The 57,671-nt window shown below is 30.3% G+C and carries 48 protein-coding genes and 5 pseudogenes (1 of these 53 running past the window's edge); 43 read left to right on the top strand and 10 right to left on the bottom strand.

Features of this window, described 5'->3' with window-relative positions; genetic code table 11:
* From lon to BV55_RS0100250, 4 genes and pseudogenes are all read left to right on the top strand, one after another.
* Positions 1-71, top strand: a pseudogene (lon, locus tag BV55_RS14705) (endopeptidase La) (it extends 2,101 nt beyond the left edge of the window).
* Between the two features lie 22 nt (positions 72-93).
* Entirely contained in the window at positions 94-381 is a 288-nt protein-coding gene (locus BV55_RS0100260) for a putative quinol monooxygenase (RefSeq protein WP_029450690.1), read from the top strand.
* A gap of 41 nt (positions 382-422) precedes the next feature.
* Positions 423-1,547 (top strand): NADH-dependent flavin oxidoreductase, encoded by a 1,125-nt coding sequence (locus BV55_RS0100255; RefSeq protein WP_029450689.1) that lies wholly within the window; start codon positions 423-425, stop codon positions 1,545-1,547.
* 429 nt (positions 1,548-1,976) lie between these two features.
* Complete coding sequence (locus BV55_RS0100250) at positions 1,977-4,958, top strand: collagenase (protein WP_051652339.1); 2,982 nt, start codon at positions 1,977-1,979, stop codon at positions 4,956-4,958.
* Between the two features lie 122 nt (positions 4,959-5,080).
* Here BV55_RS0100250 and BV55_RS15200 read toward each other — a convergent pair.
* Positions 5,081-6,317: pseudogene (locus tag BV55_RS15200) on the bottom strand (IS3 family transposase).
* 234 nt (positions 6,318-6,551) lie between these two features.
* Between BV55_RS15200 and BV55_RS0100235 the strand changes: the two are divergent.
* Entirely contained in the window at positions 6,552-8,558 is a 2,007-nt protein-coding gene (locus BV55_RS0100235) for a methyl-accepting chemotaxis protein (protein WP_029450687.1), read from the top strand.
* Between the two features lie 239 nt (positions 8,559-8,797).
* Positions 8,798-9,406, top strand: coding sequence for an acetate uptake transporter (locus BV55_RS0100230; RefSeq protein WP_029450686.1), 609 nt, complete (start codon positions 8,798-8,800; stop codon positions 9,404-9,406).
* 144 nt (positions 9,407-9,550) lie between these two features.
* Here BV55_RS0100230 and BV55_RS0100225 read toward each other — a convergent pair whose 3' ends face one another.
* Positions 9,551-11,602 (bottom strand): bifunctional metallophosphatase/5'-nucleotidase, encoded by a 2,052-nt coding sequence (locus BV55_RS0100225; RefSeq protein ID WP_242850826.1) that lies wholly within the window; start codon positions 11,600-11,602, stop codon positions 9,551-9,553.
* 287 nt (positions 11,603-11,889) lie between these two features.
* Here BV55_RS0100225 and BV55_RS0100220 point away from each other — a divergent pair, with 287 nt between their 5' ends.
* The 4 genes and pseudogenes from BV55_RS0100220 to BV55_RS15195 all read left to right on the top strand — a co-directional run.
* Positions 11,890-13,551 (top strand): M4 family metallopeptidase, encoded by a 1,662-nt coding sequence (locus tag BV55_RS0100220; protein ID WP_029450684.1) that lies wholly within the window; start codon positions 11,890-11,892, stop codon positions 13,549-13,551.
* Positions 13,552-13,807: 256 nt separating this feature from the next.
* A complete protein-coding gene (locus BV55_RS15770; protein WP_242850825.1) occupies positions 13,808-14,086 on the top strand; it encodes a response regulator in 279 nt (92 codons plus the stop codon).
* The gene (locus BV55_RS15765) at positions 14,071-14,298 is read left to right on the top strand and encodes a winged helix-turn-helix domain-containing protein (protein WP_242850824.1); all 228 of its coding nucleotides are present in this window, start codon (positions 14,071-14,073) and stop codon (positions 14,296-14,298) included. The genes BV55_RS15770 and BV55_RS15765 overlap by 16 nt, the downstream gene beginning before the upstream one ends.
* A 107-nt stretch (positions 14,299-14,405) precedes the next feature.
* Positions 14,406-14,600: pseudogene (locus tag BV55_RS15195) on the top strand (phage holin family protein); the annotation flags it as partial.
* A gap of 24 nt (positions 14,601-14,624) precedes the next feature.
* On the opposite strand, the gene BV55_RS0100210 reads toward BV55_RS15195, so the two are convergent.
* Both BV55_RS0100210 and BV55_RS0100205 read right to left on the bottom strand, forming a co-directional pair.
* Positions 14,625-16,061: a sensor histidine kinase gene (locus BV55_RS0100210; RefSeq protein ID WP_029450683.1), complete on the bottom strand. Its 1,437-nt coding sequence runs from the start codon at positions 16,059-16,061 to the stop codon at positions 14,625-14,627.
* Positions 16,051-16,746, bottom strand: coding sequence for a response regulator transcription factor (locus BV55_RS0100205; RefSeq protein ID WP_029450682.1), 696 nt, complete (start codon positions 16,744-16,746; stop codon positions 16,051-16,053). Before BV55_RS0100205 ends, BV55_RS0100210 begins: the two co-directional genes overlap by 11 nt.
* A gap of 197 nt (positions 16,747-16,943) precedes the next feature.
* Between BV55_RS0100205 and BV55_RS0100200 the strand changes: the two genes are divergently transcribed.
* Both BV55_RS0100200 and BV55_RS15640 read left to right on the top strand, forming a co-directional pair.
* Positions 16,944-17,393, top strand: a complete 450-nt coding sequence (locus BV55_RS0100200; protein WP_029450681.1) for a DUF2680 domain-containing protein — start codon at positions 16,944-16,946, stop codon at positions 17,391-17,393.
* A gap of 334 nt (positions 17,394-17,727) precedes the next feature.
* Positions 17,728-18,705 (top strand): CAP domain-containing protein, encoded by a 978-nt coding sequence (locus BV55_RS15640; protein ID WP_051652337.1) that lies wholly within the window; start codon positions 17,728-17,730, stop codon positions 18,703-18,705.
* A 70-nt stretch (positions 18,706-18,775) separates the two neighbouring features.
* Here BV55_RS15640 and BV55_RS15760 read toward each other — a convergent pair whose 3' ends face one another.
* Positions 18,776-19,645 carry a PLL family lectin gene (locus BV55_RS15760; protein ID WP_479723177.1) on the bottom strand — a complete coding sequence of 290 codons (870 nt, stop codon included), beginning with the start codon at positions 19,643-19,645 and terminating at the stop codon, positions 18,776-18,778.
* Positions 19,646-20,559: 914 nt separating this feature from the next.
* On the opposite strand from BV55_RS15760, the gene BV55_RS0100185 reads away from it, so the two are divergent.
* The 17 genes from BV55_RS0100185 (at position 20,560) to BV55_RS0100105 (ending at position 38,520) form a co-directional block, all read left to right on the top strand.
* Positions 20,560-21,537 (top strand): LacI family DNA-binding transcriptional regulator, encoded by a 978-nt coding sequence (locus BV55_RS0100185; RefSeq protein ID WP_029450678.1) that lies wholly within the window; start codon positions 20,560-20,562, stop codon positions 21,535-21,537.
* A gap of 117 nt (positions 21,538-21,654) precedes the next feature.
* On the top strand, positions 21,655-22,968 hold the full coding sequence (xylA, locus tag BV55_RS0100180; RefSeq protein ID WP_029450677.1) for a xylose isomerase: 1,314 nt from the start codon (positions 21,655-21,657) through the stop codon (positions 22,966-22,968).
* Between the two features lie 59 nt (positions 22,969-23,027).
* The gene (gene xylB, locus BV55_RS0100175) at positions 23,028-24,533 is read left to right on the top strand and encodes a xylulokinase (RefSeq protein WP_198023172.1); all 1,506 of its coding nucleotides are present in this window, start codon (positions 23,028-23,030) and stop codon (positions 24,531-24,533) included.
* Positions 24,534-24,547: 14 nt separating this feature from the next.
* Positions 24,548-25,573: an aldose epimerase family protein gene (locus BV55_RS0100170; protein WP_051652336.1), complete on the top strand. Its 1,026-nt coding sequence runs from the start codon at positions 24,548-24,550 to the stop codon at positions 25,571-25,573.
* Position 25,574: 1 nt separating this feature from the next.
* Positions 25,575-27,044 carry a Na+/H+ antiporter NhaC gene (gene nhaC, locus BV55_RS0100165; RefSeq protein WP_029450674.1) on the top strand — a complete coding sequence of 490 codons (1,470 nt, stop codon included), beginning with the start codon at positions 25,575-25,577 and terminating at the stop codon, positions 27,042-27,044.
* A gap of 4 nt (positions 27,045-27,048) precedes the next feature.
* Positions 27,049-28,221, top strand: coding sequence for a MalY/PatB family protein (locus tag BV55_RS0100160; RefSeq protein WP_029450673.1), 1,173 nt, complete (start codon positions 27,049-27,051; stop codon positions 28,219-28,221).
* A 298-nt stretch (positions 28,222-28,519) separates the two neighbouring features.
* On the top strand, positions 28,520-29,683 hold the full coding sequence (locus tag BV55_RS0100155) for a hypothetical protein (RefSeq protein ID WP_029450672.1): 1,164 nt from the start codon (positions 28,520-28,522) through the stop codon (positions 29,681-29,683).
* Between the two features lie 151 nt (positions 29,684-29,834).
* The gene (locus BV55_RS0100150) at positions 29,835-30,626 is read left to right on the top strand and encodes an EFR1 family ferrodoxin (RefSeq protein WP_029450671.1); all 792 of its coding nucleotides are present in this window, start codon (positions 29,835-29,837) and stop codon (positions 30,624-30,626) included.
* 61 nt (positions 30,627-30,687) lie between these two features.
* Positions 30,688-31,317, top strand: a complete 630-nt coding sequence (locus BV55_RS0100145; RefSeq protein WP_029450670.1) for an HAD family hydrolase — start codon at positions 30,688-30,690, stop codon at positions 31,315-31,317.
* A 333-nt stretch (positions 31,318-31,650) separates the two neighbouring features.
* A complete protein-coding gene (locus tag BV55_RS0100140) occupies positions 31,651-32,712 on the top strand; it encodes an SIS domain-containing protein (protein ID WP_029450669.1) in 1,062 nt (353 codons plus the stop codon).
* Positions 32,713-32,724: 12 nt separating this feature from the next.
* Positions 32,725-33,147: a PTS sugar transporter subunit IIA gene (locus BV55_RS0100135; protein WP_029450668.1), complete on the top strand. Its 423-nt coding sequence runs from the start codon at positions 32,725-32,727 to the stop codon at positions 33,145-33,147.
* A 15-nt stretch (positions 33,148-33,162) separates the two neighbouring features.
* The gene (locus BV55_RS0100130) at positions 33,163-33,654 is read left to right on the top strand and encodes a PTS sugar transporter subunit IIB (protein ID WP_029450667.1); all 492 of its coding nucleotides are present in this window, start codon (positions 33,163-33,165) and stop codon (positions 33,652-33,654) included.
* 21 nt (positions 33,655-33,675) lie between these two features.
* Positions 33,676-34,443: a PTS mannose/fructose/sorbose/N-acetylgalactosamine transporter subunit IIC gene (locus BV55_RS0100125; RefSeq protein ID WP_029450666.1), complete on the top strand. Its 768-nt coding sequence runs from the start codon at positions 33,676-33,678 to the stop codon at positions 34,441-34,443.
* Positions 34,436-35,254: a PTS system mannose/fructose/sorbose family transporter subunit IID gene (locus BV55_RS0100120; protein WP_029450665.1), complete on the top strand. Its 819-nt coding sequence runs from the start codon at positions 34,436-34,438 to the stop codon at positions 35,252-35,254. Before BV55_RS0100125 ends, BV55_RS0100120 begins: the two co-directional genes overlap by 8 nt.
* Positions 35,255-35,361: 107 nt before the next feature.
* Positions 35,362-37,281, top strand: a complete 1,920-nt coding sequence (locus BV55_RS0100115; RefSeq protein WP_029450664.1) for a BglG family transcription antiterminator — start codon at positions 35,362-35,364, stop codon at positions 37,279-37,281.
* Positions 37,282-37,296: 15 nt separating this feature from the next.
* Positions 37,297-37,773, top strand: a complete 477-nt coding sequence (locus tag BV55_RS0100110; RefSeq protein WP_029450663.1) for a PTS sugar transporter subunit IIB — start codon at positions 37,297-37,299, stop codon at positions 37,771-37,773.
* A 207-nt stretch (positions 37,774-37,980) separates the two neighbouring features.
* Positions 37,981-38,520: a phosphatase PAP2 family protein gene (locus tag BV55_RS0100105; protein ID WP_029450662.1), complete on the top strand. Its 540-nt coding sequence runs from the start codon at positions 37,981-37,983 to the stop codon at positions 38,518-38,520.
* Between the two features lie 20 nt (positions 38,521-38,540).
* On the opposite strand, the gene BV55_RS0100100 is transcribed toward BV55_RS0100105, so the two are convergent.
* Positions 38,541-39,038 carry a hemerythrin domain-containing protein gene (locus BV55_RS0100100; protein ID WP_051652335.1) on the bottom strand — a complete coding sequence of 166 codons (498 nt, stop codon included), beginning with the start codon at positions 39,036-39,038 and terminating at the stop codon, positions 38,541-38,543.
* Positions 39,039-39,555: 517 nt separating this feature from the next.
* On the opposite strand from BV55_RS0100100, the pseudogene BV55_RS15935 reads away from it, so the two are divergent.
* From BV55_RS15935 to BV55_RS0100070, 5 genes and pseudogenes are all read left to right on the top strand, one after another.
* Positions 39,556-39,621 (top strand): annotated as a pseudogene (locus tag BV55_RS15935) (hypothetical protein); the annotation flags it as partial.
* Complete coding sequence (locus BV55_RS0100085) at positions 39,618-39,914, top strand: glycine betaine ABC transporter substrate-binding protein (protein WP_029450660.1); 297 nt, start codon at positions 39,618-39,620, stop codon at positions 39,912-39,914. The pseudogene BV55_RS15935 and the gene BV55_RS0100085, both read left to right, overlap by 4 nt.
* Positions 39,915-40,013: 99 nt before the next feature.
* Entirely contained in the window at positions 40,014-41,729 is a 1,716-nt protein-coding gene (locus BV55_RS0100080) for a hypothetical protein (RefSeq protein ID WP_029450659.1), read from the top strand.
* A gap of 129 nt (positions 41,730-41,858) precedes the next feature.
* Complete coding sequence (locus tag BV55_RS0100075; protein ID WP_029450658.1) at positions 41,859-43,985, top strand: hypothetical protein; 2,127 nt, start codon at positions 41,859-41,861, stop codon at positions 43,983-43,985.
* A 102-nt stretch (positions 43,986-44,087) separates the two neighbouring features.
* A complete protein-coding gene (locus BV55_RS0100070; protein WP_029450657.1) occupies positions 44,088-45,305 on the top strand; it encodes an NAD(P)/FAD-dependent oxidoreductase in 1,218 nt (405 codons plus the stop codon).
* Positions 45,306-45,416: 111 nt separating this feature from the next.
* Here BV55_RS0100070 and BV55_RS0100065 read toward each other — a convergent pair whose 3' ends face one another.
* A complete protein-coding gene (locus tag BV55_RS0100065) occupies positions 45,417-46,349 on the bottom strand; it encodes a (4Fe-4S)-binding protein (protein WP_029450656.1) in 933 nt (310 codons plus the stop codon).
* 145 nt (positions 46,350-46,494) lie between these two features.
* Between BV55_RS0100065 and BV55_RS0100060 the strand changes: the two genes are divergently transcribed.
* The 3 genes from BV55_RS0100060 to BV55_RS0100050 all read left to right on the top strand — a co-directional run bounded on the left by BV55_RS0100060 (position 46,495) and on the right by BV55_RS0100050 (position 48,782).
* On the top strand, positions 46,495-47,415 hold the full coding sequence (locus tag BV55_RS0100060; protein WP_029450655.1) for a LysR family transcriptional regulator: 921 nt from the start codon (positions 46,495-46,497) through the stop codon (positions 47,413-47,415).
* Positions 47,416-47,436: 21 nt separating this feature from the next.
* A complete protein-coding gene (locus tag BV55_RS15855) occupies positions 47,437-47,559 on the top strand; it encodes a hypothetical protein (RefSeq protein ID WP_278246638.1) in 123 nt (40 codons plus the stop codon).
* 167 nt (positions 47,560-47,726) lie between these two features.
* The gene (locus BV55_RS0100050; RefSeq protein ID WP_029450654.1) at positions 47,727-48,782 is read left to right on the top strand and encodes a methylcobamide--CoM methyltransferase; all 1,056 of its coding nucleotides are present in this window, start codon (positions 47,727-47,729) and stop codon (positions 48,780-48,782) included.
* A gap of 146 nt (positions 48,783-48,928) precedes the next feature.
* On the opposite strand, the gene BV55_RS0100045 is transcribed toward BV55_RS0100050, so the two are convergent.
* On the bottom strand, positions 48,929-50,563 hold the full coding sequence (locus BV55_RS0100045; RefSeq protein WP_242850823.1) for a methyltransferase domain-containing protein: 1,635 nt from the start codon (positions 50,561-50,563) through the stop codon (positions 48,929-48,931).
* Between the two features lie 276 nt (positions 50,564-50,839).
* On the opposite strand from BV55_RS0100045, the gene BV55_RS0100040 reads away from it, so the two are divergent.
* Positions 50,840-52,498: a M3 family oligoendopeptidase gene (locus BV55_RS0100040; protein ID WP_051652521.1), complete on the top strand. Its 1,659-nt coding sequence runs from the start codon at positions 50,840-50,842 to the stop codon at positions 52,496-52,498.
* Positions 52,499-52,603: 105 nt separating this feature from the next.
* On the opposite strand, the gene BV55_RS0100035 is transcribed toward BV55_RS0100040, so the two are convergent.
* Positions 52,604-52,795, bottom strand: coding sequence for a YwbE family protein (locus tag BV55_RS0100035; RefSeq protein ID WP_029450651.1), 192 nt, complete (start codon positions 52,793-52,795; stop codon positions 52,604-52,606).
* 297 nt (positions 52,796-53,092) lie between these two features.
* Here BV55_RS0100035 and BV55_RS0100030 point away from each other — a divergent pair, with 297 nt between their 5' ends.
* Both BV55_RS0100030 and arsM read left to right on the top strand, forming a co-directional pair.
* Positions 53,093-53,365, top strand: coding sequence for an ArsR/SmtB family transcription factor (locus BV55_RS0100030; RefSeq protein ID WP_029450650.1), 273 nt, complete (start codon positions 53,093-53,095; stop codon positions 53,363-53,365).
* A 178-nt stretch (positions 53,366-53,543) separates the two neighbouring features.
* Entirely contained in the window at positions 53,544-54,344 is an 801-nt protein-coding gene (gene arsM / locus BV55_RS14685; protein ID WP_157469569.1) for an arsenite methyltransferase, read from the top strand.
* Between the two features lie 72 nt (positions 54,345-54,416).
* On the opposite strand, the gene BV55_RS0100020 is transcribed toward arsM, so the two are convergent.
* Positions 54,417-55,424, bottom strand: a complete 1,008-nt coding sequence (locus BV55_RS0100020) for a DUF1002 domain-containing protein (RefSeq protein ID WP_051652334.1) — start codon at positions 55,422-55,424, stop codon at positions 54,417-54,419.
* Positions 55,425-55,781: 357 nt separating this feature from the next.
* Here BV55_RS0100020 and BV55_RS0100015 point away from each other — a divergent pair, with 357 nt between their 5' ends.
* From BV55_RS0100015 to BV55_RS0100005, 3 genes and pseudogenes are all read left to right on the top strand, one after another.
* Positions 55,782-56,264: a GNAT family N-acetyltransferase gene (locus BV55_RS0100015; protein ID WP_029450648.1), complete on the top strand. Its 483-nt coding sequence runs from the start codon at positions 55,782-55,784 to the stop codon at positions 56,262-56,264.
* Between the two features lie 296 nt (positions 56,265-56,560).
* Positions 56,561-57,142 carry a sugar O-acetyltransferase gene (locus BV55_RS0100010; protein WP_029450647.1) on the top strand — a complete coding sequence of 194 codons (582 nt, stop codon included), beginning with the start codon at positions 56,561-56,563 and terminating at the stop codon, positions 57,140-57,142.
* Positions 57,143-57,330: 188 nt separating this feature from the next.
* A pseudogene (locus BV55_RS0100005) lies at positions 57,331-57,671 on the top strand (hypothetical protein); the annotation flags it as partial.

The following is a 57,671-nucleotide window of genomic DNA, read 5'->3' as shown; positions in this document are numbered from 1 at the left end:
TAGGAATTGAATTACCAAAATCAGTATTTATTGAAATGGTATCAAGAAATAAAAAAGAAATTAGTGAATAAATTATAAAAGGGGTGGAATCATATGATAAAGGTTATAGCAAAAAGTTTTCCAAAAGAAGGTAAAGTAGAAAGTATACTTGAATTATCAAAAGAATTAGTGAAAGAAACATTGAAGGAAAATGGTTGTATAAAGTATGAGATGTATCAAGATATCAAAGATCCGAATGTGTTAATAATGATAGAAGAATGGGAGACTATAGAAGATTTGAATAGTCACATGGCCTCAGAACATTTTAAAAGGATAGTTCCTAAAATAGGTGAATATAGAGAGAAAAATTCAGAAATTAGTGTTTGCAAAAAGTTGATTTAATTATTGTTTAAAAGAAATTAATTTGAAAGAAAGAGATTAAAATGGAATCAAAAAATAATAAGTTATTAGAAAAGAGAATGTTAAATTCAAAGATAAATGTAAGAAATCCTATAGTTATGGCTCCAATGACTACTTTTTCAGGAAATGATGATGGAACAGTTTCAAAGGCAGAATTAGATTATTATAAGGTAAGAGCAAAGAGTGTAGGTATGGTTATTACTGCTACAACTTATGTAATCCCATCAGGTAAGGGTTTTAAAGGGCAATTTGCTGCTTACGATGATAGTTTTTTAGACAGCTTAAAGGAGTTAGCAGAAACTATAAAAAATGAAGGCGCAGTAGCGATTTTGCAAATATTCCATGCGGGTAGAATGGCACTTCCAGATGAAATACCAACAGGTCAAACTATTAGCGCAAGTGCAGTTGCAGCTGAAAGACCAGGGGCTATGACACCAAGAGCTATGACAGAAAAAGAAATTCAAGATATAATTAAAGCCTTTGGTAAAACAACAGAATTAGCTATAAAAGCAGGGTTTGATGGAGTAGAAGTTCATGGTGCCAACACCTATTTATTACAACAATTCTTCTCTCCTCACTCTAATCGTAGAGAAGATAATTGGGGAGGAAGTTTAGAAAGACGAATGAACTTCCCACTAGCTGTTATAGAAGAAGTTAAAAAGGTTGTAAAAGAAAAGGCAGGAGATGACTTCATAGTAGGTTATCGTTTCTCACCAGAGGAAATTGAAAACCCAGGTATAACACTTGAAGATACACTTTCATTCATCGATGTATTATCCGACAAAGGGTTAAGTTACTTACATGCTTCACTATCAGATTTTTGGCAAGGATCTATGAGAGATAAATCAAAGGCAGAATCTATCATAACTAAAATATTAAATCAAATTCATGGTAGAGTACCTCTTATAGGTGTTGGATCCATATACACAGCAGATGATGCAATAAAAGCATTGGACGCAGGAGTGGAATTTTTATCTCTTGGTAGAGAGATAATTATGGAACCAGATTGGATGAGAAAAGTTGAAATGGGTAAGAGCTCAGAAATACGTACTAACTTAAAGAAAAGTGATAGAGAATTATTAAAAATACCAGAACCACTTTGGAATGCGATTATGAATACACAAGGTTGGTTCCCAATTGTAGAATAATTTAAGTATAGTGCCAGCAAGGTCAAAAAAACTAAAAGACTTTGCTGGCACTTTTTATTTTGAATATCTTTACAAAGCTTGGATTTGAATCAAAGGGATTCTTGTTGTTTTTCTATAAAGAACATAAGTCTTCACTAAATTATTTTCTTGATTAATACCTTTGATAAAACAATATAGATAATGTTAACAATATATTATATTAATCAATATAAAGTAATAATACATGATAATAACAAGATAAGGCAATATTATGTATTAATAAGTCTACAATATAATTTTATATTGAATAGTATCAAAAAATAAATAGAAAAGTGTGAATAAAAATGCTTGACTAACAAAAATTAACATGATATCCTTAAATAAGGAATAGTGAGAATATTCTAAAAGATTGCCAGGGATAAGAAAATAAAAAAGAAGGAGTGCTGATTTATGAAAAAAAGATTACTTTCAGCTCTTGTTTCAGCAGCATTAGTTATCCAAATGTCCACAGGACTTAATTTACAAACTAGAAAGGTATATGCTTCTCCATCAAATCACTTATTAGCGGATAAAGACTTAAAGATTTTATCAAATGACGTTAACTTAAAAAACACACAAAGAGAATTAGAAATGTCGAAGCAAAACCAAGTATTATTACCTATAGACATGTTACTAGAAAATTCAGAGGAACCAGAATCTAAATTACCAGAAAAAAGTTTAGAAAGAAATTTAGATAGAAATGAAGAGGTTGGAAGAGACTATTCTTTTAGTGAACTAAATTCCCTTAATTATGACACATTAGTAAATACTTTAGCCACAATTCAATGGGAACAGATCCCCGGGTTATTCGAAAAAGGTGCGGGATCTACACAGTTTTTTGGTAACAAAGATAGGGTACAAGCTATCATAAATGGACTGTATACAAGAGGAAGTCAGTTTACAGAAGATGATGATAAAGGAATTCCTACATTAGTAGAGGTTTTAAGGGCAGGATATTATTTGGGCTTTTACAATTCTGAACTTTCTTATTTAAATACAAGAGAATATAAAGATAAATGTATTCCAGCTTTAAAGCAAATAGTTGCTAATCCAAACTTTAAATTAGGAACTAAAGTACAAGATGAAGTGGTGAATTCTGCAGGTGCTCTTATAGGAAATGCATCCTCGGATGCTGAACTTGTGGCTAGCTTTACACCTGTTATGAATCAGTTTAATAAAAACTTATTAGAAAATGCTAAGATTAAAAGTAAAGGTAAGGCTATTTATAGTATTTTAAGAGGCGTTGAATATGATTTAGGTTCTTATATTCGATATGAAAACAAAGGAGTGGATCCATTAAAAACCAAGTGGGGTGGAAAAATTGATGGATTTATTAATGAAATAGAAAAGATTGCTTTAGAAACACAAATAAATGATGATACAGGCTGGCTTGTTAACAACGGGATATTTACAATTGCAACCCTTGGGAAATTTCACTCAAATCCTAAAAAAGGTGTAGAAACAATTACAAAAGCATTGAAATTACAAGAATATCTAGGAGAACAATTTTTTGAAGCTGTGAATGGTATAAATAACGAGTATAAAGGCATTGACGCAGATGGAAATATACTTGATATGGAAAAGATAAGAACAGAAGGGGAAAGTAAGTACTATCCAAAAACATATAAATTTGATAATAACAAAGTTGTAATAAGAGCTGGAGCAGCTGTTACAGAAGAAAAGGTAAAGAGATTATATTGGGCATCAAAAGAAGTAAGTGCACAATATTTTAGAAATATTGGAAAGGATCAAGCTTTAGAGGACGGTAATGCAGATGAAATTCTTAGCATTGTTATTTATAATAGCCCAAGAGAGTATAGAATGAACTATGCACTTAATGGACTTAATACTGAAAATGGTGGAATGTATATTGAACAAGACGGGACTTTCTATACCTATGAAAGAACTGAAGAAGAAAGTATATATACTCTAGAAGAGTTATTTAGACATGAATTTACCCATTATCTTCAAGGAAGATATGTAGTTCCTGGTTTATGGGGAGGCTCCATACATGCTAATGATAGATTAACATGGTATGAAGAGGGAGAGGCAGAACTTTATGCTGGATCTTCACGTACAGAAGGTATAAAAACCAGAAAATCAATGGTTTCTAATCTAATGTGGAGACCTATAGAACAAAGATATTCTGTGGCAAAGACTTTAAATTCATCCTATAATGATGGATTCGAGTTCTACTCATATGCATATTATTTAATGAATTACTTTATAAATCATGATTTTGAAAAATATTCTAAACTAAAAGATTATTTAATGAAAAATGATATTAGAGGCTTTGATCAGTATGTACAAACATTGAAGAATGATTATAATTTAAATCAAAGATATCAAGAGTTTATGGGCAAGTTATATAATGACTACGATAAGTTTACAATCCCACTAGTATCTGATGATTACATTAAAGAACATTCAAATAGATCATTACAGGAAGTTAAAAGAGATATAGAAAGTTTAGGTGGAATAAAAAATATTAAGGCTACAGAAAGTAAGTCCCAATTTTTCAATACATTTGAGGTTAGAGGAACTTACACAGGAGAATACTATTATGGAGAGCTTATAGATATTCAAAAGATGTCGGAAGTTGCTAATAATTACTTAAAAGCTTTAGATGAAAAGGGATGGAGTGGTTACAAAACAACTACAAGTTACTTTGTTAACTGGAGACTTGATGAAAATTACCACTATCAATTTGATATTGTATTTAGAGGATATTTATCAGAGAATAATGGAAGTGTTGAACCATCAAAACCGGTAGCAGAAATTAATGGACCTTACTCAGGAGAAACAGGAAAAGCTATTAGTTTTTCTAGTGAAGGATCAAAAACTGAAAATGGAAATATTGTTAAATACGAATGGAATTTTGGTGACAATGAAACAAGTAATCAAAAGGATCCTACTCATGTGTATAGAAATGAAGGGGAATACACTGTAACATTAAAAATAGTGGATGCTATGGGAATGGAAGCTGTTAACACAGCAAAAGTAAGCGTAAAGAAAAGCCCTAATAACCCAAATCCAGGACCTTTATCAAATGAAATAGAGCCTAATAATGATTTTGAAAATGCAAATGGGCCTGTTTTAAATAAAGCAAGTATAAAAGGCTCAGTTGAAAATGGAGATGAAGATTTTTTCTATTTTAATGTAGATGAAAAGTCAAAGATAAAAATATCTTTGAATAAATTACAAAATGATAATTTAACTTATCTATTGTATAAAGAAGGAGACCTAGTAAATTATATAAGTTATCCAAAATATGTAAATGAAGATGCATCTTACAGCGAAGAAACTTTAGAGAAAGGTAAATATTATATCCTTATTTATTCTGGAAATGACAAGAAGGCAAATTATGATTTGACATGGGAAAAGATTAAGTAAAACTAATAATTATATAAAAATAAATTTATAAATTAAGAACACCTAATAAAAATTGCTTTATGATGTGACCCCATTAAGTTAGACTTTATTGCGTAGTAGTTTTTAACTGCTATGCAATAATTTTATGCAGCTAAGTGGCTAAGTCTGTATTCTACAGGACTCATCCATCCTAGTTTCTCTTTAATTCGTTTCTCGTTATAATACTTTATGTATTTGTCTATTGTCTCTTTCAGTTCCTCATAGCTATAATAAACCACACCATAATACATTTCTTGTTTCATAATTCCAAAGAAGTTTTCCATTACTGAATTATCATGGCAGTTTCCTTTCCGGGACATACTTTGGAATATTTTATTTTCATTCAGATTATAACTATAAGCCTTCATTTGGTAAGCCCATCCTTGATCTGAATGAAATGTGCGCCTGTATTTACAATCGCTTGTAATTTTTATGGCTTCATTTAAAGCATTCATTATATTCTCAGCAGATGGTCGTTGCGAAATAGCATAGCTAATTATTTCTCTATTGTACATATCCATAAATGGATCCAGATAGAGCTTCTTGATGATCATTCTTCATTTGTCATCTATATCATAATACTTAAATTCAGAGGTGTCTGTTGTAATCTTTTGGTGTTGAATATGAGTATCAAATCTCCTGTGAATTCTATTCGGAGCAACCTTGCCCACCTTGCCTTTATAAGAACTGTATTTACGGCTTTTTCTGGTAAACGAAGAAACTTGTAGCCCAAGCTTTTGAACAACTCTTTGAACACGTTTTTTATTTACAATGAGTCCCTGTTTTCTTAATTCTCCATAAATCCGACGATAACCAAAATCTTTGTTTTCTTTTCTAATTTCAAGGATTCTTTGCTCAAGATCTTCATTTGGATTTTCTCTATCAAAGCGTTTTTGCCAGTACATATATGTTGCTTTAGGAAAACCTGTGAATGCGAGAATATCTTTCAGTTTGAAATCTCCGCGGAGGCTGTGGATGATTCTCGCTTTTTTTTCAGAAGAGTTTCCTCCTCTAAACGCAGCCTCCTCAGTTCTTTTAAATAGGAATTCTCTATTCTTAACTTGAGATTTTCATCTTCAAGTTGTTTTAAATACTCTGAATTATTGCTTACATTTTCAATATTTGTGAGTTTACTTTCCTTTGGCTTAGACACTTTGGAACGGCGCCCCTTTCTTTTGGGTCGTAAAGCATCAGGACCAGCAATTCTAAAATCGTTTACCCATTTCATAACATCTCGAGAAGATTTTACACCATACTTATTTGCTAAAAAGTTTTTCCCCCTTCACCATTCATGTATGAATTTACAATTCTTTTCTTGAATTCATAATCATATTTTGCCATAAAAAGCCGACCTCCAATTGCTAGATTTTTAGGTCTAACTTTTAGGGGTCGGCTCACCTAGAGATGGGTGCCTTTTTCTTTTAGTGTTTAATTTAAATTTAATAATGAAATGTTTATGAATATACAAATAAGTAAAAAAATTGTTGATAACGATTAAAGAAAGGGTTAAAATTGAGATTAATATATAAATAAAGAGTGAACAAATTAAAATAAGATTAGAAAGAAGGTAATAAAGTGAATTCTATTAAAGGTAAGATAATAAGCATTTCCTTAATCATATCCGTAAGTTTTATCGTTTTAGTATCAGGAATGGGTTATAGGACATCTAAAAATAACATTAAAAAAGAAACATTATCAAAAATTCAGTTTCAAGCAGATACTTATTCCATTAATTTTGATGGCTGGTTAAATACTCAGGGAAAGGTTGTGGATGAGCTTAGTAGTGATTTGGAAAAGATGGAGGGTTACAACAATGAAATTTTAACATCTTTTTTAAATAATAAAATTGATAATAATAAGGGGTTTTCAGCTCTTTATATTGGATTTAAAGACAAACAGGTTATATTTAATTCCTCAACAAATATACCAGAAGATTATGATCCCACACAAAGGGAGTGGTATAAACAGGCCTTAAAGGAAGACAAGCTTATATTTACAGCACCGTACATAGATGCTTTTAGTGATAATATGGTAGTAACTATTGCAAAGCCTGTAAGGGATAATGGAATAGTAATTGGGGTTGCAGCAGCAGATGTTTTTGTGGATTATTTAGTGAATTTGACTAAAGATGCAAATGCAGGTGAAGATTCTTATGCATTTCTTTTAGATGATAATAGAAATTATGTAGTTCACCCTAATGAGGAATTTAAACCAACGGAAAAAGGTAGTATAAGTTTTGAAAAGGTACTAAATGATAGATTTAGTCATATAGCCGAACAATTTAATGAGGATAATACATTAAATCTTGTACAAGATTATGATGATACTAATAAATATTTTGTAACTTCTAAAGTTAAAAGTTCAAATTGGATATTTGGATTTGCAGTGCCTGAAACCTACATAATGGCGCCCATTAAAGATCTTTTACATAAACTTATTATTTTAACAGTATTAAGTATTGTTATAATGAGTGGTTTATTATCTATTGTTTTAATTAAAATATTTAAGCCTTTTGGAGCAATAGTTAATAATATAGAAAAATTTGCAACAGGGGATTTTTCATCTGAGGATCTAAAAATAAACATAAAAAGTAAGGATGAAATAGGAAAGATAAATAATTCATTATATAAAATGCAAAAACAATTAACCTCATTAATAAAAGAAATAATGGATAATTCACAAAACCTTAGTGCATCTTCACAAGAACTTTTGGCTACGGTAGAACAATTATCTTTAAAAGCAGAAACTATTGATGATGCAGTAGGTGTTATTTCAGATGGTATGCAAGAATCAAGTGCAACTACAGAGGAAATAAGTGCGTCAATGGAGGAAGTAGATTCAAGTATAAATATATTATCTTCAAAAGCTATGGAAGGAAGTAATAATTCAAATGAATTTAAATTGAGAGCTACCTCTGTTAAAAATAATAGTGAAAAAGCTATTCAAGAAACTAAAAATCTATATGCTGAAAAACAAAGAAATATGGAAGTTGCTATAGAAGAGGGAAGAGTAGTAGATAGCATAAAAGTTATGGCAGATACTATAGGCAGTATAGCTGAACAAACTAACTTATTAGCATTAAATGCTGCAATAGAAGCTGCAAGAGCTGGAGAACAAGGAAAAGGTTTTGCAGTAGTAGCAGAGGAAGTAAGGACACTAGCGGAACAATCATCGCAATCAGTAATAAATATTCAAGATACTATTTTAAAAGTTCAACAGGCTTTTAAAAGAAGTATTGATACAGGGAAAGATATATTAGAATTTATAAATACGAATGTAAACGAGCAATTTAATGGTTATAAGGAGACTGGAAATCAGTATTATAATGATGCTGATTTCGTAACTAAGATGTCAGAAGAAATAGCAGCAATGTCAGAAGAAATCACAGCAACAGTTGGGCAAGTAAGTGAGGCAGTTGAAAATATGGCAAATGCTTCTCAAGGATCTAGTGAAAAAGCAGAAACCATAAAAGAAAGCATGAATGAAACCACAATGGCTATAAAGCAAGTAGCTAAGACAGCTGAAATGCAAACAAGTCTTTCAGAGAAGCTTAATGAAATGGTGCAAAAGTTTAAAATTTAAAATTAATTTAAGGATTTAATTTAGTGTAAACTAAAATATTCAGATGGATCCAAAATTCGCAAAAGAATATAGATTACCCATTGACATTGCACGAAATTTATAATAAATTATAGAGGCATTTGTTTTATACGTTATTTTTATTTAATAAGAGGATTTTAATGCTTTAATTTATTATATTTTAAATGGTAGGATAACAATGTATATAACTTATGTAATTTACTAGTACATAGGGGGAAAAAATGAATAATGATAATAAGGTACAGATAGTTACAGCAGATCCATCTGCACTAGGTTTATTTGGTCTTGCAGTTATAACTTTAGTGGCATCTTCCCAAAAGCTTGGATTTACACAAGATGTTTCTTTTGTTTTACCTTGGGCAATATTTTTAGGGGCCTTTGCTCAATTACTTGCAAGTATAAATGATTTTAAACATAACAATACTTTTGGTGCTACGGCATTTGCAGCTTATGCATTCTTTTGGTTTGCTATGGGATTTACATGGCTTATACAAAATGGGGTTTTCGGCGCAGAGCTTGCATCTAAGGCTGATCCTAAGCAACTAGGGTTTGCATTTTTGTCATATTTAATATTTACTGCATTTATGACTATAGGAGCAATGGAGACTCATAAGGTTTTATTCCTTATATTTGTAGGCATTGACTTCTTATTTTTAGGACTTACATTAAGTTCATTTGGAATAATGAAAGAGTTTTCACATAGTATGGCGGCTTATGCAGAATTTACAATAGCAATATTATCTTTTTACGGAAGTGCTGCAGCGTTATTAAACACTCATTTTGGTAAGGTGTTTTTACCAGTGGGTAAGCCTTTTGGAATATTTAAATAAGGTGATTTTAAGTCTAATGTAGGATTTTAATATTACAATACGGAAATTGTGGTATAAAAAAGGTACTCTATAATTAATTATGGAGTACCTTTTTTCATCACTTTTTATATTGCTATTTTTTTATAAGCCTTAATATTAAAAGAATTATTTACCTCTTTTTAGTATCGAGACACCTGTAGCGGTTAATGATAGACCTAAGATGATTATAAGGGATAATCCTATAGGAGATCCTGTCTTAGGTAAGGCACTATAATTTATATTAGTTTTTGAAGAATCATTTGAAGGCTCTGAAGATTCCACCTTGTCGTTATTATTATCAAAAGTAATAGGTAACTCATTATCATCTTCATTTTTAGTATAAAGGTTATCTAATTCTTCTTTTGGAATATCATTTATATTTATAGAAGCAACATTTGTATATTTTCCATCTTCACTAGTTGGAACACTTAATAATCCTTTTTGTACTAGCTTTGTTACAAGATCATATTCTTTAGAAAGTTTATCTATACCTAAAAGTGACCAATTTTCAGCTACATGGCCATTTAGTATACCACCTTTAACATTCATTATATAATCTATAGAACGATTTCTTATGGTTCCAGCATCTTCGCCATATTCATCTTTAGAGGACCACAATTTTTTGATATTAGATCTTCCTTCTAGGGCTCCACCTTTTGATAACAATTGATCCATACGGTAGGAATTAAGACCTAATTTAAGGGTATCACTATCTTTGATTTCTTTTCCATCTATATAAGTTAAATTAACTATTCTATTTCCAGTAGGTTTTGATAGATCAATATTGTAGTTTATTCCACCAAAGATGTCATTAGTGCTGTACTTTGAATTTCTTCTAGAAGGGTTAAAGCTTGGAGTGATATCACCTTCTTTAAGTTGATTAAAGTAGGCAGCTGACCATTCCATGTAATCTTTAAGGTCTTTTCCTGTAACTTCATATACTGTAGTTTCACCACCAGTATATCTATAGTTAAAGGCTATATCCTTTTTCTTTATAGGTCCTACACTTAATTTTGCTCTTTCATTTTCTATGCCTATAGCTACTGCATCAGCCTTACTATAGTATAATTGAACTTCATTAAAAAATGTAGTAAGAGCTGTTGGTGTTATTTGAATTTCAGGTATACCTTTAATTTGCTCATCAGGTACTAAAGGCATAACTTTAAGCTCACCAATAACCTTGTTTGCTTCATCTCTTAAAGCGTTATGGAAAGGTTGTAATTTATCTTCAAGCTCTTTATCTGATTTATATTTTGATACATCTATAACAGTGGATTTCTTATCTTTAACAACATATTTATTATTTTCCTTTTTAAAGGTTAAATCTACCTTAGATAAACGTTCTCCGTATTTTGAAGGTTCTGTTACAAGTACTCCGTTTATAAGTTTTCCATCGATTTGTTTATGCATATGAGCTGCAAATATAACGGAAAGTTCAGGCACAGCATTAGCTAAGTCAGTTACACCAGTATTTGCAATTTCATTTTCATTATCTTCGCCCATGTGAATAAGTCCAACCATCACATCTACTTTTCCTTCAAGTTCTTTTACTACCTTTTTAGTTTCTTCTACAGGATCTGTAGTATGAACACCTTTTAAATGATCAGTTCCAGCTTCAAACTTTTCAATAAGCGGGGTCGTCATACCTATAACTCCTATTTTTATACCATTTCTTTCAACTATAGAGTAAGCAGGCATAAATCTAGTTCCGTCTTCATTATATAAGTTACCTACAATAGCTTGTCCAGTTTTAAATTGATTAGTTACATTCTGTAGGGTATCTAATCCAAAGTTAAATTCATGATTACCCATGGCCCAAACGTCATAATTTAAATAATTCATAGCAGTCACCATAGGCTGTTCAGCACCTTTATTAAAAGTTTCTACAGAATTATCCTGAATGGCATCGCCTGCATCTACTAATATAACATTAGGATTTTTAGAGCGTACATCCTTCACTATAGAAGATATTTGTGTCATGCTTCCTTTGGTATTAGATTCGTCTGCTGAATAGTCCCAAGGCATGAATCTTCCATGTACATCAGAACTTTGTAAAATGGTAATGGTTACATCCTCACTAATAGTTTCAGCTTTTGCTGATTTTAAATTAAATGAAGTAACAGTAGACAGGGATAAGGAAAGGGTTACAAAAAGGCTCAATAATTTTTTGTTATTCAATTTTTTTATCCTCCTTTATGATATACAATTTTGTCACTATAATTATACTTCAAATAAATTTAAATGCAAAATAAAATTAGAAAAGGTTGTCTTTAAATAAAAATCACCTAAATTTTTTGCATTTAAGAGAGCGAAATTAAATATGTTGTTTTCTAACACTATCTAACTTGATTTTTAGATATTCTTTTAACAGAAAAAAGAAAGTAATTGATTTAAAATAAGCATGAATATACATGAAACATAAATATACATACAACATATAATGAAAATAATAGTGAGGTGATATTGTGAAAAAGAGAATCTTAGTGATTTTGACTGCGTTTTTAGTTGCAACTATGGTACCCGTACAAATATCTTATGGAGTTGATTTAGACTCAACATTAAAAGGGAAAGAAGAAATCTTAAAGCAATTCGAGGAACTAAGTAAAGGAGAAGAAAAAGTATATTTACAAAAAGATAATGGTATTCAAATCTTTATAAAAGGAACCTTGTCTGAGGATTTAACTCCATCTGCTGACAAAGTTATTGAATTTATGAATAATAATAATAAGCTTTTTGAAATCTCTAATGAATATAATGATTTTTCATTGAAGGAAGTAGAGAAGGATGAGCTTGGATTTACCCATGTATCTTTAGAACAAGTTTTTGATGGTAAAAAGATATATGGAAAAAATGTTAAAGCACATTTTAATGATAATGGGGAATTAATAACAATAACAGGTACTCTTGAGAATAGAATTGATTCCATAGAGAAGGAGAATAGTAACCCTATAGATTCAGAAGAAGCTATAGAAATAGCTAAAAATTCTAAGGAATTTTATGAATTAAGTGAAGAGGTTGTAGCGGAAAATTATATTTATTATAAAGATTCTAAGGCTTATGAGGTTTATAAAGTTAATATAGTTTATGACATGCCTACTTTTGGAAGCTGGGATATATTTGTAGATGTTTATAGTGGAGAGATTATAGAATGTAAGAACCTTATAAGAGAAGATAATGTTGCAGGTTCTGGTATTGCTGTAAACGGAGATGAAAGAAGTTTAAACCTTTATAAATCAGGTATAAAACATTATCTTCAAGATAGAACAAAAAATATGGGTGGATATATTAGCACCTATACAGCTAATTATAGAAATACCACAAATGGATCTTTAATTTATAATGAAACTAACACTATCAATGATCCATCAGCGGTAAGTGCCCACAGTTATGCAGGAGTTGTATATGATTTTTATAAAAATATGTTTAACAGAAATAGTATAGATAATAAAGGAATGTCAATAAATTCAGTAGCACATTATGGATCCGCTTATAATAATGCTTTTTGGAATGGTTATAAGATGGTTTATGGTGATGGAGATGGTAGATTATTTGCACCACTTTCAGGAGATTTAGATGTAGTAGCACATGAAATGACTCACGGTGTAACAACTCATACTTGTAATTTAAATTATGAGAATCAATCAGGTGCTCTTAATGAATCTATGTCAGATATATTTGGAGTTTTAACTCAGACTTATGATAAATATAATGTTGATAATGGTGGGACATGGGAGTTCAATTCTGGTGATTGGGTGGTTGGAGACGAAATTTATACGCCAAGCGTACCAGGAGATGCTCTAAGAAGTTTAGTAAATCCAACCTTATACAATCAACCAGATCATATGAATAATTATAGAAATCTACCAAATACAAAAGCGGGAGATTATGGTGGAGTTCATATTAATTCAGGTATTCCAAATAAGGCTGGATATTTAGTAGCTCAAAGCATTGGATGTGAAAAGACATCTAGAATTTATTACAGAGCTTTAACAGTATATTTTAACTCTACTACTAATTTTGTACAAGCAAAACTTGGACTAGTTCAAGCTGCACAAGATTTATATGGAGCTAATTCAGCAGAAGCAAAAGCAGTAATAGATGCATATACAACTGTTGGAATTAATTAAGATATTATAGAGGAATAGGATAATAAGAGGCTGCCTCAAAACAAAATTTTGGCACAGCCTCTTTATTTTATCTCTGATCCATAAATGCATGTGATTTTCACTGTAACACCAGCATACTTATTATGTATTTTAAAAATCTGCTTTCACTATTCCAAACTATGTCTATGATGGGTATTTGGATACAATACTATATGTTTCTGAAAAAATCATCCTATAAGTTTTAATAATAGAAGATGATTTTAAATTAAGAAAATATATGAAAGAATATTTAGAAGCCTATGGCTATGAAATTATAGTTTTAGATGAGTTCGAAAATTTACTAAAGGATATAAATATGATAGAACCTGAACTTATTATTTTAGATATTAACCTTCCAATCTTCGATGGTTTTTATTTTTTTGAAATCATTAGAAATAAGTCTAATGTACCATCAATAATTGTATCAGCTAGGTGTGAGGAAGGTGAACAAATTAGAGAGATGAGTCTTGGGCTGATGATTATATTACTAAGCCTTTTAGCATGGGTATATTTTTAGCAAAGATAAATGCTGTACTTAGAAGAACAAATAATGGATGTACACATGAGGATATTCATATTGAAGGCTTAAGCTTGGTTGAAAATAGTATGAGACTACAATTTGAAGAAAAGATTGTAGACCTTAGCAAAAATGAATATAAGGTATTAAAGCTGCTTATGAGTAATTGTGGGAAAGTTATTACTAGGGAGGAATTGATTGAGGCACTATGAGATAATACTACTTTTGTTGATGATAACACATTAACAGTTAATATAACTAGGGTAAAAAAGAAAATTAAAGATTTAGGTAATAAAAATTCAATTTTTACAAAAAGAGGATAGGAAATATTATCGATATTTATTTTGTTAAGAGTGGTAGCGTAATCCGGACTGCTATTATCTTTTTCTATATTTCCAATGAAGGAATAAGTATTATAGAAAATGTAGCTAAGATAGGATTACCAATACCAAAACAACTAAAGGATATTTTAAAACAGCACTTAGGTTATAAAATCTCAGTGCTGTTTTTATAAAACAGGATTATTTTATAAATTATGTTAGAATTCAAATTTGAACTGTGTTTCTTCATTTTGATTACTATTAAGGGTAACATTAATAGTATGTCTGTCTGCTATTTGCTTTGCAATAGCAAGGCCAAGACCTGTGCCGTTTTTATTTGCCTCTGATTTTACCTTATAGAAGCGGTCAAAGATATAGGGTAAGTCTTCTTTTGAAATTCCAATTCCGTTATCTTTAATTGATACTGATCTATTTTTAAGTGTAAGTGTTACAACACCACCTTTAGGAGAAAACTTTATGGCATTGTCAAGAATAATAAATAACATCTGCCGTAAACGCCCATAATCTCCTAATACTTTAAATATATGAGTATCTTGATTTTGCTTTATAGTAACACTTTTTAATTTAGAAATTTGACTTGCACTACGAATTACATCATTTAGCACATCACAAAGGTTAATCTCTTGCATTTCTATTTTGAAGTCTGTATTTTGAAGACGAGATAAATCAAGTAAGTCATTTACTAGTCTTTGTAGATACAGGATTTCACGTAGCATTTGACGGTGATAGATTTTTATTTGATCAGGATCTGTTACTATTTCCTCACAGAGTGCTTCAAGAGAACCTCGAATTACTGTAACTGGTGTTCTAAGCTCATGAGAAATATTTGATATAAAGTCCTGGCGAAGCCTATAAAGCTTTTGGCGTTCCTGGCTGGCAAGGTCAAGCTGATCACTTAATACATCAATGGCAGATGCAAGCTCTCCAATTTCATCTTTTTGATATACATCTGTTTTGGTACTATAATCGCCTCCTGCAAGTTGCAGCGCTGAATTTTTCATCTTTTTTAAAGGTTTTGTAAAAGCTACTGCAAGCATTATAGATAAAAGAATAGATAAGATAAGGGCCACTAAGATGCTCAATGCTAAAATATTAAATCCTTTTGAGACACCGTCATTCATTCCTTCTACAGGAGAATGTAGGAGTAGGGCACCAATAACTTTTCCCTTAATTTCAATAGGTGTGCCTACAGTCAGTGTGGGAGCGTTTAAAAGATTGCTAAAACCCTCACTAAATGTTGTTTTTCCTTGAAAAACTTCTTTAACAACGGCTTCGGCATCCGCTGGTAAATCAGCATAATGATACTTTTTGCTTTCTATGTGGCTACCTGTAATAAGATCAAGGTTTTCGTCCACAATCCATACATCTGTCATGGCAATCTCATCTAAAAGTCGAAGATATGAACCGTACCCTAGATGCTTCCCACCTATAATATTAGTAGGGGAACTTGAATCACCTATGAGGTTAGAAAGTTTATCTGCAATAGTTACCGCACGTTTCCCTAAATCAGACTTGTAGATTTTCATGGTGTGATTTTTAAAAAGGGTCATAAAAACGCTACCTATAATTATTGAAAATAACAAAAGGGTAGCAGAAAAATACATTGTTAGTTTAAATGCAATTTTATTTTTCATCTAATTTTTCCTCGAATTTATAGCCAATGCCCCATATTGTTTTTATTTCCCAGCTGCTATGATGAAATTCTTCAAGCTTTGCACGAAGACGTTTAATATGGGAATCTACCGTTCGGCTGTCTCCATAATAATCATATCCCCAAAGTAGATTAAGCAAGTTATCTCTAGAAAATACCTTGTTTTTGTTGGTGGCAAGGGTCCATAAAAGTTCCATTTCTTTTTTTGTTAAAGATACATTTTGATTATCTATTGTTACAATGTAATCATCTAAATTGATAGTTAGATTGTGAAAGGAATAAATCTGTTGCTTTTGTAGGTCTACATGAATTATTCTTCGTAGAATTGCACGTATCCTTGCCATAACTTCACCAGGAGAAAATGGCTTTACAATATAATCGTCTGCACCAATATCAAGACCCATAATCTTTTCAAAATCTTCCCCTCGTGCTGTAATCATTATAACCGGAACATTAGAGGCCTTGCGGATATTTCTACACACTTCAAAGCCGTCCATTTTGGGCATCATTACATCAAGCAATATAAGGTCTGGCTGGAATTTTTGGAAAAGTTCCATTGCTTCAAAGCCATCTAGTGCAATTTTAGGTATGAATCCTTCTTTTCTTGCGTATTCCCCTAAAATAGAGGTAATTTGTTTATTATCATCTGCAATTAAAATAACAGGCATAGCATCACCTCGTAACTTTTTAATATGTTAATTATAACATATTAAAAAAAATACTGTGACAAAAGTATGTTTTTTCAAACTCAAATGTTCACAAATTTAAAAGAATAAAAACACAATTTTGCCATAGCTTTAATATATTCTATAATCATAGCAAACAATAAGATGCTAAGTATAAAATTATAAGGAGGTCATTTAATATGAAAAATATAAAAAAGGTTGTATCCTTAGGCGCAATAGTGTTTGCAATAGGCGCAACATCAGTTACTGCATTTGCTGCATCTAACTATACTACACGGGCTGAGGCAGTGGCAGGATTAACAGGGAAAACTGTAAACAGCGTTAATGCTGAAAGGTCTGAAGAAGGTAAAACTTATGGAGGTATTGCAAAGGACGCTGGAAAGCTAACAGAATTTAAGGCTGAGGTTCTTGAAATGAAAAAGGATGCTTTAGCTAAAAAGGTTGAAGAAGGAACAATAACACAGGAAAAGGCTGATTTAATTATCACAAAAATGGAAGAAAGACAAGCGAGCTGTGATGGAACAGGTGCTCTAAAAGGTTCTAGAAAATCTGGAGAAGGTAGAGTAAACCCTGGTGAAGGTCTTGGTAATAGAAATGGTAAGTGCATAGGTTCTGGATATGTAAAATAAATTAATGTAATATTATATCTTAAAGAGAATAAATATGATAATTGTTGCCCTAATTTTATTAGGGCTTTTTAATATATAGAAATTTGTGGTCTAATTTGTATTTATAGTTACAATGATGTTTACATTTAATAATGTGAGTATGCCTTAGCCCCTGTATTTTAGCCAATACTAAGGTACAATAAATTGATATAGTTAAAGAATGATAATTCATGAGTTAAATACTGAATTAACCACTAGGGGATTATTATTGTATTATAGGAATCAGGTTACTAATAAAAAATCATTGATTTTGTGGTATAACTAATGACAACACAAATTAAAAGGAGTGAAACTAATGAGAAAAAAGTTTATTACACTAATTATATGTGGTGCATTAACAGGTACTGGATTAATGGGAGGAACAATTAAAAGTGGTAGTGAGTGGGTTAATCCGCTAAGGGCCATTTTAGGAATAGAAAGCGTAAAGCAAGATAAAGAAAGCAATGTAGCAGAAAAGGATACTATAGTTGAAGAAAATTCTACTACAAAGGAAGTTGCTACAGAAGAAGTTAAAAATGATGAAACTAATGAATTTGTTGAATTGGTAGTTAATGGACAAGCAAAGAAGGAGCAGGTTTCTAATAAAGCTACACTAGATAATGATGTTAAATTAGAAGACAATATTAATGAAGCTAGTAAAGATAATGAATTTTCTATTGAGTTATTAAGATCAAATAGAAATTCAATGGTGTACAGACCTTCAAGGAGAAATGTAATTGTAAAACCAGCTGTAACACCAAAACCAAATACTACACCTAGTGCACCAGCTCCTGTAGTAACACCTACACCAACGCCAAATCCTGCACCGGCACCCGTGGTTACACCTGCGCCTGTTAAACCATCCACAGGAGTAGTAACAAATGATGCAAACTTTGAAGCAAAAGTTGAGCAACTAATATTTAATAGGGTAAATGCAGAAAGAGCTAAAGCGGGAATGTCTCAGTTAAGCTACAATAGCACAATGGAGAAATATGCAAGGATTAAATCAAAGGACATGGCTGATAGAGGTTATTTTGATCATAAGAATCCAGAAGGACAACTTATAACTGTTCAAATGGCTAAAGATGGAGTATCATATAGGGCTTGGGGTGAAAATATAGCTTATATAGGTGGTATTTCTGATGCAAATGCTGTTGCTGATAAGTTCATGACAAATTGGATGAATTCATCAGGTCATAGAGCAAATATATTATCATCTAACTTTACAAGCATAGGAGTTGGAATTTATAAATCAGGAAATAGATACTATGCTACTCAAGAATTTTACAAATAAATAGAGAGTATTGTAAGGGCTCTAAAGATAGAATTAATTCTATCTTTAGAGCCCTATTTTTATAGATTAATTAGTTTCTCCAAATATGCCACATTGCATTATTTCTGCCTCTAGCAAATACATCCGTTCTGTTTGAACCCCAAGATACTGCTGATGGATCAGAGGTGATGGTTCCTCCAAGATTACTCCAATTGCTCCATCTTGAGCCATTCCATGACATAGTCATTAGTTGGTTATTTTGACCTCTTGCAAATACTTCAAGTCTATTAGATGCTCTAGAAGATACTGCAGGAGCTGAAGTTATATTTCCACCAAGGTTTTGCCAACTGCTCCATCTAGAGCCATTCCAGAATATGTGATACAAACGATTGCCATCTCCACGAGCTAGAACATCAATTCTATTATTTCCCCAGGAAACAGCAGTAGGAGCTGAAGTTAGCCTTCCACCAAGATTTTCCCAATCACTCCATTTTGAACCGTTCCACCACTTATGGTACAAAGCATTATCAGTGCCACGTACAAAGGTATCAAGTCTATTACGAGACCAAGAGGAAACTGCAGGAGAAGATGTTAAAGTACCACCAAGGCTTTCCCAGTTGCTCCACCTTGAGCCATCCCAGAAGATATGCCACATAGCATTGTCTGTACCTCTTCCAAATACATCAATTCTATTGTTTGCCCATGAAACAGCAGCAGGTGCAGAAGTTAATACACCACCAAGGTTTTCAAAATCACTCCATCTTGAACCATTCCACCATTTATGATATAAAGCATTGTCAGTTCCTGTTACAAAGGTATCGAGTCTATTAGGTGCCCATGAAGAGACACCAGGACCAAAAGATAAGACACCACCAAGGTCTTCCCAATTACTCCATCTATTAGATGGGTTAGGTGGATTAGGAGGAGTAGGTGTACTAGTATTTATTAAAGTAAATTCTATTACCTCTTTAAAGGTGCTGTCAATTATATTATTAGGTACTCCACTAGAACGTAAAGAAGCAAATATCCAAGTATAACTTCTTCTGAAATTATTAAATATAGCATTTGTTCTTTGATTTATGTTTCCACTATACCTATTAGCATTGTCTATGGTGTAGGATATGGCAATACTAAAGTAAATATTAGTAAGTGCACGACTTACTCCAAATCTTTCAAAGTTTCTTACAAGGTGCGGCCTTTGAATGTTAAGAAGTGCAAGTATTCTATTTACATCTTGTTGAGGAGCCCTAGTATCTTCTAGAGATACATCATAGTTTTCATTTAAAGATCTAGAGTCATTTGAATGATCATTTTCATGAGGAATCTCCATAAATTTAGGTTCATTGAAGTTTTCAATTAAATTGTAATCTTGAAGTTCATTAGAATCTCTAATTTCATCAAGGTTTTCCAAGTTATTAAAAGCATAAATATCCTCAATATCTTTAGTATCATTAAAAACTTCAAAATCATTAACATTTTCAAGATCATCTAAAACTTTAGGGCTATTAAAAACTTTAGAGGTGTTATCATCTTCAACCCTATAAAAACTCCTCATTTGTTCATCTAATAATGAATTAAAAGCTTGATTATCTGCAAGGGGACAATAAAAGAATGGATTATACATTAGAAACCTCCTAATATTTTGCTGCGAATTTTAAATTCTCATCAGTTATATTGTATTCTTAAAGACTAAAGCTGTTACAGAAATATTAGATAGAATGATAAGAAGTTGAAGATATTGCACTATTATTATAGACGACTAAATCTTGACAATGGTATGTAAACGATATACAATATGAGAAAGAAGTAATTTTTCTATAAACATGTAACATGTTACACAGGGCATGTAACATGTTACATAAGGAGGTGAGTCATATGGCAAATATTAGAGATATAGCAAGAGAGAGTGGATTAAGTATAGGTACAATTTCTAGGTATATAAATTCTACAGGATATGTTAGTGAAGAATCTGCTAAAAAGATCCAAATGGTTATTAATGAAATGAACTACACCCCTAATCAACATGCTCGTGCTCTATTTAATAGTAAATCTAAAATTATCGGATTAGTATTTCCAAGCTTAATTAATCCATACTTTTCAGAATTAGCAACTATTTTTGAGCATTTACTTCAAGAAAAGGGGTATGTAATTATTCTTTGTAACACTGAGGATAGTAGAGAAAAAGAATTACAAGCATTAGAGTTATTAAAAGGATTTAGAGTAGAGGGTATAATTTTGGGAAGATCTCAGTGCAAGAATGAATTAAATAAAATAAACATACCAATGATTTCTTATGAGAGTACAGTTGAGAATAATAATATCATAACAGTTTCTGCGGATAATTATAAAGGAGGGGCTCAGGCATTCGAACATCTTTATAAAAAGGGTTGCAGAAAGTTATTACACATTAAAGGACCTACAAGCTTTGAAGCAACCCAATTAAGGTATGAAGGATTTATAGATGCGGCTAATAAAAAAGGTATCAAACCAGAAATAATTAACTTTGATACTGATTTTGATTTACAGAATAAAAATTACATTGATGGTGTTTTAGATAATTACGATATGAAGAAATACGATGGAATATTTGTATTTAATGACATTGTAGCAGCACAAATGTTGAGGTATCTAAATGAAAAGCAGATAAAAGTACCTAAAGATATTAAACTTTTAGGCTTTGATAATTCATATATATGTGACCTTTTAAGTCCAAGGCTATCTACTATTGAACAACCAATAATTAGTATTGCAGAACGTTGTATTGAATTATTGTTTGAAATAATTGATGGTAAGGAGGTTTATGAAAAAGAGCATTTAATAACAACTAGGATAATTCAAAGGGAGACTACGTAATTAATGCTTTTAAGGCTGAATTAGCGATATTACATATTAATATTGAGTTGTTTAAAAATAATAAATTTTTGTGCGAAACGTAAAGATTAAAATAAACAATATGAAAGGAAGACAGATATGAAGGAATATTTTAAAGGCATACCAGAAGTTAAATACGAAGGAAAAGATTCAATTAATCCATTTGCTTTCAAATTTTATGATGCAAAAAGAGTAATTGATGGTAAGAGTATGGAAGAACATTTGAAGTTTGCAATGTCATGGTGGCACACAATGACTGCAACGGGAACAGATCCTTTTGGAGCAGGAACAATAGATAGAAATTATGGACAAACAGAATCTATGGAAATAGCAAGAGCAAAAGTTGACGCTGCATTTGAACTAATGAAAAAGCTCGGCATTAAATATTTTTGTTTTCATGATGTAGATATTGTTCCAGAAGGAAAAGACCTCAAAGAAACTAAAGAAAATTTATCAGTTATTGTTGATTACATTGAAGAAAAGATGAAAGGAACTGATATTAAACTATTATGGGGAACAGCAAACTGTTTCTCAAGCCCAAGATATATGCATGGTGCCGGTACATCCTGTAATGCAGATTCATTTTCCTATGCAGCTTCTCAAATTAAAAATGCTATTGATGCAACAATACAATTAGGTGGAAGTGGGTATGTTTTTTGGGGTGGAAGGGAAGGTTATGAGACTCTATTGAACACAGATATGGGATTTGAACTTGATAATATGGCAAGGTTAATGAAGATGGCTGTTAAGTATGCTAGAAAAAAAGGTTTTAATGGAGATTTTTATATTGAACCTAAACCAAAGGAACCAACTAAGCATCAATATGATTTCGATGCCGCAACAGTTATTGGTTTTCTTAGAAAATATGACTTAATGGATGATTTTAAATTAAACATTGAGGCTAATCATGCAACTTTAGCTGGACATACATTTCCTCATGAACTAGCAGTAGCTAGAATAAATGGAGTATTTGGAAGTGTGGATGCAAATCAAGGAGACTCACTTTTAGGTTGGGATACTGATCAATTTCCAACAGATGTTAAGGAGGCAACTTTATCAATGCTTGAAATTATTAAAGCTGGAGGATTTACAAACGGTGGATTAAATTTTGATGCCAAAGTAAGAAGACCTTCCTTTACCTTTGAAGATATTGTTTATGGATATATAAGCGGTATGGATACATTTGCTCTAGGATTGATAAAGGCTTATGAAGTTATTGAAGATGGTAGAATTGATGAGTTTATTGAAAAAAGGTACGCAAGCTATGAGTCAGGAATTGGTAAGAAAATTTTAAATAACGAAGTTACATTAGAAGAACTAGAAGCGTACACTCTTGAAAATAAAGAAAGACCAATGGAAAGTGGCAGACAAGAATACCTAGAAACAATACTAAATCAAATATTATATAAATAATTAAAAGATTAAAACAAAATGTGATATTTTTATGATTCATTTAGAAAGGAGGTGTTAAAGTGAAATATTTACTAGGAATGGATTTAGGGACATCATCATTAAAAATTGTACTATATGATGAAAAATTCAAAGAAATTCAAAGGGTTTCAGAAGCATATGAAATGAATCAACCACATAATGGTTGGGCTGAACAGAATCCAGAAGATTGGATAACTGCCCTAGATAAGGGTGTAAAAAAGATATTAGAACAATCCATGGTTAACCCAAAAGATATTATTAGCATTGGTTTAACCGGACAGATGCATAGTTTAGTTATGTTGGATGAAAAAAACAAAGTGATTAGACCAGCAATTTTATGGTGTGATCAAAGAACAAGTTTAGAATGTGAAGAAATAACTGAAGTTTTAGGTAGAGAATTTTTGATTAACGAGACTGCAAATCCAGCTTTACCAGGGTTTACATTATCAAAATTAATATGGGTTAAGAAAAATGAACCAGAAAATTATAAACGTTGCAGGCACATTTTATTACCCAAAGATTATCTGCGATTATATTTAACGGGGGAATATGCAACCGATGTATCTGATGCTAGTGGGATGCAAATGTTAAATGTTAAAGGTAGAACTTGGTCTATAGAACTAATGGAGAAATTGGATTTAGATCCAGGGATTTTGCCAAAGGTTTATGAGTCTATAGAAGTTACGGGTAGAATTCAACAGCATATTACAACTAAACTTGGATTAGATAAAGAAACATTAGTAGTAGCAGGGGCAGGCGATAATGCTGCTGCAGCTGTAGGATGTGGTGTAGTAAAGGATAAAATGGCATTTACTACAATAGGAACGAGTGGAGTTGTATTTGCCCATACTTCTAAAATTAAGATTGATAAAAAAGGTAGAGTTCACACATTTTGTGCAGCTGTACCAGGAACTTGGCATGTTATGGGGGTAACACAAGCAGCTGGATTATCACTTACTTGGTTTTTAGAAAACTTCTATAAAGATATTTCAGAAAAAGTAATATTTGAGGAACTAGATGATATCTTGAGTAAAGTACAAATTGGAAGTGATAAGTTAATTTATCTACCATACTTAATGGGGGAGAGAACTCCTCATTTAGATTCTAAATGTAGAGGGGCATTTGTTGGGTTATCAGCTAAACATAAAAGAGAAAGTATGCTTAGGGCAGTAATTGAAGGGGTAACATTCTCTTTAAGAGATTGCTATTCAGTGGTAAGCGAACTTGGAATTGAAATAAACACAATGAAAATAACTGGTGGGGGTTCCAATAATAAAATATGGTCTCAAATGATAGCGGATAATTATGACTGTGATATTAGCAGTACATTTAAAGATTCAGGTACAACCCTAGGAGCAGCTATATTAGCTTCTGTAGGAGTGGGCTTATACGACAATGTTGAAGAAGTTTGTAAATGGGCTGTATCTTTTAAGGATGATTACAAACCTAACCAACGTAATAGGGAAGTTTATAATAAATACTATAAAATATATAAGAAGCTATATCATGATTTGAAACAAACTTTTGTAGAATTAAATTCTCTTTAGTAAGGAGCGGAAATATGATAAGTAAGGTGGCATTTGGAACTTATAATGGTGAAATTGTATATGGGTTTATTTTAGAAAATGAAAAGATTAAAGTTCAAATAATAGAGTATGGTGCAACAATAACTAAAATTTACATGAAAGAAGAAAATCGGGATGTTGTATTAGGTTATGATGATTTAGAAGGATATATTAAAGATACCTGCTTTTTTGGAAGTACTGTGGGGCGTTGTGCCAATAGAATTGAAGCTGCAAACTATATACAAGGAAGAAAAATAGTTCAATTAGAGAAAAATGATGGGGAAAATCATCTGCATGGTGGAACTTTTGGATTGCATAAGAAACTCTGGAAAGGAAAAGTTGAAGGGAAATCAGTTATATTAAGGATCACTTGTAAAGAAAGTGAAGATAAATATCCAGGAACTATTGAAATAAAGATAACTGTAGAACTTATAGGTGAGCAACTTATTTTTCACTATTATGCTGAATCAGATGAAGATACATTAATAAATTTAACCAATCACAGTTATTTTAATTTAAATGGACACAATTCAGGGAATATATTTACTCATTACTTGAAGTTGAATGCTAAATTATTTATGCCCTGTAGGGAAGACTTAATACCAGATAATAGGATTTGTTTTACGAAAGATACACCTTTTGATTTTGAAGAATTATGTCAATTAGAAAAACCTAATGATAAAAATAATGAGCAGATTAGAATATGTAAAGGATATGATCATAACTATATTGTTGATAAAAGTAACAATTCATTAGGAATTTTGGCTGAGATATGGAGTGAAGATAAGAAGGTTTGTTTAAAAATATATTCAGATGCTCCATGTTTTCAACTATATACAGGAAATAGCATAAATAATGTTTTAGGAAAAGAAAAATCTATATATAAATCATATCAAGGAATATGTATTGAACCACAACTCGCACCTAATGCTATTAATTCACCCTGGATGTCAAGTCCACTAATTAAAAAGAGAGAGAAGTATCAAAGAATAATTAAATATCAATTTAACGGAGGGGAATAAAATGAATAAAGAAAAGAGAAAACCTAGTTTCTTTTTAGCTGTGTTACCAATTATTACAATGATATTATTTTTAGGCATAGGCTATGGTGTTATGGGATTAGCCGCGGAAGTTTTAATGCTATGTTCAGCTGCTGTAGCGGGGATAATTGCTATTTATTTAGGTTATACATGGGATGATATTATGAATTCCATTGTGCAAAAGTTGTCTAAGACAATGCCAGCTATATTTATCTTAATTATCGTAGGATTTTTAATAGGTTCATGGATGATTGGTGGAACAATTCCTATGATGGTTTACTATGGATTAAAAATTATAAATCCTAAATATATTGTGATTACATCATTTTTAGTGACAGCAGTAGTTTCAGTTTGCACAGGGACATCTTGGGGATCAGCAGGTACCATAGGTGTTGCACTTATGGGAGTGGCTTCTGGAATGGGGGCACCTCTTCCAATTGTAGCAGGAGCAATTGTATCAGGAGCATATTTTGGTGATAAGATGTCTCCACTATCAGATACTACAAATTTAGCACCTATTGCTGCAGGATCTAAACTTTATGACCATATTCAACATATGTTTTATACAACATTACCTGGCTTTGCTATTTGTTGCATAGTATACACTTTTGTTGGATTTAATATGGTATCAGTTGCTTCTAATAGCGGATCTTCAATAGTAACTGAAATCTTAGGCTCCTTAAATATGATTTTTTCACTTAATATCTTTACAGTTATACCAGTATTGATGGTTTTATATGGTTCAATTAGAAAGAAACCAACCATACCTGTAATGCTTTTATCAAGTACAATTGCTTTTGTGAATGCCATTGCATTTCAAGGATTCACAATTAAGCAGTGCTTTGACGCAGCAATTGGAGGCTTCAAATTAGAAATGATTTCTCCTGCAATTGTCGATTATACTACATTAATTCCTGACATTACTCGTTTATTACAAAGAGGTGGCATGATGTCAATGTTAGGCACTGTATTAATTGCTTTTTGTGCTTATGGATTTGCGGGTACACTTGCAGTAACAGGATCTCTTGATATTGTGTTAGAAAAGCTTATGAAATCAGTAAAGAGTACTGGTCAATTGATTGTAACAACTATCATTTCATGTATTACCTGTGTCTTTGTTACAAGTAATGGACAGTTATCTATATTAATTCCTGGAGAAATGTTTAGTAAAACTTATATAAAAAGAGGATTAGCTCCTAAAAACTTATCAAGAACTTTGGAGGATTCGGCAACGGTAGTTGAACCTATTGTTCCATGGACTGCAGCAGGGGTTTATATGGCTACAACATTAGGAGTCCCAACTCTTTCATATTTACCTTGGGCTATTATATGTTATACTGGAGTGATTTTTGCAATCATTTGGGGATATACTGGATTTGGTATTGCAAAAATTAATGAAGGGGACGAGTATTACGAAGAGTATGTAAGATTAAATAATGAAAGTGAGGTGTAATAAAATGAATTCACTTTTTGATGAAATAATAAACCGTAGAGGGACTAATTGTGGAAGATGGGATACCATGGATACACTTTATAAAGATCCAGAAATAATTCATATGGGAGTTGCAGATATGGATTTTAAGTCTCCACCTGCAATTATTAAAGGATTTAAAGAAATTATTGATCAAGGGGTTTTTGGATATACTGATTTAAGTGAAGGTCTATTTAATAGCATACAAAGGTGGTATATAAAGCAATATGAAATAGAAATTCCTAAAGAATGGATTGTATTTTGCCCAAGGATTAATATATCATCAAGTCTATGCGTTTCTATATTTAGCAATGAAGGCGATGATGTGATAATTAATACACCAGCTTATGGACCTTTACAAAATTCAATTACAAAGAATAATAGAAATAAGGTATTTAGTAATTTAAAATTAGAAGATGATTTATATGTAATAGACTGGCCAGATATGAATAAAAAGGTGTCAAATAAAACAAAAATGATGATTTTATGTAATCCTCATAATCCAACAGGGAGGGTTTGGAATAAGAAAGAATTAGTTGAAATATCTGATTTTTGTATTGAAAAGGATATACTACTATATTGTGATGAAATCCATGGAGATATCACTGCTAATGGTATCAAACATACCACAATGATAAATTTATCAGATGAGTTGAATGAAAGATTAATCGTTGCAGGTTCTATGACTAAAACTTTTAATATACCAGGTGTAATAGTATCTTTTCTAATTATACCTAACAAACAATTAAGAGATAAAGTAAAAGAAGAAATTGATCGTATTGGAATGCATAATCCTTCTATATTTGCTGTAAAAGCAGTAGAAGAAGCTTATAACAACTGTGATGAATGGTATGAAGAAATGAAAGAATATATAGATGGGAATGATGATTTAGTTAGACGTTTCTTATCAGAAAAGTTCCCGGAATTTAAAGTGATGCCTAGGCAAGGTACTTACTTACTATGGATTAACTATAGTAAGTCAGGAAAAACTTCAAAAGAAATAGAGACTTGGTTTTTAGAAAAAGCAAAGGTATCAGTCTATATGGGAGATGTTTTTGGACAAGGTGGAGATGGATTTTTTAGATTTAACTTAGCGTCTTCAAAGTTAATAATCCAAGAGGTTTTAAATCGAATGGAAGAGGCAAAGAAATTTCTTTAGTTAAACATAGAACAATATAATAAAATATAAATACTAACCTATAGTGAGGTATGAAGATACCATGATTATAGGTTAGTATTTATTTGTGGAGGATATTTTTGAATTTATTCAATATAGTCTCGTAAGATAACTGTTAAAACCATAAAGGTTTTGTAACTACATAATTTTCAATTAAGATAAAACAAGGTATTACTAATGATAAAGGTTATATTTATTTAAGATATTTAATAATAATAATAAGAGGAATATAAAGGAAAAGATTTTTGAATTTTAAAATCTAGATATTTAGGAGGAGTGTATGGATATTTTTGATATTTTAAAAAGCATTACTAAAGAGCCTAATAAAGATCAAAGAGGAGATCATAGTACAAACAGTAAATATACAAAAGAAGAAATTGCAATGATAAAAAAGCATAACTTATATGTAGATAAAAAGTTACTTATTATAACTAATAAGATGTCACACATTTTAGAAAAGCTGCCACTTGAAATTCAAGACAACTTTTGCTATAAGATAAGAATAAAATTGTTATTATCTGACTGTAACATTAAATTATCAGCGAATCAAATAAAAGAGTCAGATAATGTATTAAAGGATATAGATGAAGATATATTTGAAAGATTACTAAATGAATTAGTAGTCTTAAAAATAGTAAATAAGCTAGAGGATCGATTAGTAACTAAATATGTAGATGGGCCTAAGATTAGGTTTAATGAATTTTTATTAGTTGAAATATACAAGGTTCAAATAGAAGAAGAAATTGAAAAAGCTAAATTTCAGCTAGAACCCTTTAAGGAGTTACAGGAAGAACAGGTAGAGTATATATTAAATAAAGTAAGAGTTTTACATGCTATAAAGTCATCTTTTAGGCCAATATTATTAAATGAATTTGCTTTATATGATAAGGCTTTAGAGGAATTTGGAACTGCTAAGATTGAAATTATTATAAAGGAATTAATTAATTCGGAAAACATTATAGAAACTGTAATTAAAAATGAAGATGCATATTCATTTCTAACTGATAAAGATTTTATAAAAGCTGACGTTAATAAACAAGAATATATAAATAATGAAATTAAAATTTTTAAGAACATGGAAGAGGCCTCTAAGGATAAGGATCCAGTTATAATAACTAAAAGGGTAAAAGCTAATAAAAAAATAGATAAAGTAGAAGTTAAAGAGCCTAATAAAATAGAAAAGTTAGAAGTTGAAGAGAGTAATAAAATAGGAAAAATAGAGGTGGAAGAACATAATGAAATAGATAAGGTAGACATGGATGTAAGTATAGGAGAACATAATAATGGGGGTAAGGAAAAGCTTAAAAAAAAGGATGATATAGATATGGAAGCAAACACAGAGGATTATAAGGAGGTATATAAGATAGAAATGGAGGCAACTATAGGAGATGGAATTAATGAAGTGTCAAATGGCAAGACTATAATAAATAAAAAGGGTAATTAAATATATTAACTATAACTATATAACCTCTAATCTGATTTTTAAAATTAGGTAGGAGGTTTTATTTAGTGTAAGTATAAATAAGAAGTATTTTAATAAAGGCACTTAAAGATGATATAATGGGAATTATAAATATGGTGATAGGTGGGATAATATGATATTTTATTTTTCAGGAACAGGGAATTCCTTTGATGTAGCTAAAGATATTTCAAAGCATAATAATGAGGAGTTAATTTCTATAGCCTCTTTGATTAATAGTGGTAAGACTGAATTTGAGTATATATTAAAAGATAATGAAATTATAGGGTTTGTGTATCCAGTTTATGCCTGGGCGCCACCAAAAATTGTTCTTAAATTTATTGAAAAGCTAAAGCTTACTAATTATAAAGATAATTATGCTTTTACTGTAGTAACTTGTGGGTCTAATATAGGAAACACAATGAAGGCTATGAGTTCTGCATTACAGAAAAGAAATTTTGAGTTGCACAGTGGCTTTTCTTTAATAATGCCTAATAATTATATTATTATGGGGGATGTTGATTCAAAGGAAGTCGAAGATAAGAAACTTTCAGAAGCTAAAGAAATATTGAAGTATATAAATAGTGTCATAGATAAAAGAGAAAAGGGTATATTTAAGGTAGTAAAAGGAGCTATGCCTGGACTTTTAACAAGTGTTATAAATCCACTTTTTAGTAACGGTGGTAACAAAACAAAGAAGTTTTACGCTAAGGATAATTGTATAAGCTGTGGAATTTGTGAGAGTGTTTGTAACTCTAAAACCATAAAGGTTAATGGAAAGCCTACTTGGGGAGAGGATTGCACTCAGTGTTTGGCATGTCTTCATCTATGTCCAGTTCAAGCTATTCAATATGGAAAAGGTACAGAAAACAAAGGAAGATATAAAAATCCTAATGTAACTATAGATGAGATGAAGATAAACAAGTAAAGAACATAAAATTAACCTAATTATGGAACAGAAGATAAATATAGAACTTGGAGGATAAACAATGAAGCTAGACAGTATTATATTTGATTTAGATGGTACCTTATGGGATTCAACGGCTGAAGTTGTGAGGTCATTTAATAAAACATTAAGTAAATATAGTGAAGTAAAAGAGAAACTAACAATAGATGATATAAAAGGTATTATGGGATTTACAATAGAAGATATTTCACTTAAATTTTTCCCTTACTTAAACAAGGAAAAGGGACTTGAAATCATTAAAAAATGTTGTGAAGAAGAATGTGGTTATTTAGAAAATAGGGGTGGCATCTTATACCCTAGAGTAGAAGAAAATCTAAAAAAGTTAGCTATTACACATAAACTATTCATAGTCAGTAACTGCCAATGTGGTTATATTGAAGCGTTTTTTAAGGCACATGGGTTAAGTAAATATTTTACTGACTATGAAAATCCAGGTAGAACAGGACTTCTTAAAGGTGAAAATATAAACTTAATAATAGATAGAAACAATTTAAAAAGCACTATATATGTTGGAGATACTAAAGGAGATTTAAAAGCATCAAGATTTGCCTCCATACCTTTTATTTATGCAAGATATGGTTTTGGAGAGGTTACAGAATATGACTATGTTATTGATAGCTTTGATGAACTTTATAAGATAATAATGCCTTGAAATCTAGGTAGTAAAAAAAAGTAGATATATATTCATTGAGTATCTTAAGGCACATTATTTTTAAATATAAATGAAAAACACTTGAGTCTTTATAAAATATTATAAAGATTCAAGTGTTTTTTATATGTAAATAAAAAGTAAATACCTTAAATAAGGTTAAAAGTTCAATTATTAATTATAACTATTGCTAATGCCTAAAAAATTTACTCTTTGTAGAGTGTTTTAAAATTGCACTAATAATGGTGCAATTATACCTTTTGAGATTTCTTAATTTAGAATTTATAATGAAAACGTAGACAAAGTTAAACTTAAATCCAAATAAGGGGTGATGAAATGACAACATTAATGGATTGTATTGAAAAAATACCATTGAAGTTAGAGGAAATTGAAAAAAAACGTGATGTAAGATTTTCTAGCTTATTGAAATATTTAGAAGGAAAAGATGAAATAAATGAAATAATATTGGTAGCAAGTGGAACATCTTATAATAGTGCCTTTACAATTAAAAGTTTTTCGGAAAATATATGTGGGCTAAGAACAACTTTAATATATCCAAATATATTTGTGAATTATACTAATAATTTAAATAAGAAAGCTTTATATGTGATGATTTCTCAAGGAGGATCTACACGATTAGTATATGAAGCATTAGAAAAGGTAAAAAAAGCAGGTTGTCTAAATTGTTCTATTACAGCTAATTTAGATTGCATTATTGCAAATCACGCTGATGTAGCTATTGAAATGGGGTGTGGACAGGAAGAGTATAATTATCGTACATTAGGATATTCAACTACAGTTGCTACTTTATATATGATGTGTATTAAAATTTCTAAGTATTATAACAAACTATCAGAAGAGAAAGTAGAGGAATTAATTTTAGATTTTGGTAAATTATATTGCAGTTTGGAAGAAATTAAAGAAAAGACCCTAACTTGGTACTATAAAAACAAATTTTCATTAATGAAAAGAACTAAAATGATGATTGCTGGAACTAATGATTTATTGGCAGTTGCTCAAGAGGCGGATATCAAGGTTATGGAAATGGTTCCTATGATTACTCGCAGCTTTGAGTTGGAGGAATTTATACATGGTCCACAAAATTCCTTTGATGATGACACAACATTCTTTATTTTAAGTAGAAAAGGTGAAGATGATGAGAAAGCTAAATCTATTGCAAAGTTTATCAAAAATGAGATAGGATTTTGTGCTCTGATTGGTAACAACGGTATAGAAGAAAGGGATTTAGATATAAATCCAGTTAGCAAGTATTTTAGTACTCTAGAATTTGTTACGCCAATCCAAATTATAGCTTTTAAACTTGCAGATGATCACGGACGTGATTTAAATCGAGGAATAAACACAACTATAACAAATTATATAACTAAGACAATATAGAAAGAGGTTAATATGAGAAAAATATTAATAGCATCCCATGGTAAATATGCTGATGGGGTAAAAAGCGCAACAAGCATAATTATAGGGAATAAAGAAAATGTTCATTATTTAAATGCTTATGTAAGTGAAGAATCAGTAAAAGATCAGATGGATAGTTTTTTTAAAGATGTTAATGATAACGATGAGGTAATAATTTTAACTGATATTTATGGTGGAAGCGTAAACCAAAACGTATTTCCCTATTTAAAAAGGAAAAGTGTGTATATCATTTCAGGATTTAATCTTGCAATAGTACTTGAGATATTATTATTAAGTACTGATGAAGAAGTGTCTTTAAATCAACTAAGATGTATTGTTGAAGAAGGTAAAAAACAAATATTATTTGTAAATGACTATTTTGAAGAAAATTCAAAGACAGATGATTTTGATATATAGAAAGGAAGGGTAACTATGATAGCAAAAATTAGAATTGATGACAGATTGTTGCATGGACAAGTAGCTTACAGTTGGAAAGCAGCATTAAGCTACGATGCTATAGTTATTGCTAGTGATGATACAGCTAATGATGATATGAGAAAGGTTGCAATAAAGTTATGCTGTCCAGACGGAGTAAAACTTGCAATAAGAAGTGTTAAGGAGGCTGCTATATTACTAAAAAACCCAAAGTTAGTTTCCATGAAGGTGTTTGTTATATGTGCTAATCCTAAAAGTGTATATGAATTATTACAGTTAATAGAAGAAAGATCTACTGTAAATTTAGGTGGTATGCAAATGGGACCTGACAAAGTTTCATTTTCTCCGGCTGTATATGTAAATAAAGAAGATATAGAGTATTTAGATAAAATAGTAGAATCAGGAATATTAATTGAAGTGCAAGAAGTTCCTGCAAAGTCAGTAAAATCATATAGTAATTTAAGAAAAAAAGTGAATTTTAGTAAATAGAATAATAAAGGGGGATTAATTATGCAAGCAGCATTAATGGTTGGATTAGTACTTGCCGTACTTTGGTTAATCGAAAAATTAGGTGGAACACCAATGGTTATTCGTCCAATTGTTGTATCACCAATAGTTGGATTTGTTCTAGGAGATCTTCAAAGTGGAATATTAATTGGTGCCACACTAGAACTTATTTTTATGGGGGCAATTCAAATAGGAGCAGCAGTTCCACCCGACGTACTAGTAGGAGCGGGCTTAGGTACAGCTTTTGCAATTCTTAGTGGGAAGGGACCAGAAGTTGCACTTGCTTTAGCATTGCCTATAGCAATTTTAGCTCAATCATTAAAGGTAATTGTGTTTATTGTACGGAGTTGGTTTATGGATTTTGCTATGAAATTAGCTTCCGAGGCAAATATAAAAGGTTTAGTTACATTAAACTTTGCTGGGCTATTGTTGCAATGTTTAATGTATTTCATAGTAGCTTTTGTAGCAATTACATTTGGATCTAGTGCAGTGGAAACTTTTGTGGCAGGTATTCCTAAAACAGTTATGAATGGATTGGTTGTGGCAGGAGGATTATTACCAGCTGTAGGCTTTGCTTTACTATTACAACCCATGATGACTTCAAAAAACATTATTTATTTCATATTAGGATTTATTTTGATATCATATGCAAACTTACCAATTCTAGCAATTACAATGTTTGGAATTGTACTAGCCTTTGTAATCACTTATGAAATGGGAAATAAAGTAGTGAAAAGTAATAATGAAGAGGAGGTATTATTTGATGAGTAAAGACATTAAATTAGATAAGGATGAAAAGAAACTAATAAAAGAAATTTTCTGGTCTTCCTTCGCTTTAGAAGAATCTTATAACTATGAAAGACAGCAAGGGTTAGGTTTTGCAATTGGTATGTGGCCAGCAATTAAGCGTTATTACAAGACAAAAGAAGAACAAGCTGAAGCATTAGTTAGGCATATGTCGATATTTAATACAACTCCTCATGTGGTTTCAGCTATAACAGGAGTTGCTACAGTATTGGAAAAGGAAGCAAGTGAAAATCCAAACTTTGATAAAAACACTATAAATAATGTAAAGGTTGCTTTAATGGGACCTTTAGCTGGAATTGGAGATTCATTCTTTTGGGGGACTATACGTGTTATAGCTACAGGTATAGGGTTATCATTAGCACAACAAGGAAGCATTTTAGGGCCTATACTGTTCTTGTTAATATTTAATGTCCCTCATTTATTACTGCGTTATTATGGAGCAGTATTTGGATATAAATTTGGTATGGGATTAATGTCTAATGCAAAAGATACTGGAATACTTTCAATGATATCTAAAGGGGCCACTATTGTAGGTTTAATGGTAATCGGTGGAATGAGCGCTTCCATGGTTAAATTAACCACAACTTTGAATTTTAATATTGGAGAAACAGCTTTTGCTCTTCAAAAATATCTTGATCAAATATTTCCAATGTTATTACCATTATTGTATACACTAGGAATGTTTAAATTGCTTAAAAAAGGATATAAGTCTACTACAATATTATTAATAACTATAGCAGTTGGAATTCTAGGATCATTAATTGGACTTCTTTAATAAACATAGTATATAATATATCTATTAATAAATTACTTATAGCATATAAGAGCACAAAGGCAACATTTTAAATAGTGTTGTTTTTGTGCTATAAAGGAAGGCGACATATGAAATCACTGCATAAAAGACAAATAATCTTAATCAATAAATTACTATTAGAAGATAAACCAATAACTTCAAAGCAATTGGCTTTTTTTGTTGGTGTATCTGTACGTACTATCAAAAGTGATATTGTAGAAATAAACGAAAAAGTAGGAAATTATCATATCCATATTATGTCCAAACCAAGAGAAGGGTATTGGATAGTTATAGATAAGGATGCTGATATTGCAGAGTTGTCAGAAGTTACAGATAATAAAGTTATAAAAAGATTTGATGATACTCCAAAATTTAATTATGAACGAATTAATTATATTATTAAAAAACTATTAGTAGTTGATTATCATATTAAGCTTGAAGATTTAATGGATGAGATTTTTATAAGTAGATCCACATTAACGCAAGATTTAAAAGAAGTTAAAAATTTATTATCGAAATTCAGACTAAAGGTTATATCAAGATCAAACTATGGAATTATTATCGAGGGGAGTGAATTTGATAAAAGATTATGCATTGCAGAATACTTTTTCCATTATAACAACAGCGCAAATTATAGTATAGCTTCTGAAAATATGTTTACCTTTGGGAAAAGCAAGAAAGAATATGACACCATTTTAAAATTTATTAAAGAAGTTTGTGATAAGTATAATATTATATTATCAGATTTTTCTTTGAATAATTTTACTATACATATATTTATTTCTTTAAGAAGATGTATATTTTATAATTATATTAAAGCGGAAAATGACTTAAAGGAAAATGTTAAAGATAGTGTTGAATTTAAAGCAGCAACTGAACTTACCAAGAAACTAGAGGACTATTTTGAATTTATGCTGCCACTTGGGGAAACCATATATTATAGCTTACATTTAAAGAGTAAACGCATTTCAAATGAAGATCAAATAAATAGCCAAGAGAAGGAAAGATTAAAGCAATGTATTGTTACCATTATTGAAGAAGTTAATAGTAATTTTAATATTAACTTGGAAAGTGATAAGGAATTATATGATTATTTATATCTGCATATTGCGCAAATGATTATAAGACTTAAAAACAATATGAGTATTCGTAATCCACTTGCACATGATAATCTAAGAAGATATTTATTTGCTACAAAGATTACTTATACCGCATGTATGATCATTGAAAAATACTACGATATTAAGATAGATATTAACGAATTTGGTTACTTAGTTCTATATTTTAATCTTGCTTTATGTAAAATTAATAGTAAAAAGAAAATTAGAATAGGGTTTTTAAGTGGCAGGGGCAGACCAGAATCAACCATGTATTTAAATGAGATCACTGAAAATTTCAGTCAAGAAAAATATGAGATTAGAGTACTTGATAAGGATCAAATTACCAATGGTGATTACAAGGATACTGATTTATTGGTGAGCACCTATACTTTTAAAGTTCCATCTAATGTAACTTCCATTACCATCGAAAATGATTGTTATATTGATAAAATTAGAAAAGCAGTAAATGAAATTCAAGTAAACAATCTTAATTTTGAAAAATATTTTAAAGAAGAATATAGTTGTTTTAATTTAGAGGGTAGTACAAAGGAGGAGGTTCTAGAAAACTTATATGAAAAGTTTATCCAATTGAAATTTATTGATAAACTTCCAGATAAAGATGATAATTTTGCGTATAATGAAATAGGAAATGGCATTGTACATTTTCAAGATTTATATAGAATTTGTAGAAATGGATTTTTTTTTATTGCAGTACTTAATAAGCCTGTACTTTGGGACCAAGATGTTATTCGTGTTTTAATTATGCTTAAGACAAAAAGAGACGGGGATAAGGATTTAAGCACATTGTGTAAAATAATTTCAAAGTGGTCAAACAATCCAGAGATGGTAGAAGATATAATTGGACATATGGATTACTCATTATTTTTAAATGATATTAAAAATATTTAGAAAGGAACTAAAGTTATGATAAAATTATTACGTGTTGATGATAAATTACTGCATGGGCAGGTTGCTTTTTCATGGGTTAGAAACTTAAAAATCCATACAATTATTATAGCAGATGATAAAGTAGCTTATGATGAATTTTCTAAAATGACCCTTGGTCTATCTAAACCTACAGGAGTAAATTTGATTATTATAGAAGTGGATGAAGCTATTGAATTATTAAAAACTCATGTAAATAGCAAAATGAATGTCATGGCAATAGTAGGTAGCATTGATAATGCTTATCGTATCATTGACAAGATCCCAGAAATAAAGAGCCTTAATTTAGGAGGATTAAGAGAAAATTATAATTCTACTTCTTTTACTCAAAACATCGCTATTAATGAAAAGGAAGTAAAGTTATGCAAAAAAATTCTGGATAAATGTGTAGAAATTGAGGTAAGGCTAACCTACGATGATAAAAAGTTGTTTTTAAGGGACTTGATAAAAGAGTAGCTTGTATTACTATAGAAGAATTACTAACAAGAGTCAGGGCATATAAAAGAAACAAATCAATTAGTAACAAAATTGATGAAATAAGGTAAGAGATGTTGTTATGACTATGTAGGAGTTCCTTAATTATATGTAGTCTTTATGAAGGTCAAGTAAAATCAATAAGTGTAGATATTTTTACACTATACATTATAAGGAGGAATAATATAAATGATATCTTTAATAAAGACATTTGATAGTTCCATATTATTTTTTATAAAAGATAACATGCATGGACCTATTATGGATAAAGCCATGGTTATAGCAACACATTTGGGTGATGGGGGAATGATATGGATAATAATAGCATTAGCATTAATTATTAATAAAAAGTATAGGAAAATAGGGATTATGGCTTTAGCAGCATTAGGGCTAAGTACGATTTTAGGAGAAGGAATATTAAAACATGTAGTTCACCGTATGAGACCATCAAGTGATATAAATGTTATTAATATTTTAATTGCAAAGCCTCTTTCTTATTCATTTCCATCTGGGCATACTGCGTCTTCTTTTGCTGTTGCTGGAGTTTTATCAAAGCATTTTAAAAAGTATGCAGTGGGATTCTTTGCCTTAGCATCTTTGATAGCTTTTTCTAGATTATATTTATATGTACATTACCCTACAGATGTTTTAGTTGGTATAATTTTAGGACTACTATGTAGCTGGGTAATAAATCACGTTTTTGAAAGAACAATTTATAAACATGATTAAATAAAGAACAATAAATAAAATTAAATGTAACACTCACTTATTATAGTGAGCATTACATTTAGTTGATATTTGAACATTTGTTGTTTTTCAATTGTTTTTTTAGATTCAAAACTATCTTTCATTTCCTCGAGTTTATCTTTACTTAAAACTTTCCTTGCCTTTTCGAAAAGATCTTTTTCTTCTTCATCCATATGATGTTCTAGTATTTCCTTAAAAACTGAGAACTTTGCACTAAAGGTTTCATCAGTAGTTTTAATCTTGTCAATTTCATCTAGTAGATAATGAATAACTTTATGCTCTTCAATTCCTTCAAGAGTAATTTCTTTAGATTCAGTATGATTTTTTAAATCAGGAAATAACACATATTCTTCAGATTCATGATGAGCTTTTACGTCGTCTTTTAGTTTTTTAAACTTTTTTTCCCTAGTCTTTTCAGCTCTGGATGTAGTTTTACTAATCTCATCTGCAATTTTTCTAAAGTTTTCGTGCTCTTTTTTAATTTCTGACAAAATATCCATACTACCCCTCCCTTTATTTATCTAAATAATAATGATTACAACTTAATTTAATCATTTATATTAAGTAGAGTCAAGAGGATATTTTGAGAATATTAAGAATATATTTTTAAAATTATGTTAACAAATAAAGTATTTTTATATTTATTGACAACATGTTTAGACATTACTTTACATCTTTGCACATGGATATTATAATGTTGTAAACGCTAAGTGATGAGTTTGATATTTAAATATATAATCTTAAAAGAATACATAGTTTTTTTAGAGTTAAAAAAGCACTAAAATATTATGAGGTTATATAAATAAAAATGTAAGGAGCAGTCATATGATTAAATTTGAAAATGTATCTAAATATTATCCTGATGATAATGTAGCTGTGAAATCTTTAAATTTAAACATTAGAGATGGAGAGTTTTTTTGTACTTATAGGGCCTAGTGGCTGTGGTAAAACTACTACACTTAAGAGGAAACTGATCTTACTGTAACCTTAAAACCTGGACTTGGAAAAACAAGTTTCCTTTTTAATGCTCTAAATTCAGGCGACATTGACATATATCCTGAATTTACAGGTACAGTGCAATGAAATCAGGGGATATTAATTTACTTGATGCATATGCTACAGATAGTGAACTTAAGCAATATAATCTTAAGGTATTAGAAGATGATAAAAATTTCTTTCCGCCTTACCAGGGAGCACCACTTATGCTTAAAAAGACTCTTGAAAAGTATCCACAAATAAAGGAGCCGTTAAATAAACTTTCAGGTAAAATAACAGAGGATGAAATGCGTAAAATGAATTATGAAGTCAACGTAGAAGGGAAATCCTCTAAAGATGTTGCAAAGGAATATCTTGAAAAAGAGGGGTTACTTAAATAGTTAATATAAAATCATGAATTTAGATAACTTCAAAATTCATGATTTTATTATGTGAATTATGGTATATAATTTTAGTAATAAGAGAAATAAGGGGGAAGTATGAAAAGTATTATAAAAAAACTAATTATTACAGGGGTTTTAGCTATAAGCTTAGCAGGATGCACTAACATTGGAACTAAAAAAGATACAAAAGATTCTATGTTTTATCTAAATCCAGTAAATACTGAAGAGTTTTATGCCTTAGATAGTAAAGGTGAAAAGAAGAAGGTAGCTAATGATATTTCAAATGTTATGTACTCTAAAGGACTTAATAAGTATATTGCTATTAATAAGGATAAAAGCTTAATTGCTATTGATAAAGATGAAGTTATAGATGAAATTGATACTTTTGTATCATATATAGATGAGATGACTAAAGATAGTACAACTATTTATTATATTAATGAAGATGGAGAATTGTATGAAAGAGAAAAAGCAAGTACAGAAAATATACGAATAGCAAAGAATGTAATGGAATATAAGTATTTAGGCAAAAACGCTATATATTATAGGACTAAAGACCTTAATTTATATATAAAGAAAGAAGGTAAAGAAAGCCTTAAAGTTGCATCTAAGGTATCTCATTTTAAAATTAGTGAAGATTTAAAAAAGGTAATATATATATCTTCAGAAAACTTATACATAGAGGATATAAATAAAGAAACTAAAGAGGAAATTTTAACAGGCGGCTCTAAACTTTTGGAGGCTGAATTTATTAGAAATAAAGATTTAGTATATATAATCAATAATGAATCAGAAGAGTCAGGAGGAAAACTTTATTATAAGCCTTATGAAGGTAAGGCAGAAGAAATAAGTGAAGAGGTTATTGGAATGGAAATTGCTCCTAGTGGAAGAGGGGTTTACTATTTAGATGCTAAAAGAAAGCTTTACTTTAAAGAGTTTAAAACAAAAGAGTCAGTAGAGCTTTCAGAGAATGTAATGTTTTTAAAAAACATTACAGATAGTGAGGCATATATAATTGATATGGACAGAAACTTAAAGAAGGTAAGTGTTAAAGGGGATGAGGAGGAGGAATTACTTAAGGATGTAAATCATTCTATAGCTTATAAAAATAAAGTAGTTGCAAAAAGCAGTGAAAATATATTATATGTAAATAGTGAAGAAGTAGATTCTAATGTAGATATGTTTTATGTTAATGGAAAAGAGATAGTGTATCTAAAAACTAGTGGAGAAATATTAGTTAAAACTTATAAAGACAAGCCAAAAGTGGTTATAGAAGATTATAAAATTTATAAGGATATATACTTTTTAGATACTAAAGTATATACAAATTTATTCACGCTAAAGGACTTAGAAGGATACTGGGTTAATAAAGATAATAAGGATATAATGATGTCATTTACTGAGGATACTTTCTCAGAAGTTACACCTTATTTTTTGGGGAAGCATTCAATCAAGGTTGATACAAGTAAATTTAATGAAATTAAGATATCTTTAGATAATACGGAGTTTAACAAAAGAACATTTAATAAGATAGATGAAAACACTATAGATGATTTCACTACTGTATACAAGAGAGTAAACAAAGATGTATATGTAGACTATGAAACTAAGATGAAAAACATCAAGGACTGCGCAGTTAAAATCTTAGGTGAAGAAGCTTCTTGTGCCACTGTCTTGGAAAGAGATGGACATAATTACTATGTTTATGTAAATAATAATAATCCCTATTTGCCAATAGTTATAGATGAAAACATAAAGGCATATAAATATGATGACTTTATTAAAGCTAAAGAACTCATACCAATAAACTAAGCATTTTGAAATATTTTTTTGAGATATTAATTATTAAAGCCTAGTTTAGTAAATTTAATATTAAAAGAAGTGAGGTGTAAGTTGGCAAGTTCTAAGTTATAAAGTTATTTAGATAGTTTGCCAAGATATATGGATAATAAAAAGAATATAATAATAATTATAGTTATAATTAGTGTAATTACAGCACTTGGGTATACCAGCTACAAGGTTTTAGATAAAAAAGATTTAGGTAAGTCTAATGGTAAAGGCTTATTTACTATGAAGACTGATATTGGAGACTTATATAGTTTAAATGAACAAAATGAGGCATTTAAGTTATTAGAAGGATCAATAAGGACAAGAGGTATAAAATTTAAAGAAAACTCTAAGGAACATATAATATTAGATGAAAAAGATAACTTATTTTCAATAGATGAAAATGGTGAAAAAACAGAGATAGCTTCTAATGTTTTAGATTATAAAATTAGTGATTATAAATCCAATGCTATTTATTATAAAGACAAAGATAATAATTTGTATAAAAATATAGAAGATAAGGAAGACCTTAAGATAGATAGTGATGTAGATGCATTTAAAATTATTAATAATGAAGTGATTTATTTGAAAGGTTTAAAAGATGTATACATTAAAAGTGACAATAAAGAAAGTGAGAAGGTTTCTATTGAACCACTGCTTTTAAGAAATAAAGGATTAAAGGAAGATAAGATTTTTTTTGCAGAAGAAAACAAGGTATACTCCTACGAAATTAAGAAAAATGATAAAAAAGAAATTATGGATATTTCAGTAGATGAACAAAATCCTCCAATGTTTATAGAGGAGGCTTATAGAGGCATACTTTATTTAACAATGGATTTTTACTCTGAAAAGGGAATAGAAATTTATTATAAAAATAAAAACAAAGAAGCAATAAAGTTAGCAGAAAAAATTTCTGACTATAAAATTTCAAAGAATAAAAGGGGAGTATATTATACAGTTCAAGATAAAGAAAAGGTGGTTTTTTATTATAAAGAATTTAGTGAAAAAGAAGCAGTTAATATTTATGAATGTAAAACCGAAGGGTCTATACTTATGGCTACAAGGGATGGAATTATTGTAAATATTGATGAAGATATGATTTATAACATAGATCCTAGTGGAAGTAAGGAGAGGATTGGTTCAGATCCTTTGTCAAGTATTCAGAAATATAAAGATACTATAGTTTACTTAAACCATAATAATGACTTATATATTGGAAAAGATAAGGTTCAAGGAGATGTAAAAAACTTTTTAGTAAATGAAGATCTTTTAGCCTATATAACAGAGGAAAATAAAGTATTTCTAATAAAAAACAACAAAAAGCCAGAAGTGGTAATAGAAAATGCAAAAGATTATAATAATATTTATTTTAACAATGAAGAATTATTTAAAAATATTTTTGAACAATCTGATATAATAGGAAGTTGGCAACAAGAAGATAATGAAAATATTATATTTAATTTTGAAAAGAAGAAAATAAATTTAATTGCAGAACATAATAGTGCGAAATTTAATTATGCAACTGAGCCCAATTATGAAGGATATATAAGTAATATAGACAAAGATGCTGTGATAGTAAAGATAGAAACACATAGTAAATATGTAGAAAATAATTTTATAAGTATTGATATGATAGATAGGGATAGTATAAAAATAAATGGTAAGGTTTATAAAAAAATAGATATTGATACTTTTGATAAGTTTTCATCAAAGAATGTAAATTTAGAAGATAATATTAAAAATAATATGGGTCTTGAATATTCAAAGTTAGAGATTAAGTGTACTAATATAATGTTTGATGAAGGTAAGATATATTTTTTATATGAGTCTAATGATGAAAATATGCCAGCTACTATACTTATAGATGAAGAGGGAATTGGATATTATTACATGGATTGGCTACAAGATAAAAAGTTGGTTCAAAATGAAGAGTTTAATAAAAGATTTAATAAAGAAGAAGCTAAGTTAGTACCTTATAATAAGGACAGGATTATAGATGCTAGTAAGCTAAAACATAGTTACATTGGAAATGTTAATCCGAGTTATATTACATGGTATGCAGCAGCTGAGATTGCAGCTAATGACTTTTTTAAAGAACGAACTGATTTAAATGAAGAGGATGTATTTTTCCAGGTAGAGCTTATGGATGGTGCTTATTATGTAGAGGTTACAAAGAATAAAGGTTTCATATATTTGTATGAAATATCACCTTTAGATGGAACTATATCTAGGAAAAAGTGATCAGGATCAAAGATATTCCTAAGGAAATAAAGTATAATTTAATAAAGGTTTAAAATAGTTATAATAAACTTATGATAGTTATAGATGAAAGAGGTACAGGATATGAATAAAAGTTATGTTATTATAGGAAGTGGTATTTCTGCAATTAGTGCAGCTAAGGCCATTAGAGATAAAGATAAAAGTGGAACCATATCTATATATGGAGAAGAGTCTATGATGCCATATTTAAGAATAAAGTTATCTAAAGACTTATTTAAAGATTTAAATGATGATAAAATTCTTTTGAAAAAGCAACAGTGGTATGAAGAAAATAATATAAGCTTTTTAAAAGATACAAGAATTTTAAAGATAGATGTAGAAAATAAGCTTTTAATGAGTTCAAAGGGAGAAAATATTTCTTATGATAAATTGTTAATCGCTACAGGGTCAAGAAATAGGACGTTACCTATTATAGGTTCAGATAAAGAAGGGGTGTTTACCCTTAGAAATGTAGTAGACGCAAATAATATTAAAGATTATCTTAAAGAAAAACACAATGTTGTTCATATAGGTGGAGGGGTTCAAGGTCTTGAAACTGCTTGGACATTGCATTCAAATGGAAAAGGAGTATTTGTTGTTGAAGCAGGAAAGAGACTTATGCCAAGGTTATTAGATGAAAGAGCATCATCTATATTAAAAGAAAAAATAGAAAACACAGGAGTAAGATTTATTTGTGATACTAGGGTAGATGAAATTTTAGGACATGAAAAAGTAGAGGCTGTTAGCATAAATGAAAAACAGGTTATTCCTTGTGACAGCGTAATATACTCTATAGGAATGATTCCAAATATTGAAATAGTAAAGGATACTAAAATTAAAACTAATAAAGGTATAGTAGTAAATGACAATATGGAAACTTCCATTAAAGATGTTTATGCAGCAGGCGATGTTGCTGAATTTAAAGGTAATATAGAAGGATTATGGATGAAAGCTACGGAACAGGGTACAGTAGCTGGAAGTAATATGGCTGGAGATAATATAATATATAAAAGTGCAGTTCCTGTTACTGTATTTAACGCCTTTAATACTTCCCTGTTTTCTATGGGGAACATAAATGAAGGAAGTTATGATAATAGTATAAGTGAAGAAGTAGATGGTAAGTATATTAAAATATTCATAAAAGGTAATAGCATAGTGGGTGCTATATCAATTGGTGATGCTAGTATGTTAAGGACAGTTAAGACATGTATTGAAGGTGGCGTATCCCTAGAAGGAATTGATGTAGATACTATAACTATAAAGGAATTAATATCACAAATGCAAAAGAGTATTAAACCTTAAAATAGTCACATCATTCTAGTTACGAATGATATATTTTTAAAGTATACTTTGAATAGATAAAAACCACTCTTTAATTGAGTGGTTTTTATTTTTGATTTTTAATTAGAGTCTTTAAAGAGATGTTATTGATAATATTTCATCTTTTCTATCTAAAAGGTCATTTGATAGCAGCTGATTTTGAATATCTAAAAAACCAAGTCTTTCAATAGTTTCAGCCAGACGCTCCCCAGCTTTACCTTGATATTTATATAAAAGTATAGTTTTTTCTATTATGTCCATAGCTTCATTTTTATCTAGAAATATTTTATTAAGTGCTATTCCGTGAGAAATGCGTTTCCCCCATCTACCGCCTATGTATATTTTGTAGCCTGTTGTACCATCTTCCATAGCCTTAAAGTGACACTTACCAATACAACGTCCGCAATTATTACATTTATCCTCGTCAATTTTTAGAACGCCATCAACTACCTTAGAGGCATTCACTGGACAGGCACTTTCTACAGAACATCTTTTACAACCTTTACATTCATCTGCATTAAAATTTGGAATCCTTTGGCCGATTATACCAAGGTCATTTAATTCAGGTTTAACACAGTTATTAGGGCAGCCACCTACAGCAATTTTAAACTTATGAGGTAACTTAACATTTGAGTAGCCTTTAAAAAATCTTTCATGTATTTCTTCTGATAAGCTAAAGGTATCAATTAATCCATATTGGCAGGTTGTACCCTTGCAAGAGACTATTGGTCGGATTTTAGCCCCAGTACCACCTGTTATAAGCCCTTCTCTCGCCAGGTATACTCTAAAGTCATCAATTTTATTATATGGTATACCTTGGACTTCTACAGTTAGCCTAGTAGTAAAAGTTACAATTCCATTTCCAAAGATTTCAGCTGCCTCTGATATACATTTATTTTGAGCTGATGTAATCTTACCATTTACAGTGATAATTCTAGCAGAGAAGTTGTCAGTTCCTTTATTACTAAGAAACCCCAGCCCTTTTACCCTTTTTTCATCTTCAGTACTAATAGTTAAAGTTGCCATAATATAATCCCCCATCAAATATAATAATTATCTTATAACATAAATATATCACTTGTGCAGTTATTAAGAAAGTGATAATATCTTATCAATATCATAGGTAAAACCTATGGATCATTTTAAAAGCCCTTAAAGAGAGGAGAACACTATGACTATAAGACATTTAAGAATATTTATTGAAGTAGCAGATAGTGGGAAGATGAGTATAGCTGCATCAAATCTTTTTATTTCACAGCCAACAGTAAGTCAAACAATTAAAGAATTGGAACAGCACTATGGTGTTCTTTTATTTGAACGTTTTTGTAAGAAATTATACATAACAGAGGAAGGAAAAAGACTGCTTTCTTATGCAAGGTATGTGGTAAATCAATTTGATGACTTAGAAGAAAATATGATTCAGTCAAAACATGTAGAGAAGATAAGAATTGGAACAACAGTTACAATAGGCAATTGCATTTTAAGCAATATTTTAAGTAGCTTTAATGAAAGTAGTCCTGAGGTTGAAACCTATGCTTATGTAAATAATACAAAAATCATAGAAGAAAAGTTATTGAATTCTGAATTAGATATAGGTATTGTAGAAGGTGAGATTAAGAGTTCTGACTTAATCTGTATTCCTGAGGTAGAGGACTATTTAGTTCTTGTTTGTAGTACTAAACATCCATTTGCCAGTAGAAAAGAAATTAAATTAAATGAATTATCGGGTGTAGGCTTTGCCATGCGTGAAAAAGGTAGTGGAACTAGAGAACTGTTTGAAAATTATATGTCAGAAAATGGAGTAACCATTAAAACTAAATGGGAAAGCAATTGTCCTGGAGCTATTAAAAGGGCAGTTTTAGAAAATCAGCATTTGGCGGCTATATCTATTAGGCTTGTAGAAGAAGAAATAAAAAATGGTGAAATCTATGTAATACAAAATTCAGAATGTGCATGGAATAGACACTTTAGTATTGTATATCATAAAAATAAGTTTATAAACAAATCCATGGAAGATTTAATAGAGGTAGTAAAAAATTATAAACATATGGACATACTTCAAGAGGTTAAAACAGGGTGGCTTGTGAAATAGTTTGCATAGTATGAGTAAAATGTGAATTTATATATATTATTACAATTGTATGAAGTTGATGCTAAAGTTATAGAAGATGTAGAAATAGGGAATTTAAATATTATGTATAGATCACCTTTCATACATTCAAAAGATAAGAAGTGATGATAAAAATATTAATAATAAGCTTATTTAATAATTAAATTAAACCTTCCTTTGCTATAAGATAATTCTATTATACTTATTTCATTATGTTGGATATAATCATTTAGAGTTAGGTATATTAGCTTATATGATGGTTTGCTTTTTATAAGGGAAGGAAAGTGATTTAATTGAAAAGGGAAGAAATGACTCCAAGAGAAAGAATGGATGCTTTTTCTAAAGGTGAAGAAATTGATCGTATACTCTGTATCCCTGATATGGGAGTTACTATGGTTCCTTTTATAGGAGTAACAGCTAGGGATTATTATCATTCGGCAAGGACTATGGCGGATCTTGAAATAGCACTATTTAGAAGACTTGGGCATGATAGTGTAGGGATATCTACTAGTCTTAGAGGTGTTGCTGAGGCTATGGGTTCTAAGGTTTGTTATCCTGATTATAATATTTCTTATCTATTAGAACCTATTATTAAATCCCCAAAAGAAATTGAATTTCTTAAAGTTGTAAATCCGTTGAAAGACGGAAAGTTGCCAATATTAATAGAAGCTTTAAGACTTACTAGAGATGCACTTATAAAAGAAGTGGATGTTGGGGCTGCTATGTCTGGACCTTTTAGTGTGGCAGCTTCTTTAGTAGGGACGGAAAATTTATTAAAATGGATGATAAAATATCCTAAGAGTATTCATACACTAATGGAAATAGTAGTTGAATCTAACAATAAATATATAGAAGCAGTAGCTAATTTGGGTTTATCTATTGGATTTGCAGATCCAGTTTCATCTAATAGTCTTATAAGTCCAAAGCAATTTAGAGAGTTTTCATTACCTTATCTTCAAAAGAATGTAGATAAGATAAAAGAAAAGACTGGTAATGCTCCAGGTATACATATATGTGGTAAGAGCCGTGGTATATGGGAAGATGTTACTAGGACAGGCATTTCTAATTTTAGTATAGATAATATAGAAGATTTAGAAGAGGCTAAAAAGGTTATGGGAGATAGAGTTATAATTACTGGGAATGTTCCACCGGTGGATGTGATTTATAAGGGGACTAAAGAAGAAATCTTTAAGTCAGTTAAGGAGTGTATTGCTAAGGGGCATGATTCTAAAAAGGGGTATATTTTAAGCACCGGATGTCAAATTCCAATGAATACACCAATTGAAAAGGTTGAAATGTTTATAGATGCAGCTAAGACTTATGGTACATATCCAATAGATTTATTTTAAAAAAGTGACATTTTAAAAGGTGGATATTCTTTGATGTAAAGTATAAGAAACTATATTTTACTCATAATTATGGATTATAATGTGTAAATTTAAAAGTATTAACTTTAAAGGTTAATACTTTTAATTTTATCTATTACTATAATAGTTTACTTAACTCTTAGAACAAAGACATTTGGTGTAAGTCCGCCACTTTCAATCTTTATTTCATCAAGAAGTTCTAAATGATTATTACCTGATAAATTTTGTTTAAGTAAGTTTTTTTCCACGGTATAAAGGAATACCATGCCAGTAGGCTTTACAAGTTTTGGAATCATATCTACAAATTCACGATATAAATCTATAGTGTGATTTTTGCTTCCAACGTTAGCTTCAAAGGGCATATTACATATAATCTCGTCAAAGACATCAAAGGTTTTGTAAGATAATATATCTTCATTTATAAGCTTTATTTTTGTATTTGAAAGTCTTGAGTTTATTTTTGAGAAATCTATAGCATCACCAAATATATCAATGCCTGTTAAACTAGAAGTTTCCTTTAACTTAGCCCTTTCAATTAACATAGTAGAGGTCCCACAAAAAGGATCTAAAACCTTTGAATCATTTTTTAACCATTTTTCTATAGATTTTACTACAATTGCTGCGGTAACAGGGTTTATAGAACTTGCTAAGGTGTTTTCTCTATAGTCAAATCGTGTATCTTTAAATGAATATAGTTTAATGAATACATTGCAAAGGCTGTTTTTTTCAACTATTCTAATTTCAACTTCATAGGAAGATGGACTATTTTTAAGTTTTCCCTTTGAAAGTTCATCTAATTTTATAGATAAGCTTTTTAAAAAGTCAGATCTTTCCTTATTGTAATTTTCAGTTTTAAATTCAATTCTGTAAGGAAAATAATCATCAGAAGTAGATGTATTTTCATGACAGCTATTTAAAAAGTCTATAATATTAGCTTTTAAAATTGCAGTAGCTATTATATCAGAATTAAATTCTAGCTTTTCTAAGGAATCTAAAGGGTAAAGAAGTTCATAAAAGGTTCTGCAGCTGTAGATGTTATCTAAGTCTTTTTCTTTAATAAGGATACCATCATCTACAAGCTTACCCTTAATTGACTTTTCTTTAAGCTCATTTAGAGTAACTCTAAACTCTTTATTCATTGCTGTAACTAGCATAGGAACAGCCTCTTCAAAGCCTTTAAATTTATGCTTTACAGATTTAGACAATTTAGCTATTGCTCTTCCTAGGACAAGCTTCTCTTCATTTATATGTTTTGCATTTTTTATTAGCTCACTTTTATCGGTACAAGCTTTTTCATTTGATATTAAACTTTCAAGTATTTTCTCTAGCTTTTCACCATCAGAAGCTTTTCCACAGTTTCCGATGGCAAGGATATATGAAGACTTTACAAATAGCTGATCTTCTTTTTCAAAAGCAGTGTATAACGAACTTAAATAGGCAGGATCAGCTAATTCACTAATGATGCCACAGGTGTTTTTTCTTGTTTTTGCATCTGGACTTTGAAGAAAGGTTTTAAGCTTTTCTTTAGAACTACCTATGTTTCTTTTAAGCATTTCTCTTGGCTTTTCTTTTTTTATAATATCTCTTATAGCAGAAAGTATTGCTCTTGGGTTTTCATCACTTAAAGCTTTATTCCATAAAAGAGGTAGTGCCAAAGTATAATCCTTTGAAAGTATATTTATTATTTTGGCTCTCTCTTTATCCTCCGAAGTTTTTAAGTTTTCTATTAAAATTTTATAATTTGTATCTTTAATGTAACTCACTCCTTGTATTTTAATGTAAAACTATTTAAAAAGATAACAGTTTAAATAGCAATATGATTAATTAGTATATTCTTAGCTCATAATTCATCTAATTATACCTTATATATTAGACTAATGAAAATATCTTTTATTAATTATTAAAAGTATAAATTCACAAAGTTCTGAAAATATGGTAAGATAAAATTATTATGGATATTATTTTAATGGTAAAATTTAAAGATAAGAGGGGGAAGTATATTGTTAAAATTCAAAGATTATAAGTATGAAAGACCAGATATGGATAAGTTAGAAAAGTCATTTAATCACTTAATAGAAGATTTTGAAAAGGCTCAAAGTATGGAAAAGCAAGATAAAATAATGAAGGAAATAAATCATTTAAGAAGTGAAGTAGACTCTATGGCACAACTAGTTGGTATAAGAAACTCTATTAATACTGTAGATGAGTTTTATGAAAAAGAGCAAGAATTTATAGATGAATCTATGCCAATATATGAAGGAATTATATCAAATTATTATAAGGTTTTAGTAAATTCTAAATTTAAAAAGGAATTAGAAGAGAAATGGGGCAAACAATTATTTACTTTAGCACAAATGCAACTAAAGACATTTAAACCTGAAATAATTGGAGATCTTCAAGAAGAAAACAAGCTTTCAACTGAATATGGTAAGCTTAAAGCTTCAGCTAAGATAATGTTTGAAGGAGAAGAAAGAAACTTAGCAGGACTTGATCCTTTTATACAATCAAAGGATAGAGAAATGCGAAAGAAAGCTTACGAAGCTTCTACTAACTTTTATGTAGAAAATGAAAAAAGGTTTGATGAAATATATGATAAATTAGTTAAGGTAAGGGATAGAATAGCTAAAAAGCTAGGATATAATAATTACGTAGAGCTTGGATATATAAGAATGATGAGATCAGATTATGATTCAACTATGGTAGCAAATTATAGAAAGCAAGTACTAGATTATATAGTGCCAGTAGCAGAAGAATTAAAGAAAAGACAAGCTAAAAGATTAGGTCTTGAAAGTCTTAAATATTATGATGAACCGTTAAAATTCTTAAGTGGAAATGCTGTACCTAAGGGAGATTCAGATTGGATTTTAAATAATGGAAGACAAATGTACAAAGAATTGTCGCCAGAAACTAATGAGTTCTTCGACTTTATGGTAGAGGGCGAGCTTATGGATTTGGTAAGTAAAAAAGGTAAAGCTGGGGGAGGCTATTGCACCTTCATTGGAAAGTACAAGGCTCCATTTATATTTTCTAACTTTAACGGAACATCTGGAGATGTAGATGTACTTACTCACGAAGCTGGACATGCTTTTCAGGTTTATTCTAGTAGAGACCTTGAAGTACCAGAATATGAATTTCCAACCTATGAAGCTGCAGAAATACATTCAATGAGTATGGAATTTATTACATGGCCTTGGATGAAGTTATTCTTTAAAGAAGATGAACTTAAATATAAATTTACTCATTTAGCTAGTGCGCTAACATTTATACCTTATGGAGTTACAGTAGATGAATTCCAACATTTTGTGTATGAAAACCCAGCGGCCACACCAGAGGAAAGAAAAAAGGCTTGGAGAGAAATTGAATCAAAATATTTACCAAGCAAAGACTATGAAGATAGTGAATTCCTAAGTAATGGTGGATATTGGTTTAGACAAGGACATATATTTGAATCACCTTTCTATTATATAGACTATACCTTAGCCCAGGTTTGTGCATTGCAGTTTTGGGTTAAATTTAATGAAAACAAAGAATTGGCATGGGAAGATTATTTAAGATTATGTAAAGTTGGCGGAAGCAAGTCCTTCTTAGAACTTACTAAGTATGCGAATTTAAATAATCCATTTAAAGATGGATGCATCGAAAGTGTTATAACACCAGTTAAGCAGTGGTTAGATGCTGTTGATGATAGTAATATGTAGTTAAATTTAGTATTTTAAAGTGATTTAAAATAGATTTTATTAAATTATTAAAGCACCCTAGAACAGTAGTTAGATTAACTATTACTCTAGGGTGCTTTATATTAATTAAAATACTTCCGTTACCCTTCCTACAATACCGCTTTCTAACATTACTTTTATCCCACGTGGATGATTTTGTGAATTTGTAAGGATCCTTTTAACAGTGCCTTCTGTAAGCTTTCCTGAGCGCTGATCTTGCTTTTGCACTACTGTTACCTTTGATCCTATCTTTATATTATCTCTTTTAGTTCCTATCAAAATATATTCTCCCTCTTTACTTTAAGTTTTGTAACATACTATACTTTCAAAGCAAAGTATTTGATTACATGCTGTAAATTATATCATAAAACTTGAATTATAGGCATACTCTTAATTTTTAATACCATAGTGGTTATACTTTTATACACTAAAATATAAGAATAAAACATTGAAAAATAAAATATAATAATTTATTCTTTAACTATTGACAAAGCTTTAACACTATATTACTATTTAATTATATACTTATATAGTAACGACATTATACCTATTTGAAATAAGGGTTAGGAGATTTTTATGGAAAATGAAGTTAAGATTCTTAAAGCCTTGGCCCATCCTATAAGATTAAAAATAGTAAAAAAGTTATCTTTAGGGGAGCTTTGTGTATGTAAGTTAAATGAAGATGTAGAGTTTAGTCAGTCTAACTTATCTCAACACCTTAAAATTTTAAAGGAAGCTAACATTTTAAGATCTGAAAAAAGAGGCATGTGGACTCATTATAGTATTGTAGATTATAAAGTTTTAGATATTTTATCAACTTTAGAAGAATTTAAATCAAGTGATTCTTAGACTCATGTGGAGTTTACTTATAAGGAATACATCTCTCCATCAAAGTCTTAGAAGAACTTATCCAGGGGCGTAGCGGCCGTCATCCCAACCTTGAAGAGGATAGGGGTGTTACGGATGGTAGCCATCGGATAAATACGTATAGCCTAAACTATTCGTGATATTAAAAGGGGATTGTAAAATGAGTGATATTAAAAAAATAGATGTTAGAAATTTAGTTCGTGATAGTTATAAAAAGATTGCTATATCTAATTCAAAAAAATCTGGCTGTTGTGATAGTGATGAGTTATCATTAAAAAAGTCCGCCTTAGAGATTTCTCGCAAAATAGGTTATTCTGATGAAGAGATATTAGGGGCGCCAGAGGAGACTAATATGGGACTTGGATGTGGTAATCCTCAACTAATAGCTAAGATAAAGTCAGGTGAAACCGTTATAGATCTTGGCTGTGGTGGAGGCTTTGATTGCTTTTTAGCTTCAAAAAAGGTTGGAGATAATGGATATATTATAGGGGTAGATATGACACCTGAGATGATAACTAGTGCAAGACGAAGTTGTAAAAAACACCAATATAAAAATGTAGACTTTAGATTAGGTGAAATCGAAAATCTGCCTGTGGCTGATAATACAGCAGATGTAATCATCTCAAATTGCGTTATAAATCTATCACCAAATAAGCAAAGGGTTTATAATGAAGCTTATAGGGTGCTAAAAGAAGGTGGCAGAGTTGCAATCTCTGATATAGTTCTTATGAAAGAATTAACATCTGAAATGAAGCAAGATGAAAAACTTTACTGTGGATGAGTTACCGGCGCATCTTCCGTGGAAGAATTAAAAGATTATTTACAAAAGGCTGGTTTTAATGATATTAATATAACTACAAAAAAGGTATCAAAAGAATATGCTGAAAAATGGGGACATAAGCTAAAGGTTGGAGAATACATCATGGCTGCAGAAGTATCCGCTATGAAGTCAAGCAAATAGTATAATATAAAAAGACTATGAATTTAGAATACATATCTAAATTCATAGTCTTTTTATATGTTTAATTAAATTTTACTTTGCTGGTACTTTTTCAATTAGATCATCTATGGTATCTTTAATTTGTGTCTTTTTAGTTTCTATATCAGCAGGTTCTATATTTTCTATTGAGTCTTTATTAAATATTCCTTTAATAAAGCTTCCAAACCTATCTAGTTGCCTGGAAATCTTTTTTAATATAGTGTTATTTTCCTGTAATATAACTCCTGACTTTTCTAAACCTTTTGTCATTGTATCATTCAACTTAGACAAAGTACCTTTTAGGTCTTTATAGTTCAAATCTAAATCATTTAATTTTGTTAAAAGATCTGTTATGCTTTGTTGCTGGCTTTCGGATAGCTTAACATCATATCTATCAGCAGTCTTGTCTACTATTCCTACTATCTCTTCTTTATCTTTAGGTTTTTCTTTTATAACTTCTGTTTTTGCATCATTTATTAATGAAGCAGCTTTATCTGGTCCTATTTCATTTCCTAAAGATTTAGTTACATTTATTTCATCTCTTGCTACCTCTTTATTTTCTAAAGGTAATTCCTTACCCATAGATTGTTCGAATCCCTTTAGTATACCTGCAAGTGCAGCAGTTCCTGTTACCTTATATGGAGCATCTGCTATTACCTTTGCATCGGTTATTCCAGAGGTCACAATGGCATTAGATAGCATGTTCTTATTTACTTCTGTTAAATTATTTGTGGTTACACTTATACCCTTTCCTTTAGGCAAAACTTCTACATAACAGCTAGAAATAGAAACGCTGCCCTTAGCTACAGGCTTACTAGTATCCATACCGAGTTGCTCTCTTATATCTTGTATAGTTACTTCCACTTCTTTAATTTCATCTTTTTCTATTTGGTTTTCTGTTACCTCAAATCTTTTTAGCATCTGAAGTCTTTGGTCATTTGTTAAATCAGCACCTAAGGTTACTATACGTTTATTTTCATCCTTTGCCTTTACGCTTACTGGGGAAAATAAACCAGTAATTATAGCACTTACCAAAAGTATAAAAATAACTTTATTTTTCATTTAGCATATCCTCGCTTTCAATAATAAGTTTGTGAATTGGAACTTTGATTTTATATAATTTTTGATGTTTAGAATAACTAAAGGTTAGTCTTATTAAGCAATTGTAACACCCGACATGTTTAATTACTCTTATTTAATTATAGCAGAAATATAGTATATATATAGGTACGTTTATAAAATATAATAGTACCGCTGTAAATAACCTTTGTAATGTAGCTATAATTGCGCTGGATTTAGCATAGAGCTTACTTTATCTAAGTTACTATAATATTTTATTATAAATTTAGAATTTAATCCATTATTTAGATATATTTAGTATGGGGTTAACACTATCCTTTGTTACAAGGAGGAGGCTATATGATTAAAATAAGTAAATTAATAAATAATGATGAGAAACAAACCATTACAAATTCTATATTAAGAGAATTACCAGAGTGGTTCGGTATAGAAGAAGCAATAGTTGAATATGTAAATGGGGTAAAAAATACTGATTATTATGTTGCATATGATTCAAATACAGCAATTGGATTCATAAGTATAAAATCAAATAATAGTTATACATCAGAGATATATGTTATAGGAGTAAAAAAGGAATATCATAATGGTGGTATTGGTAAAATGCTTCTAGAAACATCACAGCAAGTATTAATTAACAGCAAAGTTAAATTTCTTATGGTAAAAACTTTAGGCGAATCCCATCCAGACAAGCACTACAAAAATACTAGGAAGTTTTACAAAAAATTAGGATTTTATCCCTTGGAAGAAATAAAAGAAATATGGGGAGAAGAAAATCCATGCTTAATTATGGTTAAGAGTCTATACGATGGTTACAATTGCTAACACATTTCAAAAAGTAAATTAAGGACTGAGGATTATTACAATAGAAAAAATAATATCAAAGGATTATAATGTTATTACAGCGGTTAAAGTATCAAATAAAAATAATGAAGAAAGTTTTTATCCGACTTCTTTTTCAAATTTAAAAAAATATAATTGAAGAAATAACTGAGTACTTCGGAAATAATGAACAACCACAGGAGTGGAGATTACATGAAAAATTATCTGAAAAATATTAGTAAACAATAGTAAGTTATTGTGAAATAAAGATTATTTATATTATATTGGGAGGATGAATGATGACAGAACGTGAAAAAATGTTAGCAGGACAACTGTATGACTGTGGGGATGCAGAACTGATGCAGCAATGGCATAAAGCGAAAAATTTGGCGATAGAATACAATGGACTGGATTCAAATAACAACGAAAACAAGGAGCGCATATTAAACGAACTTTTGGGTGGCAGAGGAGAGCATTTGTGGATTACCGCACCATTCTTCGTAGACTATGGAAACAATATTTATTTTGGCAACAATTGTGAAATTAATATGAACTGCACATTTTTAGATGATAATAAAATCGTAATAGGTGACAATGCGCTGATTGCTCCAAATGTGCAGATATACACAGCTTTTCATCCAACGAATGCTAACGATAGATTTGGCGAGCAAACTGCGGACGGATTTGCATTTTGTAAAACTATTACCGCCCCCGTAATAATTGGCGACAACGTGTGGATTGGGGGTGGAAGCATTATATTGCCAGGTGTTACAATTGGAGATAATGTAACCATTGGCGCAGGTAGTGTGGTGACAAAATCAATTCCATCCAACACAGTTGCTTATGGAAATCCTTGTCGTGTCGTTAGGAAAAATAACTAAAGATAATGATCATAATCTGTACCAATGTTAATAGAGGATATAGATAAACTATTCTATGAGATGAATAAGGGGGTTTTTAATAAAGCAGGGAGGAGATAAAATGGATTTAGTAAAACCATCTCATTTAAAATCTGGTGATAAAGTAGCTACTATTAGTCTATCTTGGGGCGGTGCAGGAGATGATCATATTTTATGGACCATCTATATTAGCAGAGTTTGCTGAGAATATTAAAATGTTTGACTATACAAAGCATTGGATAAAAAAAGTATTATTTGAAACATCTGAAGATAAGCCGGATCCAAAATGTGTTGAATATTGGTTGCGTAATTATGGTTCACAGGGGATTTTACAAAAAGCTAAGGGAATAATCTTCGGAAAGCCATATGATAATTTGTATTATGAGAAATATAAGAAAGTTATTTTAAATGTGGTAAGAAAAGAACTTAAGTTAGTTGATTTGCCTATTCTTTATAATATGAATTTTGGACACACTTCACCCATGATAACTATACCTTATGGTGCAATGGG

The organism is Clostridium algidicarnis, from assembly GCF_000703125.1.
GTDB classification, from domain to species: Bacteria; Bacillota; Clostridia; order Clostridiales; family Clostridiaceae; genus Clostridium_L; species Clostridium_L algidicarnis.
Note: the sequence above shows the minus strand (reverse complement) of the source record. Positions and strands in the feature narration are given on the sequence as shown.

What these genes read in the sequence shown, in the direction of transcription:
- BV55_RS0100205 (WP_029450682.1), bottom strand. Translation starts at nt 16,746, where the DNA reads ATGCCTGTTATTTTAATTGCAGATGATAATAAACAAATTACCTCTATT.
- BV55_RS15770 (WP_242850825.1), top strand. Translation starts at nt 13,808, where the DNA reads ATGAAAGAATATTTAGAAGCCTATGGCTATGAAATTATAGTTTTAGAT.
- BV55_RS0100260 (WP_029450690.1), top strand. Translation starts at nt 94, where the DNA reads ATGATAAAGGTTATAGCAAAAAGTTTTCCAAAAGAAGGTAAAGTAGAA.
- BV55_RS0100120 (WP_029450665.1), top strand. Translation starts at nt 34,436, where the DNA reads ATGAGTAAAGACATTAAATTAGATAAGGATGAAAAGAAACTAATAAAA.
- BV55_RS0100040 (WP_051652521.1), top strand. Translation starts at nt 50,840, where the DNA reads ATGGATAAGTTAGAAAAGTCATTTAATCACTTAATAGAAGATTTTGAA.
- BV55_RS0100255 (WP_029450689.1), top strand. Translation starts at nt 423, where the DNA reads ATGGAATCAAAAAATAATAAGTTATTAGAAAAGAGAATGTTAAATTCA.
- BV55_RS0100135 (WP_029450668.1), top strand. Translation starts at nt 32,725, where the DNA reads ATGAGAAAAATATTAATAGCATCCCATGGTAAATATGCTGATGGGGTA.
- BV55_RS0100155 (WP_029450672.1), top strand. Translation starts at nt 28,520, where the DNA reads ATGGATATTTTTGATATTTTAAAAAGCATTACTAAAGAGCCTAATAAA.
- BV55_RS0100130 (WP_029450667.1), top strand. Translation starts at nt 33,163, where the DNA reads ATGATAGCAAAAATTAGAATTGATGACAGATTGTTGCATGGACAAGTA.
- BV55_RS0100100 (WP_051652335.1), bottom strand. Translation starts at nt 39,038, where the DNA reads ATGGATATTTTGTCAGAAATTAAAAAAGAGCACGAAAACTTTAGAAAA.
- BV55_RS15765 (WP_242850824.1), top strand. Translation starts at nt 14,071, where the DNA reads ATGGGTATATTTTTAGCAAAGATAAATGCTGTACTTAGAAGAACAAAT.
- BV55_RS0100200 (WP_029450681.1), top strand. Translation starts at nt 16,944, where the DNA reads ATGAAAAATATAAAAAAGGTTGTATCCTTAGGCGCAATAGTGTTTGCA.
- BV55_RS0100065 (WP_029450656.1), bottom strand. Translation starts at nt 46,349, where the DNA reads ATGGCAACTTTAACTATTAGTACTGAAGATGAAAAAAGGGTAAAAGGG.
- BV55_RS0100010 (WP_029450647.1), top strand. Translation starts at nt 56,561, where the DNA reads ATGACAGAACGTGAAAAAATGTTAGCAGGACAACTGTATGACTGTGGG.
- BV55_RS0100185 (WP_029450678.1), top strand. Translation starts at nt 20,560, where the DNA reads ATGGCAAATATTAGAGATATAGCAAGAGAGAGTGGATTAAGTATAGGT.
- BV55_RS15640 (WP_051652337.1), top strand. Translation starts at nt 17,728, where the DNA reads ATGAGAAAAAAGTTTATTACACTAATTATATGTGGTGCATTAACAGGT.
- BV55_RS0100105 (WP_029450662.1), top strand. Translation starts at nt 37,981, where the DNA reads ATGATATCTTTAATAAAGACATTTGATAGTTCCATATTATTTTTTATA.
- BV55_RS0100015 (WP_029450648.1), top strand. Translation starts at nt 55,782, where the DNA reads ATGATTAAAATAAGTAAATTAATAAATAATGATGAGAAACAAACCATT.
- BV55_RS0100030 (WP_029450650.1), top strand. Translation starts at nt 53,093, where the DNA reads ATGGAAAATGAAGTTAAGATTCTTAAAGCCTTGGCCCATCCTATAAGA.
- BV55_RS0100160 (WP_029450673.1), top strand. Translation starts at nt 27,049, where the DNA reads ATGAATTCACTTTTTGATGAAATAATAAACCGTAGAGGGACTAATTGT.
- BV55_RS0100125 (WP_029450666.1), top strand. Translation starts at nt 33,676, where the DNA reads ATGCAAGCAGCATTAATGGTTGGATTAGTACTTGCCGTACTTTGGTTA.
- BV55_RS0100020 (WP_051652334.1), bottom strand. Translation starts at nt 55,424, where the DNA reads ATGAAAAATAAAGTTATTTTTATACTTTTGGTAAGTGCTATAATTACT.
- BV55_RS0100080 (WP_029450659.1), top strand. Translation starts at nt 40,014, where the DNA reads ATGAAAAGTATTATAAAAAAACTAATTATTACAGGGGTTTTAGCTATA.
- BV55_RS0100140 (WP_029450669.1), top strand. Translation starts at nt 31,651, where the DNA reads ATGACAACATTAATGGATTGTATTGAAAAAATACCATTGAAGTTAGAG.
- BV55_RS0100110 (WP_029450663.1), top strand. Translation starts at nt 37,297, where the DNA reads ATGATAAAATTATTACGTGTTGATGATAAATTACTGCATGGGCAGGTT.
- BV55_RS0100250 (WP_051652339.1), top strand. Translation starts at nt 1,977, where the DNA reads ATGAAAAAAAGATTACTTTCAGCTCTTGTTTCAGCAGCATTAGTTATC.
- BV55_RS0100210 (WP_029450683.1), bottom strand. Translation starts at nt 16,061, where the DNA reads ATGAAAAATAAAATTGCATTTAAACTAACAATGTATTTTTCTGCTACC.
- BV55_RS0100150 (WP_029450671.1), top strand. Translation starts at nt 29,835, where the DNA reads ATGATATTTTATTTTTCAGGAACAGGGAATTCCTTTGATGTAGCTAAA.
- BV55_RS0100085 (WP_029450660.1), top strand. Translation starts at nt 39,618, where the DNA reads ATGAAATCAGGGGATATTAATTTACTTGATGCATATGCTACAGATAGT.
- BV55_RS0100145 (WP_029450670.1), top strand. Translation starts at nt 30,688, where the DNA reads ATGAAGCTAGACAGTATTATATTTGATTTAGATGGTACCTTATGGGAT.
- BV55_RS0100115 (WP_029450664.1), top strand. Translation starts at nt 35,362, where the DNA reads ATGAAATCACTGCATAAAAGACAAATAATCTTAATCAATAAATTACTA.
- BV55_RS0100070 (WP_029450657.1), top strand. Translation starts at nt 44,088, where the DNA reads ATGAATAAAAGTTATGTTATTATAGGAAGTGGTATTTCTGCAATTAGT.
- nhaC (WP_029450674.1), top strand. Translation starts at nt 25,575, where the DNA reads ATGAATAAAGAAAAGAGAAAACCTAGTTTCTTTTTAGCTGTGTTACCA.
- xylA (WP_029450677.1), top strand. Translation starts at nt 21,655, where the DNA reads ATGAAGGAATATTTTAAAGGCATACCAGAAGTTAAATACGAAGGAAAA.
- BV55_RS0100170 (WP_051652336.1), top strand. Translation starts at nt 24,548, where the DNA reads ATGATAAGTAAGGTGGCATTTGGAACTTATAATGGTGAAATTGTATAT.
- BV55_RS0100060 (WP_029450655.1), top strand. Translation starts at nt 46,495, where the DNA reads ATGACTATAAGACATTTAAGAATATTTATTGAAGTAGCAGATAGTGGG.
- BV55_RS0100075 (WP_029450658.1), top strand. Translation starts at nt 41,859, where the DNA reads ATGGATAATAAAAAGAATATAATAATAATTATAGTTATAATTAGTGTA.
- BV55_RS0100230 (WP_029450686.1), top strand. Translation starts at nt 8,798, where the DNA reads ATGAATAATGATAATAAGGTACAGATAGTTACAGCAGATCCATCTGCA.